The organism is Serratia grimesii, assembly GCF_900186025.1.
Lineage (GTDB): Bacteria > Pseudomonadota > Gammaproteobacteria > Enterobacterales > Enterobacteriaceae > Serratia > Serratia grimesii.
Window position 1 is genome coordinate 3,634,228 of record NZ_LT883155.1, and the last position, 57,157, is coordinate 3,691,384.

At 52.9% G+C, this 57,157-nt stretch carries 52 protein-coding genes and 7 tRNA genes (2 of these 59 running past the window's edge); 26 read left to right on the forward strand and 33 right to left on the reverse strand.

From position 1 onward, the window contains the following. The 9 genes from ccmI to ccmA form a co-directional block, all read right to left on the reverse strand. A protein-coding gene (ccmI, locus tag SGBXF1_RS17095; protein WP_186427244.1) for a c-type cytochrome biogenesis protein CcmI crosses the window boundary here: on the reverse strand, window positions 1-487 show its 5' end (the start). 725 nt of this gene lie to the left of the window's left edge; the window shows 487 of its 1,212 coding nt (coding positions 1-487); its start codon is at window positions 485-487; its stop codon lies off the left edge, out of view. Then, window positions 487-960, reverse strand: coding sequence for a cytochrome c-type biogenesis protein (locus tag SGBXF1_RS17100; protein WP_186427245.1), 474 nt, complete (start codon window positions 958-960; stop codon window positions 487-489). Before SGBXF1_RS17100 ends, ccmI begins: the two co-directional genes overlap by 1 nt. Continuing rightward, a complete protein-coding gene (locus tag SGBXF1_RS17105; RefSeq protein WP_037423648.1) occupies window positions 957-1,508 on the reverse strand; it encodes a DsbE family thiol:disulfide interchange protein in 552 nt (183 codons plus the stop codon). The genes SGBXF1_RS17100 and SGBXF1_RS17105 overlap by 4 nt, the downstream gene beginning before the upstream one ends. Next, window positions 1,505-3,475 (reverse strand): heme lyase CcmF/NrfE family subunit, encoded by a 1,971-nt coding sequence (locus SGBXF1_RS17110; protein WP_061808058.1) that lies wholly within the window; start codon window positions 3,473-3,475, stop codon window positions 1,505-1,507. The genes SGBXF1_RS17105 and SGBXF1_RS17110 overlap by 4 nt, the downstream gene beginning before the upstream one ends. Next, complete coding sequence (gene ccmE / locus SGBXF1_RS17115) at window positions 3,472-3,966, reverse strand: cytochrome c maturation protein CcmE (RefSeq protein ID WP_037423650.1); 495 nt, start codon at window positions 3,964-3,966, stop codon at window positions 3,472-3,474. The genes SGBXF1_RS17110 and ccmE overlap by 4 nt, the downstream gene beginning before the upstream one ends. Further along, the gene (gene ccmD / locus SGBXF1_RS17120) at window positions 3,963-4,199 is read right to left on the reverse strand and encodes a heme exporter protein CcmD (RefSeq protein ID WP_061808059.1); all 237 of its coding nucleotides are present in this window, start codon (window positions 4,197-4,199) and stop codon (window positions 3,963-3,965) included. Before ccmD ends, ccmE begins: the two co-directional genes overlap by 4 nt. After that, window positions 4,196-4,933 (reverse strand): heme ABC transporter permease, encoded by a 738-nt coding sequence (locus tag SGBXF1_RS17125; protein ID WP_037423656.1) that lies wholly within the window; start codon window positions 4,931-4,933, stop codon window positions 4,196-4,198. The genes ccmD and SGBXF1_RS17125 overlap by 4 nt, the downstream gene beginning before the upstream one ends. A 118-nt stretch (window positions 4,934-5,051) precedes the next feature. Beyond that, on the reverse strand, window positions 5,052-5,711 hold the full coding sequence (ccmB, locus tag SGBXF1_RS17130) for a heme exporter protein CcmB (RefSeq protein WP_130381560.1): 660 nt from the start codon (window positions 5,709-5,711) through the stop codon (window positions 5,052-5,054). After that, window positions 5,711-6,343 (reverse strand): cytochrome c biogenesis heme-transporting ATPase CcmA, encoded by a 633-nt coding sequence (gene ccmA, locus SGBXF1_RS17135; protein WP_037423661.1) that lies wholly within the window; start codon window positions 6,341-6,343, stop codon window positions 5,711-5,713. Before ccmA ends, ccmB begins: the two co-directional genes overlap by 1 nt. Window positions 6,344-6,594: 251 nt before the next feature. Here ccmA and SGBXF1_RS17140 point away from each other — a divergent pair, with 251 nt between their 5' ends. From SGBXF1_RS17140 to dsdC, 4 genes are all read left to right on the forward strand, one after another. Continuing rightward, entirely contained in the window at window positions 6,595-7,524 is a 930-nt protein-coding gene (locus tag SGBXF1_RS17140; RefSeq protein WP_186427246.1) for a formate/nitrite transporter family protein, read from the forward strand. Window positions 7,525-7,653: 129 nt separating this feature from the next. Then, a tRNA-Arg gene (locus SGBXF1_RS17145) sits at window positions 7,654-7,728 on the forward strand. Window positions 7,729-7,929: 201 nt separating this feature from the next. Next, window positions 7,930-8,469, forward strand: a complete 540-nt coding sequence (locus SGBXF1_RS17150) for a DUF2058 domain-containing protein (protein WP_037423664.1) — start codon at window positions 7,930-7,932, stop codon at window positions 8,467-8,469. Window positions 8,470-8,722: 253 nt separating this feature from the next. Beyond that, window positions 8,723-9,652 (forward strand): DNA-binding transcriptional regulator DsdC, encoded by a 930-nt coding sequence (dsdC, locus tag SGBXF1_RS17155; protein WP_037423665.1) that lies wholly within the window; start codon window positions 8,723-8,725, stop codon window positions 9,650-9,652. 329 nt (window positions 9,653-9,981) lie between these two features. On the opposite strand, the gene SGBXF1_RS17160 is transcribed toward dsdC, so the two are convergent. Beyond that, on the reverse strand, window positions 9,982-10,905 hold the full coding sequence (locus SGBXF1_RS17160) for a DMT family transporter (RefSeq protein WP_061808063.1): 924 nt from the start codon (window positions 10,903-10,905) through the stop codon (window positions 9,982-9,984). Window positions 10,906-10,996: 91 nt separating this feature from the next. Beyond that, complete coding sequence (locus SGBXF1_RS17165; RefSeq protein ID WP_130381570.1) at window positions 10,997-11,287, reverse strand: hypothetical protein; 291 nt, start codon at window positions 11,285-11,287, stop codon at window positions 10,997-10,999. Window positions 11,288-11,711: 424 nt separating this feature from the next. Here SGBXF1_RS17165 and SGBXF1_RS17170 point away from each other — a divergent pair, with 424 nt between their 5' ends. Next, window positions 11,712-12,863 (forward strand): porin, encoded by a 1,152-nt coding sequence (locus SGBXF1_RS17170; RefSeq protein ID WP_037423673.1) that lies wholly within the window; start codon window positions 11,712-11,714, stop codon window positions 12,861-12,863. Window positions 12,864-12,918: 55 nt separating this feature from the next. Here SGBXF1_RS17170 and mltB read toward each other — a convergent pair whose 3' ends face one another. Further along, window positions 12,919-14,004 carry a lytic murein transglycosylase B gene (mltB, locus tag SGBXF1_RS17175; RefSeq protein ID WP_037423676.1) on the reverse strand — a complete coding sequence of 362 codons (1,086 nt, stop codon included), beginning with the start codon at window positions 14,002-14,004 and terminating at the stop codon, window positions 12,919-12,921. Window positions 14,005-14,342: 338 nt separating this feature from the next. Here mltB and SGBXF1_RS17180 point away from each other — a divergent pair, with 338 nt between their 5' ends. The 3 genes from SGBXF1_RS17180 to ypdK all read left to right on the forward strand — a co-directional run bounded on the left by SGBXF1_RS17180 (window position 14,343) and on the right by ypdK (window position 15,890). After that, window positions 14,343-14,744, forward strand: a complete 402-nt coding sequence (locus SGBXF1_RS17180; RefSeq protein ID WP_420329891.1) for a hypothetical protein — start codon at window positions 14,343-14,345, stop codon at window positions 14,742-14,744. Window positions 14,745-14,815: 71 nt separating this feature from the next. Continuing rightward, complete coding sequence (locus tag SGBXF1_RS17185; protein WP_130381572.1) at window positions 14,816-15,256, forward strand: type II toxin-antitoxin system HicB family antitoxin; 441 nt, start codon at window positions 14,816-14,818, stop codon at window positions 15,254-15,256. Between the two features lie 559 nt (window positions 15,257-15,815). Beyond that, complete coding sequence (gene ypdK, locus SGBXF1_RS17190) at window positions 15,816-15,890, forward strand: membrane protein YpdK (protein WP_104410986.1); 75 nt, start codon at window positions 15,816-15,818, stop codon at window positions 15,888-15,890. A 68-nt stretch (window positions 15,891-15,958) separates the two neighbouring features. Here the strand turns inward: ypdK and SGBXF1_RS17195 are convergent, their stop codons facing one another. The 3 genes from SGBXF1_RS17195 to SGBXF1_RS17205 all read right to left on the reverse strand — a co-directional run bounded on the left by SGBXF1_RS17195 (window position 15,959) and on the right by SGBXF1_RS17205 (window position 18,491). Continuing rightward, window positions 15,959-16,483 carry a cytochrome b gene (locus tag SGBXF1_RS17195; protein WP_037423688.1) on the reverse strand — a complete coding sequence of 175 codons (525 nt, stop codon included), beginning with the start codon at window positions 16,481-16,483 and terminating at the stop codon, window positions 15,959-15,961. A gap of 111 nt (window positions 16,484-16,594) precedes the next feature. After that, entirely contained in the window at window positions 16,595-17,830 is a 1,236-nt protein-coding gene (alaC, locus tag SGBXF1_RS17200; RefSeq protein WP_061808067.1) for an alanine transaminase, read from the reverse strand. 121 nt (window positions 17,831-17,951) lie between these two features. Continuing rightward, window positions 17,952-18,491 (reverse strand): GNAT family N-acetyltransferase, encoded by a 540-nt coding sequence (locus SGBXF1_RS17205; protein WP_037423693.1) that lies wholly within the window; start codon window positions 18,489-18,491, stop codon window positions 17,952-17,954. Window positions 18,492-18,679: 188 nt separating this feature from the next. Between SGBXF1_RS17205 and SGBXF1_RS17210 the strand changes: the two genes are divergently transcribed. From SGBXF1_RS17210 to SGBXF1_RS17220, 3 genes are all read left to right on the forward strand, one after another. Next, window positions 18,680-19,924 carry a DUF1479 domain-containing protein gene (locus SGBXF1_RS17210; protein WP_186427248.1) on the forward strand — a complete coding sequence of 415 codons (1,245 nt, stop codon included), beginning with the start codon at window positions 18,680-18,682 and terminating at the stop codon, window positions 19,922-19,924. Window positions 19,925-20,032: 108 nt separating this feature from the next. Continuing rightward, complete coding sequence (locus SGBXF1_RS17215; RefSeq protein ID WP_037423770.1) at window positions 20,033-21,724, forward strand: sensor histidine kinase; 1,692 nt, start codon at window positions 20,033-20,035, stop codon at window positions 21,722-21,724. Next, a complete protein-coding gene (locus SGBXF1_RS17220; protein ID WP_061808069.1) occupies window positions 21,721-22,455 on the forward strand; it encodes a LytR/AlgR family response regulator transcription factor in 735 nt (244 codons plus the stop codon). The genes SGBXF1_RS17215 and SGBXF1_RS17220 overlap by 4 nt, the downstream gene beginning before the upstream one ends. Before the next feature lie 10 nt (window positions 22,456-22,465). Here the strand turns inward: SGBXF1_RS17220 and SGBXF1_RS17225 are convergent, their stop codons facing one another. Beyond that, on the reverse strand, window positions 22,466-22,798 hold the full coding sequence (locus SGBXF1_RS17225) for a DUF2502 domain-containing protein (RefSeq protein ID WP_061808070.1): 333 nt from the start codon (window positions 22,796-22,798) through the stop codon (window positions 22,466-22,468). A 397-nt stretch (window positions 22,799-23,195) separates the two neighbouring features. Between SGBXF1_RS17225 and SGBXF1_RS17230 the strand changes: the two genes are divergently transcribed. Next, a complete protein-coding gene (locus SGBXF1_RS17230; protein ID WP_186427249.1) occupies window positions 23,196-24,422 on the forward strand; it encodes an L-lactate MFS transporter in 1,227 nt (408 codons plus the stop codon). 64 nt (window positions 24,423-24,486) lie between these two features. Here the strand turns inward: SGBXF1_RS17230 and glk are convergent, their stop codons facing one another. Then, window positions 24,487-25,452 (reverse strand): glucokinase, encoded by a 966-nt coding sequence (gene glk, locus SGBXF1_RS17235; RefSeq protein WP_186428531.1) that lies wholly within the window; start codon window positions 25,450-25,452, stop codon window positions 24,487-24,489. A 340-nt stretch (window positions 25,453-25,792) separates the two neighbouring features. Between glk and SGBXF1_RS17240 the strand changes: the two genes are divergently transcribed. After that, complete coding sequence (locus SGBXF1_RS17240) at window positions 25,793-27,040, forward strand: ion channel protein (RefSeq protein WP_061808074.1); 1,248 nt, start codon at window positions 25,793-25,795, stop codon at window positions 27,038-27,040. On the opposite strand, the gene SGBXF1_RS17245 is transcribed toward SGBXF1_RS17240, so the two are convergent. Together SGBXF1_RS17245 and SGBXF1_RS17250 are read right to left on the reverse strand one after the other, a co-directional pair. After that, entirely contained in the window at window positions 27,037-27,729 is a 693-nt protein-coding gene (locus SGBXF1_RS17245) for an aspartate/glutamate racemase family protein (RefSeq protein ID WP_130381580.1), read from the reverse strand. The two genes, SGBXF1_RS17240 and SGBXF1_RS17245, sit on opposite strands and share 4 nt — an antisense overlap. A gap of 66 nt (window positions 27,730-27,795) precedes the next feature. Next, a complete protein-coding gene (locus SGBXF1_RS17250; protein ID WP_037423717.1) occupies window positions 27,796-28,248 on the reverse strand; it encodes a multidrug/biocide efflux PACE transporter in 453 nt (150 codons plus the stop codon). A gap of 157 nt (window positions 28,249-28,405) precedes the next feature. Between SGBXF1_RS17250 and SGBXF1_RS17255 the strand changes: the two genes are divergently transcribed. Next, window positions 28,406-29,296, forward strand: coding sequence for a LysR family transcriptional regulator (locus SGBXF1_RS17255; protein WP_037423721.1), 891 nt, complete (start codon window positions 28,406-28,408; stop codon window positions 29,294-29,296). Here the strand turns inward: SGBXF1_RS17255 and SGBXF1_RS17260 are convergent. Continuing rightward, entirely contained in the window at window positions 29,272-30,933 is a 1,662-nt protein-coding gene (locus SGBXF1_RS17260) for an alpha-keto acid decarboxylase family protein (RefSeq protein ID WP_186427250.1), read from the reverse strand. The two genes, SGBXF1_RS17255 and SGBXF1_RS17260, sit on opposite strands and share 25 nt — an antisense overlap. Window positions 30,934-31,173: 240 nt before the next feature. Here SGBXF1_RS17260 and mgrA point away from each other — a divergent pair, with 240 nt between their 5' ends. Next, the gene (mgrA, locus tag SGBXF1_RS17265; protein ID WP_186427251.1) at window positions 31,174-32,163 is read left to right on the forward strand and encodes an L-glyceraldehyde 3-phosphate reductase; all 990 of its coding nucleotides are present in this window, start codon (window positions 31,174-31,176) and stop codon (window positions 32,161-32,163) included. 230 nt (window positions 32,164-32,393) lie between these two features. After that, window positions 32,394-32,804, forward strand: a complete 411-nt coding sequence (locus SGBXF1_RS17270; protein ID WP_073963471.1) for a DUF2502 domain-containing protein — start codon at window positions 32,394-32,396, stop codon at window positions 32,802-32,804. A 44-nt stretch (window positions 32,805-32,848) separates the two neighbouring features. On the opposite strand, the gene SGBXF1_RS17275 is transcribed toward SGBXF1_RS17270, so the two are convergent. Continuing rightward, window positions 32,849-34,081 (reverse strand): Nramp family divalent metal transporter, encoded by a 1,233-nt coding sequence (locus SGBXF1_RS17275; RefSeq protein ID WP_186427252.1) that lies wholly within the window; start codon window positions 34,079-34,081, stop codon window positions 32,849-32,851. 378 nt (window positions 34,082-34,459) lie between these two features. Between SGBXF1_RS17275 and SGBXF1_RS17280 the strand changes: the two genes are divergently transcribed. Then, a complete protein-coding gene (locus tag SGBXF1_RS17280; RefSeq protein ID WP_037423734.1) occupies window positions 34,460-35,647 on the forward strand; it encodes a NupC/NupG family nucleoside CNT transporter in 1,188 nt (395 codons plus the stop codon). Window positions 35,648-35,765: 118 nt separating this feature from the next. On the opposite strand, the gene SGBXF1_RS17285 is transcribed toward SGBXF1_RS17280, so the two are convergent. The 4 genes from SGBXF1_RS17285 to gltX form a co-directional block, all read right to left on the reverse strand. After that, window positions 35,766-35,841: transfer RNA gene (locus tag SGBXF1_RS17285), tRNA-Ala, on the reverse strand. Window positions 35,842-35,901: 60 nt separating this feature from the next. Beyond that, window positions 35,902-35,977 (reverse strand) — tRNA-Ala (locus SGBXF1_RS17290). Window positions 35,978-36,146: 169 nt separating this feature from the next. Beyond that, entirely contained in the window at window positions 36,147-36,500 is a 354-nt protein-coding gene (locus SGBXF1_RS17295; protein ID WP_200876000.1) for a GNAT family N-acetyltransferase, read from the reverse strand. Between the two features lie 150 nt (window positions 36,501-36,650). After that, window positions 36,651-38,066, reverse strand: coding sequence for a glutamate--tRNA ligase (gene gltX / locus SGBXF1_RS17300; RefSeq protein WP_061808078.1), 1,416 nt, complete (start codon window positions 38,064-38,066; stop codon window positions 36,651-36,653). Window positions 38,067-38,358: 292 nt separating this feature from the next. Between gltX and SGBXF1_RS17305 the strand changes: the two genes are divergently transcribed. From SGBXF1_RS17305 to SGBXF1_RS17320, 4 genes are all read left to right on the forward strand, one after another. Beyond that, a tRNA-Val gene (locus tag SGBXF1_RS17305) sits at window positions 38,359-38,434 on the forward strand. Window positions 38,435-38,467: 33 nt separating this feature from the next. Then, window positions 38,468-38,543, forward strand: a tRNA-Val gene (locus SGBXF1_RS17310). 39 nt (window positions 38,544-38,582) lie between these two features. Beyond that, window positions 38,583-38,658: transfer RNA gene (locus SGBXF1_RS17315), tRNA-Val, on the forward strand. Between the two features lie 7 nt (window positions 38,659-38,665). Next, window positions 38,666-38,741 (forward strand) — tRNA-Lys (locus tag SGBXF1_RS17320). A gap of 335 nt (window positions 38,742-39,076) precedes the next feature. On the opposite strand, the gene dhbA is transcribed toward SGBXF1_RS17320, so the two are convergent. Genes dhbA through SGBXF1_RS17340 form a run of 4 tightly spaced genes read right to left on the reverse strand, consistent with a single transcriptional unit; the run spans window position 39,077 to window position 43,538 of the window. Continuing rightward, a complete protein-coding gene (dhbA, locus tag SGBXF1_RS17325) occupies window positions 39,077-39,835 on the reverse strand; it encodes a 2,3-dihydro-2,3-dihydroxybenzoate dehydrogenase (RefSeq protein WP_037423741.1) in 759 nt (252 codons plus the stop codon). Next, window positions 39,835-40,689, reverse strand: a complete 855-nt coding sequence (locus SGBXF1_RS17330; RefSeq protein ID WP_037423743.1) for an isochorismatase — start codon at window positions 40,687-40,689, stop codon at window positions 39,835-39,837. The genes dhbA and SGBXF1_RS17330 overlap by 1 nt, the downstream gene beginning before the upstream one ends. A gap of 3 nt (window positions 40,690-40,692) precedes the next feature. Next, window positions 40,693-42,321 (reverse strand): (2,3-dihydroxybenzoyl)adenylate synthase, encoded by a 1,629-nt coding sequence (locus tag SGBXF1_RS17335; protein WP_037423746.1) that lies wholly within the window; start codon window positions 42,319-42,321, stop codon window positions 40,693-40,695. A gap of 8 nt (window positions 42,322-42,329) precedes the next feature. Then, window positions 42,330-43,538 carry an isochorismate synthase gene (locus SGBXF1_RS17340; protein ID WP_037423749.1) on the reverse strand — a complete coding sequence of 403 codons (1,209 nt, stop codon included), beginning with the start codon at window positions 43,536-43,538 and terminating at the stop codon, window positions 42,330-42,332. Between the two features lie 198 nt (window positions 43,539-43,736). Here SGBXF1_RS17340 and fepB point away from each other — a divergent pair, with 198 nt between their 5' ends. Next, window positions 43,737-44,696: a Fe2+-enterobactin ABC transporter substrate-binding protein gene (gene fepB / locus SGBXF1_RS17345; RefSeq protein ID WP_037423753.1), complete on the forward strand. Its 960-nt coding sequence runs from the start codon at window positions 43,737-43,739 to the stop codon at window positions 44,694-44,696. On the opposite strand, the gene entS is transcribed toward fepB, so the two are convergent. Further along, on the reverse strand, window positions 44,683-45,951 hold the full coding sequence (gene entS, locus SGBXF1_RS17350; RefSeq protein WP_186427253.1) for an enterobactin transporter EntS: 1,269 nt from the start codon (window positions 45,949-45,951) through the stop codon (window positions 44,683-44,685). The two genes, fepB and entS, sit on opposite strands and share 14 nt — an antisense overlap. A gap of 134 nt (window positions 45,952-46,085) precedes the next feature. On the opposite strand from entS, the gene fepD reads away from it, so the two are divergent. Genes fepD through SGBXF1_RS17365 form a run of 3 tightly spaced genes read left to right on the forward strand, consistent with a single transcriptional unit; the run spans window position 46,086 to window position 48,984 of the window. Next, entirely contained in the window at window positions 46,086-47,159 is a 1,074-nt protein-coding gene (fepD, locus tag SGBXF1_RS17355; protein ID WP_037423759.1) for a Fe(3+)-siderophore ABC transporter permease, read from the forward strand. Continuing rightward, on the forward strand, window positions 47,159-48,184 hold the full coding sequence (gene fepG, locus SGBXF1_RS17360) for an iron-enterobactin ABC transporter permease (RefSeq protein WP_186427254.1): 1,026 nt from the start codon (window positions 47,159-47,161) through the stop codon (window positions 48,182-48,184). Before fepD ends, fepG begins: the two co-directional genes overlap by 1 nt. Further along, a complete protein-coding gene (locus SGBXF1_RS17365) occupies window positions 48,181-48,984 on the forward strand; it encodes an ATP-binding cassette domain-containing protein (protein WP_037423762.1) in 804 nt (267 codons plus the stop codon). The genes fepG and SGBXF1_RS17365 overlap by 4 nt, the downstream gene beginning before the upstream one ends. A 74-nt stretch (window positions 48,985-49,058) precedes the next feature. Here SGBXF1_RS17365 and SGBXF1_RS17370 read toward each other — a convergent pair whose 3' ends face one another. The 3 genes from SGBXF1_RS17370 to fes are packed head-to-tail and all read right to left on the reverse strand — an operon-like array spanning window position 49,059 to window position 54,587. Then, on the reverse strand, window positions 49,059-53,003 hold the full coding sequence (locus SGBXF1_RS17370) for an enterobactin synthase subunit F (RefSeq protein ID WP_186427255.1): 3,945 nt from the start codon (window positions 53,001-53,003) through the stop codon (window positions 49,059-49,061). A gap of 32 nt (window positions 53,004-53,035) precedes the next feature. Further along, a complete protein-coding gene (locus SGBXF1_RS17375) occupies window positions 53,036-53,242 on the reverse strand; it encodes an MbtH family protein (protein WP_037423971.1) in 207 nt (68 codons plus the stop codon). Continuing rightward, on the reverse strand, window positions 53,217-54,587 hold the full coding sequence (fes, locus tag SGBXF1_RS17380; protein WP_186427256.1) for an enterochelin esterase: 1,371 nt from the start codon (window positions 54,585-54,587) through the stop codon (window positions 53,217-53,219). The genes SGBXF1_RS17375 and fes overlap by 26 nt, the downstream gene beginning before the upstream one ends. A gap of 321 nt (window positions 54,588-54,908) precedes the next feature. Between fes and SGBXF1_RS17385 the strand changes: the two genes are divergently transcribed. Beyond that, window positions 54,909-57,157: the 5' portion of a TonB-dependent siderophore receptor gene (locus SGBXF1_RS17385; RefSeq protein WP_130381601.1), read on the forward strand. The gene runs 31 nt beyond the window's last position; the window shows 2,249 of its 2,280 coding nt (coding positions 1-2,249); its start codon is at window positions 54,909-54,911; its stop codon lies beyond the right edge, outside the window.

The window sequence follows — 57,157 nt, forward strand, 5'->3', positions numbered from 1 at the left end:
TGCGATCGTCCTGCTGCAGCGCAGTACGTAACCCCAAACCAAGACGGGCTATCTCTTCCATGCTCAGCGGTTGGGCACGTTCATTGGCAACGCGCGCGCGCAGTTCCGGCATTTGGGCTTCCACCTGCTGCCAATCAAGCACCTGAGCCAACCCACCGGTTTTCAGATAAAAACCCAGGGTGACTACGATCAACAGTGCAACGCCAGGCACCAAAGCCCATCTGTTGATCGGCTTGGCCTGCGCTTCTTGCTGACCAGGGATGTCATTCAACAGGTTTTGCTGCAGTTCCTTCACCAACTCCGGACGCTCAGCAACCACGCCCTGCTCTTCGTCCTGTTCAAGCTCGTGCAGGCGATCCTGGTAAAACGCCTTATTCAACGCATCCCGACTCGCGGCCGTGCTTTTGCCGCTGTGGCGCATCGCCGGCACCACCAGCAACGCCGCAGCGCCCACCAGCAACACAATAATAATCAGCCAAAAAGCCATTAGGGTTTCTTCCTGTCAGTCTCTTTCAGCAGCGCCGCCAGACGCTGTTGCTCCTGCTCGGAGAATTCATCGTTCGCATTAGTGGTGCTGGCACGGCGATGGCGAGTGCGCAGTATCACTACCGCTCCGCCGATCAGCACAAACAGCAACGGACCAACCCACAAGATCAACGTTGCCGGGGTCACAGGGGGCTCATAGGTAACAAAATTACCATAGCGCGCGACCATGTAATCGATGATCTGCTGCTTGCTCTGACCCTGCATCATCAATTCGTACACTTTGGTACGCATGTCCGCCGCGATGATGGCGTTAGAATCAGCAATGCTGTTGTTCTGGCATTTCGGGCAGCGCAGCTGCTCGGTCAGTTCACGGTATTGCTGTTCCTGTTCCACCGATTTGAACTGGTAGGTATCGATAGCTGCTGCTGCGCTCCAACTCAGCAATGCGGCAAATATCAAGACAATCAGCTTCATGCTTCACCTCCGTACTTTTTGTACAGTGGTAACACTTCCTGCTGCCACACGCGTTCGTTCATATCCCCAGCGTGGCGATAGCGAATAATGCCTTGTCCGTCGATCAGGAAGGTTTCCGGTGCGCCATACACGCCCAAATCCAGCCCCAGCATGCCATCGCCGTCATACAGGCTAAGTGCATAAGGATTGCCCAGCGAGTTCAGCCAGGTCACCGCTTTGCTGCGATCGTCTTTATAGTTCAACCCTACTACGCGGATACCGCGCGCGGCCAACGTATTGAGGTATTGATGCTCTGCGCGGCAGGTTGGGCACCAGGTGGCCCAGACGTTCAACAGCATAGGTTTGCCATTGCGCAGCACCGCCTGATCGTAAGTCTTGCCGGGCTGATCGAGGGACTCCAGTTTGAAGGCCGGCACCGGTTTGCCAATCAACGCCGATTCCAGCATCGTCGGGTCTTCACCACCGGCGTTACGCGTCAATTGCACCATAAATGCCGCCACCAGCAACAGAAACAGGATTAACGGGATAAACAGCAGTTTACGGTTCATGCCTGCTCCTCCAGTTTGCCTTCACGCTTGAGTTTTTTGCTCATCCGATAGCGCGGGTCGAGAATACACAGGATGCCGCCAATCGCCATAAATACCCCGCCGAACCAGATCCAGCGTACGAAGGGTTTATAATACAACCGCACGGCCCAAGAACCGTCGTCCAGCTCTTCGCCCAGAGCCGCATACAGGTCACGGCTGAAGCCGCCGTCGATAGCCGCTTCGGTCATCATGCTGCGCGCCACGCTGTAGAAGCGTTTTTCCGCGTGCAACGTCGCTTCGGGCTTGCCGTTGCGCGTGACATCAATGATGCCGACACCGCCAGTGTAGTTTGGCCCACGGATATCGTGTACATCTCGGAACACAAAGTGATAGTTATGGATATCCACGCTGTCACCGGCCTTCATGCGGACGTCGCGTTCCACACTGTAGTTCTGGCTAAAGGCAATGCCGATCACCGTCACCGCGACACCCAGATGGCCTAGCACCATGCCCCAGTGACTGCGGGAAAGATGGCTCAGGCCGCGCCAGAAACCGTGACGATGCGTCGCACGTTCGTGCAACTCCATCAGCGTCAGGATAATCACCCACACAGCCATGATCAGCCCTACTACCGTCATCCCGGCGACGCTGTCTTGCAGCAGCCACGGCAACAGTATCGACAGCACCAGCGTAATCACCAGCGCCACGCTCAGGCGGCGCCACAGCTTGGTCGGCTCATCACGGCGCCAGCGCACCAGAGGGCCAATACCCATCAACAGCGCCATCGGCGCCATCAGCCAGGTGAACATGGTATTAAAGAACGGTTCGCCAATAGAAATACTGCCCAGGCCAAGCTGTTTATGCACTAGCGGCAACAGCGTACCCAGCAGCACCACCAGCATGGCGGCGATCAACAACACATTGTTGCCCAACAGGAAAGTTTCACGCGAGAAGGTTTCATGCTGCACCCTGCTGCGCACCTGGCCGCCCTTGACCGCGTAGAGCAGCAAAGAGCCACCGATCACGATCACCAGATAGGCGAGGATAAACATGCCGCGCGCCGGATCGGACGCAAAGGAATGCACAGATACCAACACACCGGAGCGCACCAGGAAGGTGCCTAACAAGCACAAAGAGAAAGCGGTAATAGCCAGTAATACTGTCCAGGCCTTGAAGGTGCCGCGTTTTTCAGTCACCGCAAGTGAGTGCATTAACGCCGTACCGGCCAGCCACGGCATAAATGAAGCGTTCTCGACCGGATCCCAGAACCACCAACCGCCCCAACCCAGTTCGTAATAAGCCCAGGCAGAACCCAGCACGATGCCCATAGTAAGGAACACCCACGCCGCAGTGGTCCAGGGACGTGACCAGCGTGCCCACGCGGTATCGAGCCGACCGGCCATCAGTGAGGCGATGGCAAACGCGAAAGCCACCGAGAAACCGACATACCCCATGTACAACAACGGCGGATGGAAAATCAGGCCGATATCCTGCAGCAGAGGGTTGAGGTCACTGCCGTCGATCGGGAAGTTAGGTAATGTGCGGGTGAACGGGTTAGAAGTCATGATAATGAACAGCAGGAAACCTGCGGTAATCATGCCCATTACCGACAGCACACGCGCCACGGCATCTTGCGGCATCGCACGGCTGCACAACGCCACCGCCAGTGACCAACAGCTGAGCAGCAACACCCACAGCAGCAGTGACCCTTCATGGGCACCCCAGGTAGCGGCGATGCGGTAATACACTGGCAGTTGCGTGTTGGAGTTGGCGGCCACATAGGCCACGGTAAAATCATTGACGACAAAAGCATGCACCAGACAGATAAAGGCCAGTGCAATGGCGGCAAACATGCCGTAGGTCAACGGACGTGCGACCGCCATCATGCGACGATCCTGACGCGCAGCGCCCCACTGTGGGTAAATACTCAGCAGCAGTGAGATCGCCAACGCTAAGCACAGCAGAAAACTTCCCGCTTCTGGCATCATGATTTAGCGCCCTCATTCTGCGGAGCCGCATAGGTCGACGCCGGTCCCTTATGGTTTTCTTTCATTGCGTCAGCCACTTCCGGCGGTGTGTATTTTTCATCGTGTTTCGCCAGCACTTCACGCGCATTGACCACGTTGCCCTCACCCAGCACGCCTTGTGCTACCACACCCTGCCCTTCACGGAACAGATCCGGCAGAATGCCGGTGTAGGTAACATCGATCGCGCCACGTGCATCATAGACTTTGAAGCTGACCTGCAACGTTTTCTGATCGCGTTTCACCGACCCTGGCATCACCATGCCACCGATACGCAGGCGTTGCCCCACTTCCGGTTTTTCATGGTTTTCGCCCTTGCCCAGCAGAATTTCACTCGGGGTATAAAACAGATCGATGTTGGAACGCAGCGCATACAGCATCAGGGTTGCAGTAAGCGCGACGCCGATAAGCACTACAATCGCCAGATACAGGCGACTTTTACGACGTGGATTCACAATGATTTCTCCCGCGAGTTAGCGGATTTTTGTTTCGACTGCTGCGACTGACGAATCCGTCGTTCGCGCGCCTGACGACGGCCGATCTCACTCAGTAATTGCCGGCGCTGCCAGAAAGTATGGACGACCAAGCCCAACAACGAGAGCAGCGTGATAGACACCGCCAGCCAGACGTAGAAAGCATACCCACCCATAGCGAAAAACGCCTGCCAGCTAGTAAATGCGGCATTCATGATTGGCGCTCCTTATTGACCAGCCCGGCAACCCACGGACGCTGACGTTCCTGAGACAGGATCAGATTACGCAAACGCATCAACGTGAGGGTGATAAAGAAAAGCAGATAACCGAGGATTGCCCAACGCAGCGGGGTACGCATACTTGGCGCTATGCTCTGTTGCATATTGGTGGAACCTTGGTGCAGCGTATTCCACCATTCGACTGAGAAATGAATAATTGGGATGTTCACCACCCCCACCAGCACCAAAATACCCGCGGCGCGGCCCGCCAGACGCCGGTCTTCGAAGGCGTTGTACAGCGCAATAATGCCGATATAAAGGAACAGCAGTACCAATTCAGACGTCAGTCGCGCGTCCCATACCCACCAGGTGCCCCACATCGGCTTACCCCAAGCGGAGCCGGTGACCAGGGCAATAAAGGTAAATACCGCGCCGACGGGTGCCATCGCAGCGACAACGGTATCAGACATTTTCATCTGCCACACCAGGCCGATAAAGGCGGCAACCGCCATCGAACCGTAGATCCCCATCGACCACATGGCGGCCGGCACATGGATATACATGATGCGGAAGCTATCACCCTGCTGATAGTCTTTGGGGGCGAAACCAAATCCCCATACCCAACCCAGCAGCAAACAGGCTGCACCGGCCAGCCCCAGCCAGGGGATAAAACGTCCACAGACATGATACAGCCGTTCAGGCTGGGCGAATTGATGTAACCATTTCCACATTGTCGTCATTGCTCACGGTAAATTTATACGGTGGCCGCCCCGTTTACCGAGGCGACGAAAATTACTTGTGCGGTGGAACACGCTCTTTGTGGCGTTAACCCGCAATTCAATACGTTACCTAGTGCACGCTCACTCGCAGCGCTGCTGCGGTAGCAAAGGGTGCCAGCGTGATACTCCCCGCCAACATCGCACCCAGAATCGCCAGGTAACCGTCTATCGGCATGCCCATAGAGGCGGCGTCGATGGCAGCAGTGGAAAATATCAGTACCGGTATATACAGTGGCAATACCAGCAGACTCAGCAGCACGCCGCCTTTGCGTAACCCGACGGTCAACGCCACACCGATAGAACCAATCAAGCTTAGCGTCGGCGTCCCCAGCAACAGCGTCAACGCGACGGCCTGCCAGGTATTCATATCCAACGACAGCAACAATGCCACCAACGGCGACAGGATTAATAAGGGTAAGCCTGTTACTACCCAGTGAGCACACACTTTGCCTAGCACCGTCATTGGGAGTGGTGTCGGCAACAGCAGTAGTTGCTCTAACGAGCCATCAAGAAAGTCATCGCGGAACAAACGCTCCAGCGACAACAACGCCGCCAGCAGTGCAGCGACCCAAATTATCCCCGGCGAAATACGCGCCAGCAACTGTGGTTCCGGTCCAATTCCTAGCGGAAACAGCGTGATAACAATCAGGAAAAACCACAGAGGATTTACGATTTCCGACCCTTTGCGAAAGGCAATCTTCAGCTCACGGCGCAATATAGTCAAAAACATCAAAAATTCTCCACGCGGTTTTCCGTCAGGCTGATTTTCCCTACAGCCTGTGTCGCGCCAGCCAAATCCTGATGCGTGGTCAACAATACCATGCCGCCCTGCCGTGTATGTTGCTCAAAAAGGCTAATCAATTCAGCCACGCCTTGCTTATCGATTGCCGTTAGCGGTTCATCCAGGATCCAAAGTGGGCTGTCGCTGAGCCACAGACGTGCCAATGCAACCCGGCGCTGCTGCCCAGCGGAAAGCTGCGCCACCGGTAAATCTTCATAACCCACCAACCCCACCTGCTCCAACGCCTGCCAAATCGCCTGACGATCAGGAGCCATGCGCACTGCCTGATAAAACTGCAGGTTCTCAAAAGGGGTCAACATGGTTTTAATTCCCGGCTGATGGCCGAGAAACAGTAAATCCTGATGGTAGCGGTCGCGATGGCGTAACGTATTTTGTCCGTGCCAGCAAACGTCCCCGCTATCTGGCCGTGCCAAACCAGCCAAAATGCGTAACAGGCTAGTCTTGCCCGCACCGTTAGGCCCTTCAACCTGAATAATCTCGCCCGGCTTTACCGTAAAGCTTAACGCGCTAAACAGGGTGCGTTCATCACGGACGCAACTCAGATTTTTAGCTTCCAGCATCGGGAGAACTCATATTTTTCTTTGGGATAGCGATCATAGCATAAGCCATCTGCGGCACGTACCCCGCCACAGGCCGCTCAGCTACTCCAATAGGGGTAATATTGCGTACCAGATCAAGAATGCGTAGAAAAAACCGACGGCGTTAAACTCTTGTTACTTTTTTCTGCAATTTGCAGCATGGCTTTCCCAGCAGCGCTGGGCCAACTACGCTTAATCCGTGGCCTTGGCAGCATCAATGGAGAGAGCAAATAATGAACGATCAACACCCTCACCCACAGGTAGATACGGATAATGACGTGCAAGTCGAAAGCAAGGAGCATGAACAGGGCAAGAGTGAAATCGAGATAAAGGAAGAAAATTTACCCTCACGCGCAGCAGCAGTGCATGAGCAGATCCGTATGGAAGGTGAGAAAGAGCTGGAACGCGACTGGTTGGCGCTGCTGTGGTCAGCAGTAGCAGCCGGGCTGTCGATGGGAGCCTCGCTGATGGCGAAAGGCATTTTTCACGCCCGCTTGCCGGACGACCCTAGCCGCTTCTTTATTGAGAATATTGGTTACACCTTTGGCTTTATCATCGTGATTATGGCACGCCAGCAGCTGTTTACCGAAAATACCGTCACCGCCGTGCTGCCGATCATGCATAAGCCTACACCGAGAAATTTCGTCATCCTGTTTCGCCTGTGGGGTGTAGTGCTGCTTGGTAACCTGATTGGCACCGGGCTGGCGTCGCTGGCATTTATCCATATGCCGATTTTTGATGAAAACACCCGCAACGCCTTCGTTAGCCTTTCGAAAGAGGTGATGCAAAATTCACCGTCAGAAATGTTTGCCAACGGTATTTTGGCTGGCTGGATCATCGCTACCATGGTGTGGATGTTTCCTTCTGCTGGCGCAGCCAAGATTTGGGTGATCGTACTAATGACCTATCTGGTGGCGATTTGCGATCTCACCCATATCGTGGTCGGATCGGTAGAGATCCTTTATCTGGTGTTTACCGGCATGATCCCTTGGCAAGATTTTATCTACCCATTTGCCATTCCGACGCTGGCCGGCAACATTATCGGCGGCACCTTTATCTTTGCGTTAATCAGCCATGCGCAGATCCGCAACGATATGAGTGACAAAAACAAGGCGGAGCGTCTAAAGGCAGAAAAACAAACGGCCAAGGCAAGAAAACCGTGATCGCGATCAGCGCGACAGGCAAAATTCAGCGCATATTGGCGATGGAATGAGCAAACGCACCGCTAAGCGCTTATTCTGCGGGTAAAAAAAGGTATACTGCCCCGGCAGCTTTGGTTGCCGGTCCGCAGCGTCCCCGTAGTTAAACGGATATAACAAGCCCCTCCTAAGGGCTAGTTACTGGTTCGATTCCAGTCGGGGACACCATAAGCCAATATACTCACCGCTATCAAAACCCGATAAACTCAGTACCCCACAAGACGTTAAACCACTTTCATCGCCCAAATATTCCCTCACGGGATATCTAATATTATCAGTAGGATGTGAGTCAAGATCCCATAGTCTGGCACATCTCTGAATATTAAAGGTATAATCCCACACACGATTTAATCGATTTTAGAAACGAAAATGACAAAACTAACATTACAAGAGCAGATGCTTAAAGCTGGATTAGTCAGCAGTAAGAAACTAGAGAAAGTGCAAAGAACGGCTAAGAAATCACGCGTCCAGGCTCGTGAGGCGAGAGAAGCCGTAGAATTAAACAAAAAGACGCAAATCGAGCGTGATAAGCAGCTGAGTGACCAACAAAAGCAAGCAGCCTTATCTAAAGAATATAAAGCGCAGATAAAACAACTCATTGAAATGAACAGGATCGTCATCTCAAAGGGTGACATTAGCTATAATTTCACAGATAATAATTTAATTAAAAATATCTCTGTGGATAAAGCTACTCAGACTCAGTTAATAAGTGGTCGCCTCGCTATTGCTCGCCTGATTACTGATAATAACAGTGAGGGTGAATATGCGATTATACCTGCGATCGTGGCCAATAAAATTGCACAACGGGATGCGAGTTACATAGTATTAAGTGCTGAACTCAGTCAGGAAGCTAAAGACGAAGAAGATCCTTATGCCGACTTTGTTGTCCCTGATGATTTGATGTGGTAAACCGGATCCTACGGGCAACGGACTGTAACCCTTGCCCTTATCTCAATTCTTTCCGCACAGTCAAAAACGAATACAGAAGAACACGTTATAACAGTATTAATGCCTCGTTGTAATTTACCGCGTGATTAAACCCATTATCAACAAACAGCTTACTCCCCCACACTTCAGCAACTTCCAAAAACATGTTAAATCATATTTTAGTTCCATTCATTAAAATGCTACCATTGTTAAATCACGCGAATGGAGTAATAGCATGTTCCCCAACAAAAAGTATTCACAAAGAGCAAGCCCGCTAACTAGCTATCAATTTTCTCGCTTGCATACTTTTGAATGTGTCGCCCGTCATTTATCCTTTTCATTGGCGGCAGAAGAACTGTCAATTACTCCCAGCGCGGTAAGCCATAGAATTAACTTGTTAGAAAAAGAATTGGGGTTTCTTTTATTTCAACGTTTCCATCGCAGAATTACACTGACGCCTGATGGCGAACGTATGCAATGGTCGTTAAGTCACTCCTTTGATGCCCTGACCCAAGAAATTCTTGATATTAAAAACCGTGAATTGACGGGCACCTTGACCATTTATTCACACCCCTCGATTGTACAATGCTTGCTGATACCCAGAATCAGCGATTTTACTGCTCAGTATCCCACCATTCATTTAAACATTCTCACGGGCCAGGAAAATATCAACCTGGCCAATCGGGGCGTCGATTTAGCACTGTATTTCGGTCGTCTGCCGTCGGGCAAGCAACTGGACGAAGCCTTTATGCAAGAGAGCATGGTCCCAATCTGCACTGCGCAATACGCCCAAAAGCATAATCTCTACAACGCTCCTGAAAACCTGGCACATTGCACTCTACTGCACGATCGCTACAACTCAGGTGAAGACGAATGGCTAACCTGGTCAGAACATTTTAATTTAGGGTTGGATACCGACAGCAAAAGCATGGAGTTCGATCGCTCAGATCTGGCTGTGCTGGCGGCAACACAGCATCTTGGCGTTGCGATGGGCCGACTTAATTTGGTACAAGACTGGATTAAAAGCGGTGAGCTGATTATTCCGTTTACCAATATGACTCTACCTTGCGAACACTGTTATTTTATTTCAACCACAACCGAACGCCAGTGGCCGAAGATCATTGCTTTCAAACAGTGGATGATGAAGATAGCACCTCTGGCCTAATGGCCAGAGGCATTAGCAGGTTTCTATTACCATTTTTTTGGAATATAAGAAAAATCCAGTGCACAGCTGTACAAACGTCCGGCCTTAGAATAATAAATATGCTTGCGGTTGTTATCCCATGCCACAGAGTCATTATTAGTAAACTTCATTATTTCCACCGGCTTCTGATTAGATAAACGTCTTCGCCGAATGTTTTCCATCACAAAAAAATCGCCGTTATCACTTAATGTTATTAAAGGATAACCCCAGGCGTACTTGGATATTTGCACCGTGATAGTGAATTGGCTTTCGCAGATTATTTGGTAGCTGTGTATATCAACATCCATAATTTATATTTTTGGTGCAATCCTTCTGTCAAGATAAAACAAGTAAGAGCAACTTACGACAATAAGACCTAAAACGATCAGTACAGAGCCCAGCACAAATTCAATCTGTAACGGTTCCCCTAAGATCACCACCCCGGCTAAAATGCCAAAAATGGGTGTCATAAAGGTCAGAATCCCCAGCGAGGATGCCTGATAAACGCGCAGTAAAGAAAACCAGATCAAATAGCTGATAAAAGAGACAACAATCGTTTGGAATAACAGGCTGATCCAGGCCACATGGCTCAGATTAAAATGCACGCTCTCCGCCGTCATCGCCAACAGAGATAATAGAATGCAGGCCCCTGTGAGTTGGAACAGCAGCGTTTGTTTTGACGAGCAATTTGCCAGACTCGTGGTCCGGATGACTATTGTCGATCCCCCCCAAGCCAGCCCGGCCAACAAACCATATATATCCCCACGCAGCTGACTTTCTGCGCCGGTACTCCCGTCGATACCTGTGATAGCAAGTACGACACCGCCAAAGGCGATGGCGATACCTGCCCACTGTATGATCGATAAACGTTCATGCCTGATAAAAAAATGCAGGCCCATAGCGGAGAATAAAGGTGCGGTGTACAAAAAGACCGCCATGTGTGACGCGCTGGTATAACGTAAGCCTTCAGAGACAAAAAAGAACTCCAACGCAAACAGCAACCCAATGCACAGACCAGCTAACAACGTGGAACGGTCACGGACAAATTTTTCACCTCTGTAACGCGTCAAGAGATAGACCGCTAAAGCGGCGATGCCTGACCTGATAGCGATTTGCAACACGGAAGATATGTCGGGCTCTGCCGCTTTGATCGCCACCTGCTGCAAACCCCATACAGCGCATATCATCATCATGGCGGCGGCAGCTCTGCCGTCTATGTTGTTTCTGGAACTCATCATCCCCCCTGCTAACCACGTATCTCAGAATACAACCTGCCCTCACCACGAATAAAAATGGCGATATATATGCCTGATAAAAACCTAAGATTTATTCTTTATAGACCACTATTTCTTGGTACATTTTAATCACCTCACTGTCACTATCTACGTCACCGGTGTATTCAGTCTGCTGTGCCACATGAATAACCTTCCAGCCACGTTTCGCCAAACCAGGAATAGTCACTTGACCGATTTCACGGCAAGTAAAAATCGTATCATCACTCAATCTCAACTCACCAATGCTTGCATAATCATATGCTTGCGAATGACAAACATGTGACTCTGCCGCCATCAGTGGTAATGAAAAAAAACCTAAAAACAATGTGAGATAAAATTTCATAGCGACCTCAAAATCCCTTATTAACTCAGTAAACCTTGTAAAACTTTCCGAAAAATAAAAACGAAAAATATACGCATTAAAATATCTCTGGCCACAATTAAATTACACGGCATATGGCATTCACTGACAAGTGAAAAATATAATGCTTTGTGTTAGCTGAATTCATCCGAGTGCTGTCACCACCTGTCAGTCAATGCGTTGATGCCCCCCTAACGTCAGTTTCTCGTGCTCCCCTCCTGCGAGTGGTTAAAAACAAATCAAATAATTAGCAAGAAAAGTAACTTTTTGTGATCAAGATCGTGTTAAATATGCGCCCGCTTTTACAAAACCAAGAAAAGCGATGAAAACGCTCAGGAAATTTCCTGAGCAAATCACTGATGCACGAAGGTTCAGTGAGAGTGGCAAGCATACACAGGGATATAAAATGACATACAAATTGCGCGCATTAACTCAGGCAGTTGCTCTGGGGCTGGTCGTTGGCAGTGCTTCTTTTGCTGCCCAGGCTGAAATTACTCTGCTGAAGCAGGATCCTCAGGCTGGCGATCCGCTGAGCCGTCTTAACTTTACGGTCGGCGGCAGTATCCGTCCGCAGTTCAACAATATGACTGGCGACAGCGATAAAGGCTCTTACAAGCGTAACGGTTTCGACGGAGGCACCCGTTTCCGCTTTGCCGCTGATTATTACCTGTTCGACGATATTAGCTGGATCAGCTACTACGAACTGGGTGTGAACATTCCTGCGCTCTTCAACTGGGATAATCACTATGCCGATGGTGCTAACAACACCAGTCGCCGCATGTTGTACACCGGTCTGAAAAGTAAAACCTGGGGGCAATTGACCTTTGGTCAGCAAAACAGTGTGTACTATGACGTGGTCGGCGCCAAAACCGATATTTGGGATTACGACATGTTGGCCCAAGCACCGGGGAACGGCATCAACGGCGATTACGACGGCTCTTATCGTTCACGTAAGATGCTGAAATACAAAAACACCTTCGGTGACGCAGACGTTTACGCTTCCTATCTATTCAGCGACAACGAATATCTGCCGGGCAACGGTCTGCGCTACAAGCGCGAGGGTGGCGGTTCACTGGGTGTGGATTACCACCTGACGCCGGATCTGACCTGGGGCACCGCGTGGAACTATACCCGCGCGGAGATGCGTGACCCATCCACCAACACCACAAAAGATTACGATCAGAACATCCTGGGTACGGCGCTGAGCTGGAAACCAGATAACTGGACACTGACCTTCGGTGGCGGTTGGTACAACAACTTCCTGACCAATAAAAAAGCCAATGTTAACGACTACTTCGCCGGTGACGCCTGGGGTATTGAGTATCTGGCCGGTTACACCGTACCTGTAGGACAATATGCGGTGAAATCCGTGATGCCATACTTTATGGGTGACCGCCTACAGTACGTGAGCGGCCGTGATTATCAGCGTATTGATAACGGCTTGGGCGTTACCGTGCAGTTTGATTATGGTTTCCGCGTCGATGTGGAACACGTGCTGACGTCAAGCACCGATAATCTCGGTGATATGACCCTGGTACGTCTGCGTTACGATTTCTAATCACTACCGACGTAAAAAAGGCCGCTTCAGCGGCCTTTTTTATCGATGCATAATATTAAAATCCGCCGCGCGCCGAACGGCCCACGGCCTCTCCCAACTGCCACACTGCCATCGCATAGTGCGTGCTGTGGTTATAGCGGGTGATCGTGTAGAAGTTAGGTAAACCGTACCAATATTGATAGCCGGTACCAATATCCAGACGCAGCAGGCTGGCCTCTTGGTTATCACCCAGTGAGCCCTGTGGACTCAGGCCTGCCGCAGCCAGGCTAGCAACGGAATAACGCGTTTTAAACCCATTTTCCAACCCTGGAGCCTGACCGTTAGCCTGTACCGCAACAGGTTCACCCTTAGTCCAGCCGTGTGCTTTAAAGTAGTTAGCAACACTGCCGATAGCATCCACCGGATCCCACAAGTTAATGTGACCGTCACCGTTGAAATCTACAGCGTAACTTTTAAATGAGGACGGCATAAACTGACCGTAACCCATAGCGCCAGCAAATGAACCGCGCAGTTCCAGCGGGTCATCCCCTTCAGTACGTGACATCAGCAGGAAAGTTTCCAGCTCGCCAGCAAAATAGTCGGCGCGGCGCGGATAGTCGAACGCGAGGGTAGACAATGCATCGATAATGCGGGTTTTACCCATTACGCGGCCCCAACGGGTTTCAACGCCGATAATGCCGACAATGATTTCCGGCGGCACGCCGTAGACCTGGTAAGCACGCTGTAGCGCATCCTGATACTGATTCCAGAACTGCACGCCATTTTGCACGTTATCCGGCGTAATAAATTTATTGCGATAGCGCAACCAGGAACCGTTCGGTCCTGAAGGTGCTTGTGTGGATGGCGTTGGCGCCTGGCGATCCATCAAGCGCAGTACAGAGTCTAACCGCCTGGCCTGGGCCAGCACGTCATGCAACTGCTGACGATCGAAACCGTGTTCCTGCACCATTTTATCGATAAAACGGGCGGTGTTCGGGTTGTTGGCAAAATCGCCCCCCAACGGCTGACCTGAATGTGCTGGTGTCAGCAGAAAACCGCCTTTCACGGTGTTGTCCTGCGGCGTGGCTGAGGTCGGCTTCGGCCCGCTGCTACAGGCAGTGAGTAAGGTAAGCAGAGGGAGAAGAACAACTAAATGACGCATCGGATATCCATATAAGCCAGGCCAGTGATAAGTGGTGATTATGTTAATCCATTGTCTGATGCGAACAAACTGGATTATGTCACTCATCACAAGGCAGCGCGCCAAAATAGCCAAAAACGTGACGATAAGCACAGAAACAAAGAATTAGTTAGGGTAAGCAACTATCCCGTAAAAACCTAAACCCTGATTCAATGAGAACAGTTATCATATTGACACACCGCTGAACACCACTACACTGCCCCTCCTTTTGGTTACAACCCTGTCAGCGATGACGGAAACAACGGAATGTTATTTTGGACTCTCTCGGACAGATCGCTAAAAATGTCTTTAAGCGCCGCATGACACGTAAGGAGTATGTTTTCTCCGTCATTGTGTTCGCCGCGGGTCTGGCACTGTTGTCATACCTGTCACCTTATCTCGATCAAAACCTGTTTCGCACCTATGCAAACGGTGATATCGGCGAGTTTTTTGCGGTATTTGTCTACCTGCTGTGCATTATGCTGTGGTCACTGTGCTGGATCGGTTTAACCTTTTGGCTGGTAGCCCGCACTGCATTTCGCCTTAATGACATCGGTACACCTGGCTGGCCTCTGGCGCTAGTCCTGTATCTGCTCAGCATCGTGAATAATTATTACCCCGGCCCGGTGACACGCTGGCTAATCGTTATTAGCCTGATTGGGATATTATGTGCGCTATTACTGCCCTCGGGATTACGCACGCGTAAGCCAATGAGGGTCTAACCATCGCCACTGGCTATCTGCAAGCCAAGCAGTCACAATGCCGCATCACTCCGCGCCAAACAGGAAATACCATGTCTTGCCACTACCCCGCCCATTACACCTTTGATAACGATAGCGATGCCTGGCAGATCCACTTTCGTGATTTTCCTGAACAACAGGCCGCCTGCTATAAGCGTGAAGATATAGAGCTTGAAGCCCAGGAAAGCCTGTTGATTGCCATCAAGCTGGAAATGGAAGAAGGCCGACCGGTACCTTCGCCTTCTCGCGCCTTACCGGAAGAATTAGCTATCCACGTACCCGTGCTGGTCAAACTCAAACTCGAGCTGCATAACATCATGTTGACCAACAGCACCTCTAAAGCGTCCCTGGCACGTAAACTCGGGTTTAACGCTGGGCAAATGGATCGCCTGCTGGACGTCGCCTACGCCTCAAAGGTGGAAGCACTGGAGCAAGCCCTTTACCTGTTAGGCTATGAAGTACAAACCTCGGTAGCAGAGATTCGCCAACAATAAGATAAATATTTTTTTCAGGGGCTAAATATTCTTCATTTTTCGCCGATGTGTTCATTACCGAACCATCAAGAGCAAAAGTGAAGGCTAAAAATGGAGTGGAGTCGCCGTAATATTTGGACCGTTATTCTGCTGTCGTGCCTTGTCTTCTGGGTCATCTTGTTGACGGGCGCAAACGCCGTCGCCTGATCCCTTTTCATAACATCACAGCAAGTACAAATATAAAGCCCGTATCAACGGGCTATTCCCTTCTTTTACCTGATAAAAATGGTAAATAAAAATCGTTTAAAAACAGTAACCACTGGTTAATAAACGGCCAAAAAATGTGATCAAAAACACAGTATTGTAATCAGGCTCATATTGGGAGTACATTAGCCCCGATCCTGTCGTGGTTCATGTTTTACCTCACGGACTTTGAAACACGACAACCGGATAATCTGTGGTTAAGGACGTTGTTCTTCATGTTGAAGGATCCGCCTAATCACCACAAACTATCCACAAAATACTCAGCACAACAATCGGGATCATTGGCTTGCGAGGGACTCCAAAAGGGAGTTGTTCAGTGAAATATTTTGTTATGGGCGTTTCATTCATGTTGGTTACATGGATTGGCACCTTTATGCTGATGGTTGCATAAACCAAGGCATGTCCAGGAACATAGATAAAGGGGCGCATAAGCGCCCCTTTGTTGTTTCTATACTTCTGCTATTTTCCCGGCATCATGCGGCGTAGAGTGTCATCCTTACGCAGATAATGGTGGTATAGCGCTGCCAACGTATGCGCGCCAATAATAAAATAGCCGGTATTGGCGAGCGTTTCGTGCGTGCTTTTAATAACATTACGCAGTATCGGATTCGGTGTAACGAATTGCGGAACTTGCCAACCCAACAACACCCACTCTTTCCCTCCATAAGCCAGCGTCAGAACACCAAGCACCGGTAAGGTCAGGAACAACACATAAAGCAGGACATGGAAAATTTTTGCGCTCCATTCCTGCCACTCCTCAAGTGGTGGCGTGGTTGGCGGTGTGGCATAACGCCGCCGCAGCCCAAGCCGGATGAACATCAGCAAGAAGACCATCAAACCAAAGTTAAAATGCAGATTTTTTACCAGTGGCGCCATATCATCCGGTACCGAATCCTTCAGCAGCATTGCTGAGTAAGTCAGGATCACCATCAGTAACGTCAGCCAGTGCAAAACGATCTGTGATTTCGCGTAACGATTACCCATACACTCTTCCTGATAAATAAAGAAAATCTTATTAGAGGATAGTGGGTAAATGATGAAGAAAACCTTAGCAGAAAGAAAAAAGGCCGGAGCGAATGCGCCGGCCCAAAAGGATTATTTGGTCACCGTAGGACTGCTTTTGCTTGGCTTGATCAGCCCGTCAGCCCGGAACATGGCTTTGATACCGCGCACCGCCTGACGAATGCGGTCCTGGTTTTCGATCAACGCGAAACGCACGTGGGTATCGCCGTAGTCACCAAAGCCGATACCTGGCGAGACGCAAACTTTGGCTTCCGCCAGCAGGCGTTTGGCAAACTCCAATGAGCCAAGGTGCGCATAAGGCTCTGGAATTTTTGCCCAAACGTACATAGAGGCTTTCGGGTTTTCCACCATCCAGCCTGCTTCATGCAGCCCTTTTACCAGCACATTACGGCGTTGACGATATTGCTCTGCAATATCCAATACGCATTGCTGATCGCCTTCCAGTGCAGCGATAGCCGCGACTTGCAGAGGGGTGAAGGTGCCATAGTCGTGGTAGCTTTTGATGCGCGCCAGCGCGTTGACCAGCTCGGGATTGCCGACCATGAAACCAATTCGCCAGCCCGCCATATTGTAGCTTTTCGACAGCGTGAAAAACTCCACCGCAATGTCCTTGGCGCCAGGCACCTGCATGATCGAGGGTGCTTTCCATCCGTCATAGACGATGTCGGCATAGGCCAGATCGTGGATCACCAACACATCATATTGTTTAGCCAGTGCGACTACGCGCTCAAAGAAGTCCAGCTCAACACACTGGGCCGTCGGATTCGACGGGAAGCCGAGGATCATCATTTTCGGGCGCGGTATGGTTTCACGTATGGCGCGCTCCAGCTCACCAAAGAAATCCACACCGTCCACCAGTGGCACCGAACGCACCTGAGCACCAGCAATCACCGCACCGTAAATGTGGATAGGGTAGCTCGGATTCGGCACCAGCACGGTGTCACCGTGATCGAGCGTCGCTAACATCAGGTGTGCCAGCCCTTCTTTTGACCCTATGGTGACAATGGCTTCGCTTTCGGGATCGATCTCCACCTGGTAGCGATCAGCGTACCAGCGTGAAATAGCACGGCGTAAACGCGGGATACCGCGCGAGGTGGAATAACCGTGGGTATCGTCACGTTGTGCAACGGTACAGAGTTTTTCCACAATGTGCGGCGGTGTTGGCCCGTCGGGGTTACCCATGCTGAAATCGATAATATCCTCGCCGCGACGGCGTGCAGCCATCTTCAGTTCGGCGGTGATGTTAAATACATAAGGGGGAAGACGTTCAATACGCGTAAAACGGCGTTGCGGACTATTATCAGCCATAGATACCTCGAAGAGACGTTAGCGCCCGGACCATCCGAGCGACGCTGGCCAACCTAAAGATTGACCGGATATTGAACATATCTCAGCCTTGGCAGGCTTGTCGATACCCGGCACAATATTTTTATTTAGCGCCCCTGAATTCCTGCTCCAACAGCCCGAACTGCCAGTCATCGCGCCATTGACCTGCCAACTGGTAGTTATCACGCAACGTGCCTTCCAACAGAAAACCACAGGATTCCAGCAGTCGACGCGAAGCGATATTGCCTGCGGTCACAGTGGCCGTCACCTTGTGGTAACCGCAGGCGTTAAAACCAAAATCCAGCACTGCCGGCAACCATTCTTTGCCATACCCTTTGCCCTGTGCCTCAGGCAAACAGCCAAAACCGACTTCGGCCTGTTGATAGGGTAACCATTGTGAACGAAAGCCCGTCATACCCAGCGCCTGCCCGCTTGCCTTATCGCGGATCACCAAACACAACCATTGATCCAGGTGCTTATCCCAGGTCGGTAAACGGGCCTCGAAACGACTGCGGATATCCTCTTCACTGCATGGATCGGCGATGTAGTGGATCACCAGCGGATCCTGATACAGACGTAAAAATAGCGGCCAGTCGTCGGCAGTCAGCGACTGCAGGGTCAAGCGCTCAGTGACCAACTTCATTGCTTTTGCCTCCTAAAAACATAAATCTCCGAAAAACGAAAATGAGGAAGTTACGAATGAAAGATATCCCTTTATTTTCCTCTATTAAATTCAGATAATAATTAACGTTAAAACAACAAAACCATAACGCCTTACCCGGTCCCCTACAACCGTTCGTCGTTGCCCACCCGCAGCACGAGGAGAACACCATGGCTTCTTTACACATTGACGATATTCCAAGCGCGATTAAAAGCGTCAAACAGCAATTGCGACAAGCATTACCGAATTACCGTGAAACCTTTTTGGCGCTGGAGGACAATATCCGCCAGCAGGTCGAACAAATCCGCCAGGAATTGGCTGCCGGTCAGAACCCGGTTCCGCAAATCGATGCCGAAGATATCCTGCAACAACGCGTCAGCGAGCAGCAAAAAACGCTGATCAAACAGCGCGGCGCTTGTGCCATCCGTGGTGTATTTCCCCGCGAGAAAGCCACTGAGTGGAACCGAGAAATCGGCAATTACCTCGACCGCAACAACTTCGTCGAGCGCTTAAAAGGCGCGGCAGAAGACAACTATTTCGGCAAACTGGCTGCCAGCAAGCCACAAATTTACGGTATTTACTGGTCGAAACCGCAGGTAGAAGCACGTCAAGACGCCCGCATGCACGCGGTACAGGTATTCCTCAACAGCCTGTGGGAAACCGAAAGTAACGGTAAACAACATTTTGACCCAACGCGTGTCACGACCTATGCCGATCGCACTCGCCGCCGCCCACCGAACTCTTCATCGCTGGGCCTGTCACCGCACGTAGACAGCGGCACCATTGAGCGTTGGCTGGATGAAAACTTCCGCTATGTCTATCGTCATGTGTTCTCCGGCAACTGGCAGGATTATGACCCGTTCGCCGCCGATGGCCGTACTGAAGTGCGTGAGATAGCTTCACCGGCAGTGTGTTCGATGTTCCGTACCTTTCAGGGCTGGACGGCACTGACGCCACAGCGAACCCATGCAGGCACACTGAACCTGGTCCCTGTCGCCAACGCCATGGCCTATGTGCTGCTGCGTGCACTACAAGATGACGTTGCCGATGACGATCTGTGCGATGCAGCTCCCGGTCGTGCACTCTCGATATCAGAGAAATGGCATCCCCTTTTAATCAGTGGGATTTCCCCTATTCCTGATTTAGAGCCCGGTGACACTGTTTTCTGGCATTGCGACGTCATTCATGCCGTAGAAAACGAACATCACGGTGAATTCGACAGCAACGTGATGTACATCGCTGCCGCGCCGGGTTGCGAGAAAAACGATGCTTACCTGCAACGCCAACTGCCCAGCTTTATTTCTGGCAAAACACCACCGGATTTCGCCCCGGATGATTTCGAAGTTGATTTCATTGGTCGTGCCACAATCGACTTACTGACACCGCTCGGCAAAGAACAGTTAGGCATTAAATAACGTCATCCCCCGTGGTGCGCCGTCCGGCCGCCACGGGTCCCTACGCTGTGATATACTTCTCCCCTATTTCCACCGCAACGAGAGCTTGTCGTGCACCCTTTTTTTGAAATGCTGCTAGCGGTGTTTGACCGCGCCGCGTTGATGCTAATTTGCCTGTTCTTCCTCACCCGTACCCGGTTGTTCCGCCAATTGCTGCAGAAAGAGGACCATACGCCGCTTGAACTGGGTATGGTCACCGCTATTTTCTCGCTGTTTGCGCTGTTCAGTACTTACTCCGGTGTCAATGTTGAAGGCTCGCTGGTCAACGTAAGGGTGATCGCCATCATGGCTGGCGGCATTTTGTTCGGCCCCTGGGTGGGGATCGTTACCGGCATCATCGCCGGGGTGCACCGCTACCTGATCGATATCGACGGCATTACCTCCATCCCTTGCCTGATTACCAGCATCATTGCCGGTATCAGCGCCGGGTATATCAATCTGAAGGTAAAAAAAGAGCAGCGTTGGCGGGCCGGGATCCTCGGCGGTATGTTGTGCGAATGCTTAACCATGTTGTTGATTGTGTTGTGGGCTAAGCCGACCGAGCTGGGGCTGGATATTGTTTCCCAGATTGCGCTACCGATGATCCTTGGTACGGTGTGTATCGGCCTTATCGTGCTGCTGGTGCAGAGCGTTGAAGACGAAAAAGAAGTGATCGCCGCCCGTCAGGCCAAGCTGGCACTGGACATCGCCCGCAAAACGCTGCCCTATTTCCGCAATATTAACAGCGAATCACTGGCTACTATCTGCGACATCATTCGCCATGATATTCAGGCCGACGCCGTAGCAATCACCGATACTCACCAGGTTTTGGCTTATGTCGGTGTGGGCGAAGAAGCTTATCCGATGGGCCGTGAAGGGTTGAGTCGGGTGACTCGGGAAAGCATCCGGCACGGTAAGATCATCATCAAAAACAACCTGGAAAATCCGGCCACGCCGCAGATCCACTCGCAATTGGTGATCCCGCTGTGGGAGAAAGGCGAAGTGACCGGCGCGCTGAAAATTTACTACTGCCATGCACACCAAATCACCAATACGCTGAAAGTGATGGCTGTCGGCCTGTCGCAAATTATCTCGACCCAGATGGAGGTGTCACGCATTGAGCATCTACGCCAGATGGCGGATAAAGCGGAAATGCGCGCCTTGCAAAGCAAGATTAACCCGCACTTTCTGTTTAATGCGTTGAACGCGATTTCCTCTTCGATCCGCATCAATCCGGACACCGCACGGCAGCTGATTATCAATCTGTCACGCTACTTGCGTTATAACCTGGAACTGAACGACGAACTGATCGATATCCGTAAGGAACTGCATCAGATCCAGGACTATATCGCGATCGAACAAGCACGCTTTGGCGCCAAGCTGACGGTGATTTATGACATCGATGACGACATTTCGGTGCGTATCCCCAGCCTGCTGATCCAGCCATTAGTGGAGAATGCCATTGTACATGGCATCCAACCTTGTAAAGGCAAGGGCGTGGTGGTGATTGCAGTGAAAGACCAGGGTGACAGGGTTAAAATTTCGGTCAAAGACACAGGGCACGGTATCGATCAGAGCGTCATCGAACGCGTCGCCCGCAACGAAATGCCAGGGCACAATATAGGTCTGCTGAACGTGCATCACCGGGTATCCTTACTGTACGGTGAAGGTCTGCGTATTCGCCGTCTCGAACCCGGTACCGAAATTGCCTTTTACATCAGCAAAAATGGCGGCAAACTACAGGTGGAAAATAGCGCACTGCCCGCCGGGGAGCCATCATGAAAGCCATCATTGTTGAAGACGAGTTCCTCGCCCAGGAAGAACTCAGCTACCTGATCAAAAAACACAGCAATATCGTCATCGAAGCCACCTTCGAGGATGGATTGGACGTGTTGAAGTACCTGCAAAACCATCAGGTCGATGCCATTTTCCTCGACATCAACATCCCATCGCTGGATGGGGTTCTGTTGGCGCAAAATATCAGTAAATTTGCCCACCGCCCTTCGATTGTATTTATCACCGCCTACAAAGAGCATGCGGTAGAAGCCTTCGAAATCGAGGCGTTTGACTACATCCTCAAGCCCTATCACGAAGCGCGAATCGTCACCATGTTGCAAAAGCTGGAGGCACTGCATAACCGTCCCGCAAGTCTACCGGAACAAACCAGTGCACCAAGCCGCAACAGTAACAGCATTAATTTGATCAAAGACGAACGGATTATCGTTACCGACATTAACGACATCTACTATGCCGCTGCCGATGAAAAAGTGACGCGGGTCTACACCCGGCGCGAAGAATTTGTGATGCCGATGAACCTCACCGAGTTTTACAGCCGCCTGCCTGAAGAGCATTTCTTCCGCTGTCACCGCTCTTACTGTGTCAATCTGTCGAAAATTCGCGAAATTGTGCCTTGGTTCAACAATACCTATATTCTGCGGCTGAGTGACCTGGATTTCGAAGTGCCAGTCAGCCGCAGTAAAGTCAAAGAGTTTCGCAAACTCATGCGGTTATGATCGCCAGAGATTACCAGCGCGGTCCAGGACCATAGTAATAGCCCGGAGGGGGTGGCGGTGGCATGCGGTAATGCGGGCGATCATGCCATTCACGCCGTGGCGGGCCGTAATAAATCACCCGTGGTGGCGGACCATAATAATAACCGCGCGGGCGTTCATAAACCCGATGCTCAGACCACCAGCGAGGGTCGCGCCAGCGGTAACCGTCCCAATAATGACCACGGTTATCACGATCGCCAATGTGCAATGACAGACCTGGCACATTCACGCCGATAGATACGTCCGCATGACTCACCAACGGCAGTGACAGCAACGCGGCCAATAACAACACTGTTTTCTTCATTTCAACGACTCCTACAGAGCGGAACCCGTCCGTTCGCAGATAACATAGATCTGCGCCACCCGCCGCTCTATAGGAACAATGCCCATTTACGCCTTTCACACACATCCTTCACAATTCAAACACAATCGTGACGAGGAGATTAGCGATAAATCGCTAACATTCTTGATATAGATCACGTGTCATCAGGTGCATTTCATCCCCTTTTACCCCCTAAAACGGCAACTCATGCACCACCAGATGCATTTCATTCCTTCCTTCGTGCAACTCATTCCCGATCCGCCGCCGGCTGGTACTACCAGCCATATAATATGCCCATACCGCGGGGTTCACGACATCGCCCGCAAATTTCAGCCAACGGCTAACGCCCGGCAATGCACACACAGGAAGGAGCCCGGCCATGAACACCAAACCGGCAAATCGCAGCTTAATCGTTCTGGGTACCATCATCTGTCAGATGGGCCTCGGTACTATCTATACCTGGAGCCTGTTCAACCAGCCGTTGGTCGACAAGTTTCACTGGGGCCTCGGCGACGTCGCGACCACTTTCTCCATCACCAGCTTCTTCCTGGCTTTCGCCACGCTGTTTGCCGGTAAACTGCAAGAGCGTTTCGGTATCCGCAACCTGACACTGTGCTCAGGCATCCTGGTTGGCCTGGGTCTGATTGCCAGCGCCTACGTCAGCTCACTGGATATGATTTATCTGCTGGCCGGCGTGGTGGTCGGTTTTGCGGTCGGTATTGCTTACATCTCTACCCTGTCTAACCTGATCAAATGGTTCCCGGCCAACAAGGGACTGATCTCCGGCATCTCGGTGGGTGCTTTCGGTAGCGGTAGCCTGTTGTTCAAATACGTTAACGCCGCACTGATTGCCGACGTTGGTGTCTCGTCCGCCTTCTTCTACTGGGGTGCCATTGTGATGGCGCTGATTGTACTGGGTTCCCTGCTGCTGAAAGAGCCGGTCCTGGTAAGCCAGTCTGCACAGCAAAGCGCAGGTGGCTTGGGCAATGACTTCAGCGTACGTCAGATGTTGGCGACCAAAGAAGCCTACCTGCTGTTCATCATCTTCTTCGCTGCCTGCATGAGCGGTCTGTACCTGATTGGTATCGTGAAAGACATGGGCGTTCAACTCGCGGGGATGGATTTAGCGACTGCCGCCAATACCGTATCTGCTGTTGCTATCTTCAACACCGCGGGACGTATCATTCTGGGTACGCTGTCAGATAAAGTGGGCCGTATGCGCGTCATCAGCTTCACCATGCTGGTTACCGTGCTGGCGATTGTGGCGCTGAGCTTCCTCACCCTGAACCACACGCTGTTCTTCATCTGCGTCGGCGCCGTCGCCTTCTGCTTTGGTGGCAACATCACCGTATTCCCAGCGATTGTCGGTGACTTCTTCGGCCTGAAAAATCACAGCAAAAACTACGGCATCATCTATCAGGGCTTCGGTCTGGGCGCACTGGCCGGATCGTTTGTCGCTAAATACTTCGGCGGCTTCCACGCGACCTTTATGGTGATTGGTGTACTGTCCGTTGCTTCACTGGCTATCACCCTGTTCATCAAGGCACCGAAAGCCGTTGCGCAGGAAGAAGAACACTTCTCGCAGGTGGAGCTGGCCAAAGCCTAATCCCTTGAACTATAAAAGGGGCGCAACTTAACGGTTGCGCCCCTTTTTTTATCACTGTTTTCGCTTACAAATGCATACCCAGCGTCTGGCGCAAGTGAGCGCCAGCCCCCAGTAAACCGGGTTGTACATGGGTGATCATAAATACGGGGATATCGTGCACGTAATCCTTGAAACGCCCTTTATCCTCGAACGCCGCACGGAAGCCAGAGGCTTTGAAGAACTCCATAAAGCGCGGCACGATGCCACCAGCAATGTAAACGCCGCCAAAAGTGCCGAGGTTCAGCGCCAGGTTGCCGCCAAAACGCCCCAAAATGACGCAGAACAGCGACAGGGCACGGCGACAGTCGATGCAGCTATCGGCCAGTGCGCGCTCGGTAATGTCCTTCGGCTCCAGCTTTTCTGGCAGGCGGTTATCTGACTTGACGATAGCGCGGTAGAGATTGACCAATCCCGGCCCGGATAGCACGCGTTCGGCAGATACATGCCCAACTTCAGCACGTAACACTTCCAGAATGATATCTTCCTCTTCGCTGTTCGGTGCGAAATCGACGTGACCGCCCTCACCAGGCAGGCTGACCCAGCGACGATTAACGTGTACCAGATGTGCCACCCCCAAACCGGTGCCGGCACCATACACCGCAATCGGCTTGTCTTTCTGCGCACTGCCACCACCGAACTGCAATACGTCATCTTGCGACAGCATCGGGATCGCCATCGATACGGCAGTAAAGTCATTGATCACTTCCAGATGACTCAGTCCCAGATTGGCCTTCATCTCTTTGATTGAGAATGCCCAGGTATGGTTGGTCATCGCCACCCAGTCTTCGGTGACCGGGCAGGCAATCGCGATACAGGCGTCCTGTACCTGGATATTCTGCTCTTTTAAATATTGGCAAATCACGGCCTCCAGGCTGTCGAACTCCAGACCGGAATAGGTTTTCGCCTGGGTAATTTCACCCGTCGCCACAGTGCACAACGCAAGGCGGGCATTCGTGCCGCCTACATCACCTACGAGGGCATAAGTCATCAGTATCTTCTCCGCAAAATGAATAATAGAAAGCTGCCCACACTGTAAAATCCCGCTGCAAAAACAACAATCACCATCCTCTGCGCGGCCACCCATTAGCGATCTTGATCACAAAAAACGTTTCAGCCCCCCCTTCCCTGACCCATTTGAAACAAATTGCGGCAAAAAACGCGCTGCGATCACTGTTAACCGACATGACAGAAAGGCACTATTAAACGGCTGTGCCCTTCACGCCCGGCCAGAAATATCTTTGCGTGCCAGCGAGCCGATTGTCTGGCACGCTGTGGCCATAACCATCACCCGTTCGGCCTGCCATCCAGGGCCATTGATAAGGGATCCCTGCATGCTGCACCCGCGCGCCAATGCCATGTTGGCTTTCGCTCTGCCCGCTCTTGTTATCGGTTCGGCCTCAAGCCTGGTTCTTATTCTGGTGATGAAATTCGCCGATGCGCTGCAGCGGCTGCTGTGGGTGAATATTCCTGCGGCTATGAATATCGATACTCATTCGCCCTGGTGGCTGATCGGTATTCTGACGCTGACCGGTGTCGCCGTTGGGCTGATAATCCGTTATATGCCTGGCCATGCGGGACCGGATCCGGCCACTGAATCGCTGATCGGCATGCCATTACCGCTTTCGGCACTGCCCGGTCTTACGCTGGCATTGATCGTTGGCCTGGTGGGTGGTGTCAGTCTGGGGCCGGAAAACCCGATCACCGCCATCAATATTGCGCTGGTGGTGGCAATCGGTTCGCGCCTGCTACCGAAAGTCCCACGCATGGACTGGATTATTCTGGCCGCGGCCGGCACCATCGGCGCACTGTTCGGTACCCCGGTTGCCGCTGCGCTGATCTTTTCACAAACGCTGGCAGGCAATAATGACGTGCCGCTGTGGGATCGGCTATTTGCCCCGTTAATGGCGGCGGCGGCCGGTGCGGTCACGACTCAACTGTTTTTCACGCCAAACTTTGCCCTGCAGCTTGATCCGTACACCATCACCCGGCTGACGGATATTTTCAGTGGTTCCATCGTCGCCCTGATCGCCATCGCGCTGGGCATGGTGGCGCTATGGAGCTTTCCGCACGCCCACCGTCTGTTCCACTCGATAAAAAATCCGGTGCTGATGCTGGGGTTAGGCGGTTTTGTGCTCGGGCTGCTGGCGTTAATCGGCGGCGACATAACCCTGTTTAAAGGGCTTGATGAAATGAAGCAGTTGGCGATGGGTGAGAATTTCTCGGTCACGGAGCTGCTGCTGATTACACTGGCCAAGCTGGCAGCTTTAGTGATTGCTGCCGCCAGCGGCTTTCGTGGTGGGCGTATTTTCCCGGCGGTGTTTGTCGGGGTGGCGCTGGGCCTGATGCTGCATCAGCATGTTCCGGCGGTACCAGCGGCGATTACCGTTTCCTGCGCCATTATGGGGTTGGTATTGGTGGTCACGCGTGACGGCTGGCTCAGCCTGTTTATGGCCGTTGCCGTTGTACCGGAGCTGCACCTGCTGCCCATACTCTGTGTGGTGATGTTGCCCGCCTGGCTGGTGCTGGCGGGCAAACCACTGATGCTTGTTGGCAGACGCCAAACGCCACACGACGATTAGGCAAGCGCGTATTCCGCAGCAGCGCGCGCATGGATTGCGGTGGTGTCGAATACCGGCACTGACGCATCCTGCGCGCCAACCAATAAGCCAATCTCAGTACAACCGAAAATAATGCCTTGTGCGCCCTGCTGTTCCAAGCTGCCGATAATACGGCGATACTCGGAACGCGAGCTCTCGCGAATTTTCCCCAGGCATAATTCTTCATAAATAATGCGATGTACGATGTCACGATCCGCCGCGACTGGGGTTACCACCTCAATACCGTATTTTTCCTGCAAGCGTCCACGGTAAAACTCTTGCTCCATGGTGAAACGCGTGCCGAGTAGCCCAACGCGGCGAATGTCCTGTTGGCGCACCTGCAATGCCGTGGCGTCGGCGATATGAATCAACGGCAAATCGCTGGCCTGCTCAACCGCATCCGCCACCTTGTGCATGGTATTGGTACAAATGACGATGGCCTGCGCACCGGCGGCACGCAGCGAGGCTGCCGCCGCAGCCAACAAACGCCCCGCTCCATCCCAATCGCCCTGATGCTGCAGGCGTTCAACCTCGTGAAAGTCAACGCTGTAGAGCACGATTTTGGCCGAATGCAGACCCCCAAGGCGTTCTTTCACCTGTTCATTGATCATGCGGTAATAAGGTATGGTTGATTCCCAACTCATGCCGCCCAGCAGGCCCAATATTTTCATCGCTTGCTCCTCCGTCATTGCTGCAATTATTCAACATTACCTGAGAGTCGCAGTGATGACGACGTCTTATTTGGCCGAGGAATTGACCGGCTGACGCGCGTCGAACCAGCGCTGACGCAGGGTATCGTACGCCCAGTTATAGAACATGGTGTACGGCAAAAAGAACAGGAAGAAACCAAGTTCCAGCATAAACGCCTGCACAAAAGAAATGCTCAGCATCCAGGCAGCAATCGGCACGCCGATCAACACAAACCCGGCCTCAAAGCCCAGGGCATGAAACACCCGCACCTTAAGATTACGCACCACGCGGCCCACTGGCCACAGGCGGTCAAAAACAGTGTTATAAACCATGTTCCATACCATGGCGACGGTGGACAACATCACCGCCAACGCACCGACCTGTACCATCGAACGGTTTAGCAACCACGCGCCCAATGGAGCACAGATCATCACTGCGATGGCTTCAAAACCGACGGCGTGGACGATACGTTCAATGAAAGACTTGTTTTGCAGTTGCATACATCACCTGTTTTTTACCTTATGAATTTGTAGGGGCGCTGCAAGCTGCGCCCGTATTAATAGAAGCGAATTTATTCGCCCCCTACGAAAACCAGGTGATTATTATCGACTTTTTGATTAGATTAAAGATAGGTTCCATCGATAAAGTAGATACATCATGCGCTATTCCCCTGAAGCCTTGCTGGCATTTGTCGAGGCCGCCGCCCTTGGCTCATTCTCTGCCGCCGCACGCAAGCTACGCAAAAGCCAGTCCACCATCAGTACTGCTATTGCCAATCTGGAAGCCGATCTTGGGCTGATCCTGTTTGATCGCCAGGCGCGCCAACCGGTATTGACCGCGGCCGGTCATAAAGTGTTGAGCCATGTGCAGGAAATCCTCGCCGCCAGCGAGCGGTTGGACGCACTGAGTATTCGGTTGGCGGGCAATATCGAGCCACGTCTCAGCCTGGTGTTCTCAGATACCTATCAGCCGAAGCATCATGACCGACTTATGCAACGTTTCGAACAGCGCTATCAAGATATCGAACTGGAGTGGATGATCGCCGAAGACGGCGACGTGCTAGATCTGTTACAAAGTGGTCGCGCGCATATTGGCATGGTTGAAGTGCAGGCCAGTTATCCGCCGGATATCGGTTTTGCACGGCTGCCGGAACAGACAGAAATGGGATTGTTCATCGCACATACGCACCCATTGGCACAGACTGTCACACCAACACCTGAACAACTCTCCAGTACGCGTCAACTTATCTTGAACACCTATACCGGCGCTGAAACCGCCCGCTCCGGCGGTCTAGTATGGTCCGCGCCCAGCTATCTGCTGTTGTTGGAAATGGCAGAGCAAGGGTTCGGTTGGGCGGTACTGCCGCACTGGCTGGTTCAGCAATATGGTCACAACAAACTTACCGAGCTACGTCCGCGCGGCTGGCCCAAGCTGATATCGGTGGATGCGGTTTGGTCAAAACTGACCCCGCCAGGACCAGCGGGGTATTGGATGTTGGAACGGCTACTGGAAAGCGATCAAGATCAAGCCGCCGCATTACGCGACTGAATCGCGCGCGAGATGGTATCCAGCAATTCGGGAATATCCATCTTCGGCAGCACCACTTCCACAAAAGCCAGTTGCTGATTGTTCGCTAACTCTTTTAAAGCCTGGCGTAACTGTTCCGGTTCGGTGACCCGTAACGTTTTCACCGGATGTTCACCCGCCAATGCCTGCGCCAGCTGCGTCCAGTTCCACTGAGCGATATCGTTATAACGCTGCTGTGGGCCATGGATTGCCCGTTCAATGGTATACCCGTCATTATTCAGCAGGAAGATCACCGGTTTTAGCCCATCGCGCAGCATCGATCCCAGTTCTTGCGCCGTGAGCTGTGCCGAACCGTCGCCGATCAACAACACCACTCGCCGATCCGGCTCCGCTGTTTGTGCACCGAACGCTGCTGGCAGGGTATAACCGATAGATCCCCACAGTGACTGGACAATAAACCTGCACCCGTGAGGCAAGTTAAGCGCCGCCGCGCCAAAACACGCGGTGCCCTGTTCGGCGATCAGGATATCGTCTGGTCGTAAAAAATGCTGAATCTGCTGCCAAAAACCGTGTTGTTCCAACCCCGTACCGTTAGGTTCCGGCAAGGTTGGGCGCCGGATAGTCGGTAATTGCCATTGTTTTACCAGCGACAACGTTAACTGGTGTAGTGCTATAACCGCATCATGCATCGGGATCTGGCTGAATACCTGATGCCCTACTCGTGCTTCAAATGGCTGAATATCAATACATTTCTCCGCAGGCAAATGATGAGTGAAACCAGCAGTAATGGTATCTGTGAAACGCACGCCGACGGTAATGACAACGTCCGCATTCTCAATCAGTTGTTTCACCTGTGGATCGCTGGCCGCACCAGCATAGGTGCCGGTAAAGCAGGCATGCGTTTCATCCAACACACTTTTTCCCAATAGCATCGTCGAATGCGGCATGTCGACCTCCGCCATCCATTGTTCCAACACCCTTTCAGCACCAAAACGTTCCGCCAAAAAATCTGCTAACAGCGAAACCCGGCGGGCAGGAAGCAATATTTCACGTGCGGCCGCGATAAATGCCTGTAGTGATGCCTGTGAAAGATTAGCCTGCCTCAACATGAGCGGCGTTGGTCGGGACGCCAACGGCGCTTCTGCCACCTCACTCGGCAGAAGCAAGTAGACCGGACGACGCTCAAACAACGCGGTGGTCAACAGGCGATCGATCTCCGACTCTGCGTTGTCGGCGGTGAGACTAGCTTGCGCGACAGTCACCTCTTTCGCCATCCGAGCAAAATGACCAAAATCCCCGTCACCCAGCGAATGGTGCAGTAAATCCCCAGCCCGCTGCGCACGTAACGCCGGCGCACCAACAACATGGATCACCGGCAGATATTCCGCATAGCTGCCCGCTATGCCGTTGACCGCACTGAGTTCACCGACACCAAAAGTAGTCAGCAAAGCCGCCGCCGGTTTACAACGCGCATAACCATCTGCGGCATAAGCAGCATTGAGTTCATTAGCGCATCCCACCCAGGTGATCTGCGGGTGAGCGATTACGTGATCGAGAAACTGCAGATTGTAGTCGCCAGGCACGCCAAAGAAATGCCGGATGCCGATCTGAGCCAAACGATCGAGTAGGTAATCAGCCACCGTATAGTTTTTATTCATGATCATCACCTGCCAATGGTTGTGATTGTTATTATTAAGTATCGAAGATGTTGCACGAATTTCGAGCTTTACGCTTAAAAGGCAATTGGCAACCCTGCGTTACATCCCATCCCTGACACTCATAATAAGTCCCCATCAACTGTGTTAGTCGTAGCCAGCCAAGCGTGATCAAGAGCTCTGACAAAAACAGTGAAAGCGCATACACTAAAATTCATTTCATCACTGCTGAAAAGGGTTCATATGCTCTACCAGGCTGATTCTTCACGGTATCAAAGTATGGAATACCGCCGCTGCGGACGCAGCGGTCTAAAACTCCCGGCAATCTCACTGGGCCTATGGCACAACTTTGGTGACACGACGCTGTACGACAATGCGCGTAAACTGATCCACTGCGCGTTCGACCACGGCATCACACATTTTGATTTGGCCAACAATTATGGCCCGCCCCCCGGCTCTGCCGAGGAGAATTTCGGTCGTATTCTTAACGCAGACTTGAAGCCCTGGCGTGATGAACTGGTTATCTCCTCAAAGGCCGGTTACACCATGTGGCCCGGTCCTTATGGCGACTGGGGCTCGAAAAAGCACCTGGTTGCCAGTCTGGATCAAAGCCTACGGCGCATGGGGCTGGAGTACGTCGACATCTTCTACCACCATCGCCCAGACCCGGATACGCCACTGGAAGAAACCATGGCCGCACTGGATCTGCTGGTACGTCAGGGCAAGGCGCTCTACATAGGGTTATCGAATTACCCCGCCGACCGTGCGCGCCAGGCGTTCAGTATTCTGCAAAGGCTAGGCACACCCTGTGTCATCCACCAGCCCAAATACTCGCTATTCGAGCGTTGGGTTGAACCCGAATTATTGGATACGTTGGAAGAGCACGGTGTGGGTTCCATTGCCTTTTCACCGCTGGCCGGTGGCCTGCTAACCGATCGCTACCTGCATGGCATCCCACAAGACTCACGCGCCGCCAGCAGCAGCCAGTTTCTTCAACCTGGACAACTCACGGAAGAAAAACTGGAGAAAGTTCGCCAGCTCAATGCGCTGGCGCAGCAGCGTGGGCAGAAGTTGTCGCAGATGGCATTGGCCTGGGTATTGCGTGGCGATCGTGTCACTTCCGTGCTGATTGGTGCCAGTAAAACCAGCCAGATTGAAGACGCCGTTGGCATGCTAAACAACCGCACCTTCAACGAAGGTGAAATCGCTCAAATTGAACAGATATTAATGTAATCGCTTACAGTTATCGCCGGAATAGACACCGGCGATAACCCCACGACGACAGACAAATCTTAAATCACTCCTCCCGCCCCGCTTTTCAGAATCCCTCTAAGATTCAACCCTATCCGCAACGGGTAATATGGCAATATTGCAGGTAAAACTATAAGGCTGTTTTATAAACTGATGAACGCGCTTCATTATCGATAAAACCGGCCAAACCGCTGCGGCGGAAAGGAGTATTCATGTTTAAACCTCTGTTATTGGCCGCCCTCTTGGTGGTATCAACTGTACCCGCCATGCAGCAGGCAAAGGCTGAGGGTATCAGTATCGATTTGATGCCAGGCGTTTCATTACGCATAGGCGAACAAGACAACCGCGGCCGTTATTGGGACGGTTACGACTGGCGCGACCGCGACTGGTGGCAAGGCCACCAAGGCCGATATCTGGGCGACCGTAGCCGCCGAGGGTATTACTGGGACGGTTACCGCTGGCGTGACAACGATTACTGGCGAAAGAATTATTACTATCATGAAGGGCGCTACCGTAAATACGATAAGCACTACTATAAGCATCATGATAAGCACGATTGGAAGGATCGACGTCACGATGATCGTGATCATCGCCACCATGATCATGGCGACCATGATGACTGACAGTAAAAGGCCGGCATTGCGCCGGCCTTTCATTTAATCGGTGCTCACAGCAGGCTAGTGATCAGCAGATAACCGTTCAGCCCCACCACTACCACCACGATCAACTTACCCACAGTCTGTATGGCGCGACTGTTCACCATCTCGCCCATCAACTCACGATTACCGGTGAACGACAGCAACGGCACCAACGCCAGTGCAATACCGAAACTCAGCAGCACCTGGCTCAACACCAGAATACGCGTTGCATCCATCCCCAACATAATCACAATAAACGACGGCAACATGGTGACGACACGGCGCACCCACAGCGGGATGTAAAAGCGAACAAAGCCTTGCATCACCACCTGCCCCGCCAATGTCCCCACCACAGTGGAAGACAGCCCGGCAGCCACCAGGCTCAGCCCAAAGATGGTCGCCGCCGCCTGGCCCAGCAACGGTTGTAGCGTCACGTAGGCCTGATCGAGATCGGTAATCCCGCTGTGACCATTAAAGTGGAAAGCTGCGGCGGCTGTTGCCATCATTGCCAGATTAACAAAACCTGCAATAGTCATGGCAATAGCAACGTCAACCTTGGTTGCAGCGTAACGATCGGCCTTTGAGTTTCCCCCTGCGGTTTGAGTTAACGATGAATGCAAATAAATGACATGCGGCATGATGGTCGCACCCAGCACACCAGCAGCCAGAAATACCGCATCGCCATTCGGCAAGTCCGGTATCGCCATGCCTTTTAATAGCGGCCCTAACTGCGGCTGGGAAAACACCAGTTCCACCATATAAGCCAAAGCGACAAACAACAGCAGGCTGCCGATCACCCATTCCAAAGGTTTCTCGCCGCGTTTTTGTAACATCAGGATCAGAAAGGTGGCAATACCTGTCAGGATCGCCCCCTCCAATAGGGTAACGCCCAACAACAGTTTGAAACCGATTGCCGCACCGATAAACTCGGCCAGATCGGTTGCCATCGCAATGATTTCCGCCTGTACCCAATAGGCCCAGACAGCCGGACGAGGAAAACGGTCGCGAATATGCTCCGCGAGGTTTTTACCCGTGGCAATACCCAGTTTGGCAGACAACAGCTGGATCAGCATCGCCATGACATTGGCCCACACCACCACCCAGAGCAAGGTATACCCAAAAGAGGCACCGGACTGGATATTGGTGGCGAAGTTGCCAGGATCGATATAGCCGATAGCCGCTATAAATGCGGGCCCCATCAGAGAAAGTTTGATCTTTCTGGATGAGCCTTGAGGACTCTCAGCCACACGACTGTTCAGCATACTCTGAACCCTTACTTCTAATAAGCCTGTGGTTATCTTATGTAAATGATAATAATTATCAAGTGCATTTGGAGCGGTAATACTTATCTCTGTAATAGAGGAAAACTACGGGTTTAACGAAAGGTTTCGGTTAGAGATGAACATTTTCCGCACTCTGCCGAGCCGAATTCAGAGCACAAAAGGGCTTATAATCGAATTTATGCATGAATAGGAATTTCATATGCATTCATTAACCTATTGATTTTTTATGCTTTACCGTACTATTTTAAGACGTTTCCCACTATGATTTTCCATATTTGCAATAGAGCTCTCGTTTTTAAACGTGGCGTTACATAAAATGACATCCGAAATTCAGCCTGCCTCAAGTTTGGAGCAAACATGTCCCATATTGCGCACTTTGCGTTAGCGTTAGTGGTGGTCGCGATCCTGGCACTCTTGGTGTGTCGCGATCGTAAAAGCATCCGCATTCGCTACGTTATTCAACTGTTGGTTATTGAAGTACTGCTGGCCTATTTTTTCCTGCATTCGGAAGCGGGTTTAGGCTTTGTAAAAGGATTCGCAGCGCTGTTTGACAAGCTGCTCGGGTTTGCTGGGCAAGGGACTGAGTTTGTATTCGGCGGCATGGGTGATAAAGGTCTGGCCTTCTTCTTCCTGAAGGTACTGTGCCCAATCGTCTTCATCTCCGCGCTGATCGGTATTCTGCAATACATTAAAGTACTGCCGTTTATCATCCGGATTATTGGTACCGTACTGTCAAAAGTAAACGGTATGGGCAAGCTGGAATCGTTCAACGCCGTGAGCTCACTGATCCTGGGCCAATCTGAGAACTTCATTGCCTATAAAGATATTCTGGGCAAGATGTCAGAAAAGCGTATGTACACCATGGCGGCAACCGCGATGTCTACGGTTTCCATGTCCATCGTTGGTGCTTACATGACGATGCTGGATGCCAAGTTTGTGGTCGCGGCACTGGTTCTGAACATGTTCAGCACCTTTATTGTGCTGTCATTGGTCAACCCGTACGACACCAGTAAAGAAGAAGAACTGCATCTGGGCAATCTGCACGAAGGCCAGAGCTTCTTCGAAATGCTGGGTGAATACATCCTGGCTGGTTTCAAGGTAGCTATTATCGTTGCAGCGATGTTGATCGGCTTTATCGCCCTGATCGCCGCGCTCAACGGCCTGTTCAGTGCCATTTTTGGCCTTAGCTTCCAGGAAATCCTGGGCTACTTCTTCTATCCATTCGCTTGGATTATGGGTATTCCTAAGCACGAAGCGTTGCAGGTTGGCAGCATCATGGCGACCAAGCTGGTTTCCAACGAATTCGTAGCGATGATGGAACTGCAGAAAGTCTCTGCTGAACTCTCTCCTCGCAGCATGGGGATTCTGTCAGTGTTCCTGGTTTCCTTCGCCAACTTCTCTTCCATCGGTATCGTTGCCGGTGCGATTAAAGGGCTGAATGAGCATCAGGGCAACGTGGTGTCTCGCTTCGGTCTGAAGCTGGTTTATGGTTCTACGCTGGTCAGCATCCTGTCTGCATCCATCGCAGGCCTGGTTCTGGGCTAATCCAAACCCCCTATGACACAAAGGTCGCTTCGGCGGCCTTTTTTATTGTCTGGAATTCAACATAAGGCAGGAAGGACAGAAAGCAAAAAGCCGACCCTAAGGTCGGCTTTTCAAATGGTGGTGGAGCTAGACGGGATCGAACCGTCGACCTCTTGCATGCCATGCAAGCGCTCTCCCAGCTGAGCTATAGCCCCACAAAAGTGGTACGCTTTAACCGGCGTTACGGTATACCCCAACCTTTCTGAGATAAAGGTTGGTGGAGCTAGACGGGATCGAACCGTCGACCTCTTGCATGCCATGCAAGCGCTCTCCCAGCTGAGCTATAGCCCCAATCCACAATCACAAAATCCTGTGAACGGGGCGCATAATATGAAACCCACTCTAAGCTGTCAACGGCTAAATTGTATTCCTGCTTCAAGCGCTGAAAAAGCCGCCAAATCAGCGCGTTTGCTGCTGAAAATTGAGCGCTACGACCAAATTTCCGCTAACGTGCTCGTCTTTATTTGATCAGGTACATACCTTCACTTTCCGGTCGGCTGAGCTTAAAGCCAAACTTTTCATATAATGGCGGTACATCAGCCATTAGGGTTATGTAGGCCCCCGCCGGCGCAACGCGCTCAAGGTAAGCCATGATGTGAATCATTATCTGGAGGCCCAGTCCTTTCCCTTGGTGCCCTGGATCCACAGCCACATCGACGATCTCGAAGTTCAGCCCGCCATCCCCTACCACGCGCCCCATACCCACTGTGTGGTTCTCCACAACGATTTGCACACCATACAGGCTGTTGGGCAATGCTCTTTCGGCCCCTTCTCGTGGACGCAGCGAAAGGCCAGAGATCTGTCGCAGCCGCATGAAATCATCCACCGATACCACACTCTGTTTTACACTATACAAAACATTTCCTTATCACGAGACGGTTGTACTTTACCGTTGAGTGTAGGCGAAAAAAAAAGCCCCGGGATAGCTCCACGGGGCTTTTTTGATTTACAGGCTCAGAAACTATCAGGCCTGAGCTTCACGTCCGGCAATGTAAGCCAGCGCCAGGTCAATACGCTGCAGAGAACGTGTCTGACCAATTGCATGTACGGTAACATCCATGCCCGGCGACTGGCCTGCACCTGTGACAGCTACGCGCAGCGGCATGCCGACCTTGCCCATACCAACACCCAGTTCATCAGCCGTGCCCTGGATAGCATCGTGCACGTTCTCTGGCGTCCAGGCAGTGATAGCAGCCAATTTGGCACGTACAGCTTCCAGCGGCTGACGTGCAACCGGGCGCAGGTGTTTTTTGGCCGCGTCAGCATCAAACTCGCTGAAGTCTTCGTAGAAGTAACGGCAAGACTCAGCCATTTCCTTCAGAGTCTTACAACGCTCGCCCAACAGCTTAACAATATCTTTCAGCTCAGGACCATTACGGGTTTCGATACCCTGTTGTTCAATGTGCCACGCCAGATACACTGCAACTTCTTCAGCAGGCATATGGTTAATGTAATGGTGGTTCAGCCACTGCAGCTTTTCTGTATTGAAAGCGCTGGCAGATTTGTTGATAGCTTCCAGAGTGAAATACTCTTTCATCTCATCAATAGAGAAGATTTCCTGGTCGCCATGGGACCAACCCAAACGCACCAGGTAGTTCAGTAACGCCTGCGGCAGATAGCCGTCGTCGCGATACTGCATCACACCTACTGCGCCATGACGTTTAGACAGTTTTTTGCCGTCGTCACCCAGGATCATCGAAACGTGCGCGTATTCCGGTACCGGTGCGCCCAGTGCCTTCAGAATGTTAATCTGGCGCGGGGTGTTGTTGATGTGGTCTTCGCCGCGGATCACGTGGCTGATTTCCATATCCCAGTCGTCTACCACGACGCAGAAGTTATAAGTCGGTGAACCGTCGGTACGACGAATGATCAGGTCATCGAGTTCTTGGTTGCTGAATTCGATCGGGCCACGGATCTTGTCATCGAAGATAACTGAACCTTCCTGCGGGTTACGGAAACGTACCACGTGTGGCTCATCATCAGTATGGCTGCACTGGCTGTCGCGGCAATGACCGTCGTAACGCGGTTTTTCGCCGTTTTCCATTTGCTTTTCACGCAGCGCTTCCAGACGTTCCTTCGAGCAATAGCATTTATAGGCGGTACCCTGCACCAGCATGTCGTCAATTACCGCGTTATAGCGGTCAAAACGCTTGGTCTGGAAGTACGGACCTTCGTTCCAATCCAGGTTTAACCAGTTCATGCCATCCATAATTGCGTCGATAGCATCCTGAGTGGAACGTTCCAGATCGGTATCTTCGATACGCAGAACGAACTCACCGCCTGCATGGCGAGTGAATAACCAGGAGTAAAGCGCAGTACGGGCGCCACCGACGTGAAGATAGCCGGTTGGGCTCGGTGCAAAACGGGTTTTGATTTTCATTGGGTTCACTGCCTTATTACGCAACGCGTGTCAGCGGTTGCCGACGATTGCTCGGAATTTAAAAAAGTGGGCAACATTGTATCACCACGCGCTAATTCCTCAACGCCGACACGATATTGCTGCGCCTGATTTCGTTCTCTCTGAAACGCTTTTCTCATAACAATGTGCAAAGAATCAGCATTGGAGGTTATAAATATCGCATCCTGTTTAAATTTGCGGCGAACGATTGAAATCATTTTAAAAACCGTTGACTCACTTTCAACTATCCCTATAATGCGACTCCAACAAGACGGGGCGATTAGCTCAGTTGGTAGAGCATCTCCTTTACACGGAGGGGGTCGGCGGTTCGAGCCCGTCATCGCCCACCATCTTGTTGAAGCAGTAAGAAATGAGAAGAATGAGGGTGATTAGCTCAGTTGGTAGAGCATCTCCTTTACACGGAGGGGGTCGGCGGTTCGAGCCCGTCATCACCCACCACTCATTCTCTTGTTTAGCAGTACCCGGAAGTCCTGAAGTGGGTGATTAGCTCAGTTGGTAGAGCATCTCCTTTACACGGAGGGGGTCGGCGGTTCGAGCCCGTCATCACCCACCACTTCTGCGGGTCGTTAGCTCAGTTGGTAGAGCAGTTGACTTTTAATCAATTGGTCGCAGGTTCGAATCCCGCACGACCCACCAATACAGAAAAAAGCGCCTTTTGGCGCTTTTTTCGCATCTGTCGTTCAGAACCCCTCAAAACCTTTACCACCCTCACAGTATCTTCATACAACTAACCATGCTCGTTATTAGGGAGAGCGTGCCGAAGGGGTCGTAGCGGCTTGCCCGCCGACCAATTTGCCGGGAGCAAATTGGAACGACTTCCAGTCGGCCCGTAGGGTGGGACACATGGACGTGTCCCATAATGGCCCCTCGGTGCGCTAGGCCGGGTATCTCGGGATTAAAGACAACTATTTCACAAAATAAAGGCGCTGCAAGCAGCGCCTATAGGCTATAGCGAAGGTAAAACCTGATAATCAGGCCGCCAGCGTCGCCCCGCCATCAATCACAATATCCTGCATGGTGATATGGCTGGCGCGATCAGAAGCCAGGAACAAAATGGCATCGGCGATTTCCTGCGGCTGAGCAATTTTCCCCAACGGAATACCCAGTTTGAATTGCTCCGGGAAACCATTGATGGTGTTCTGCTCACCCGTTTCGTCCTGCCACATACCACGCTGCATTGGCGTATTGGTTGAACCTGGAGATACCAGGTTGCTACGGACGCCATAAGGGGCCATTTCCAACCCTACGGTTTGACACAGGCTACGCAATGCCGCCTTGGAGGCACAATAGGCCGCCATACCGACACGCGGTACATGGGCTGCATTAGACGCTACACTGACGATAGCACCACGCCGTTGGCGGCGGAAAACGGGCAAAGCATGGCGGAACATATTGAATGCGCCACCCGCATTGACGGCCAGACAGGCCAGCCAATCTGCAGTGCTGGTTTCATCCGTCAGCCCCATACGCAGAATACCCGCCCCATTCACCAGGACGTCCAATTCACCTTGCTCAGCCAGCAAACGTCCACACACAAGGTCTACTGCGTCAGGGTCGGCGATATCCAGTACTTCAGTACGGAAGGCATATTCCGCCTCGCCAAAGTGCTTATCGAATCCAATCACCTCGGCACCGGCCCGCATAAAAGCTAATGCCGTTTCTAACCCAATCCCGGCTCCCGCGCCAGTAACCCAGACACGCTTACCCGCGAAATCGCCCTGTTGCCCCATCAGGCTTTCCCCTCTGACAACAGAGCCCACCAACCATCAATGCTCGGGTTCTTGGCCAAGGCGATAAAATCAATATCACCACGGATTTTACGCCAGCGCGCTGCCAGCTCCATGATGCGCACCGAATCCAAACCGTAGTCGATCAGGTTTTCATCGTCACCCATATCTTCACTGTCTTCGTCGAGGAAAGGCATGATTTGCTGACGCAGTGCTGCCTTACTGGCGATGCCTGGCAGCAGTTCCGCGGTCGTTACCACACGACCACAACGACCTGCGGTATAACGCAGGGCCATCAGGTGCTCTTCACGGGAGAAGTCGGCCAGGCCGTCAGCCACCATAAACGGCTGAATATTACGCATGAAGGCATCAATCGCTGTGGTCATGCAGCCGATATGCGCGTACACGCCGCAGATAATCAATTGATCGCGTCCTGACTCCTGCAGAATTTCCTGCAAGGGGGAGCGGTGGAAAGCACTGTAGCGCCACTTCACCAACACGGTATCGTCGTCTTCCGGAGCCAAAGCAGCAACTACGGCTTGCTGTTCCGGATGTTTATTCAAACCCGGCCCCCACATGTCATTTAGCAAGGCGCGATCTTCATCGCTCTGCTGGTTCGGCTGCGCGGTGTAAAACACCGGGATACCCTGTGACTTGCAGTAACGGCGCAGGTTGGCAATGTTCTCCACCACCTGTTTGATCAACGGGCTGTCTTCACCCCAGAAATTCAGAAAATACTGCTGCATGTCGTGGATCAGCAGTGCAGCGCGCTGCGGTTCTACCGTCCAGGTCACTTTGTTGGTTGGCAGCTCAGCCTGAGTCGGCAACGCGTAATCATTAAGTTTTGGAATGGCCATGACTTATTCTCCCTGGACCAGAGTCAGTTGTTGCGCCTCTAGGCGTTGGCGCAACAGTTTTTTATCCACTTTGCCAACCGGGGTGAGCGGCAGCGTATCAACCTGTATAAAGCGGTCGGGTAACTTGAAATCGGCCACACCCTCGGCGCGTAAATGGCGACGCAGCACGACCGGTTTCAGTGCAGTGGTGGCGATAATATAGGCGCAGCTTTTTTCGCCCATCAGCTCATCCGGCATCGACACCAGCGCCGCATTGATCACTTCCGGATGACGTAACAGCAGATTTTCGATCTCCTCGGCGGCGATCTTTTCCCCACCGCGGTTGATCTGATCTTTCTGTCGCCCCTCAACCTTCACATAGCCGTCTTCGGTCAGGCTGATCAGATCGCCAGAACAGTAGAAACCGTCGTTATCAAAAGCCGCCGCGTTATGTTCCGGGCTTTGGTAATAACCGCGGAAGGTATAAGGCCCACGGGTCATGAGACGCCCGGTTTCCCCTACCGGCAGTGGGTTGCCATCATCATCAGCCACCCACAACTCGTCATCTGGAGACATTGGGCAGCCTTGGGTCGTCAAAATATGCTGATCGTCATCATCCAACCGGGTGTAGTTCACCAAGCCTTCCGCCATACCGAACACCTGCTGTAACTGGCAGCCGATTTCCGCGGGAATGCGTGCCGCCAGCGTTTCACCCAACTTGGCGCCGCCCACCTGTAGCAGCTTAAGGCTGGCCAGTTGTTGGCAACCGCCCCACTCTTCAATAGCCTGCAGCCACAGCGTCACCGCCGGTGGTACGAGCGCAGTCACATTAATCTGATGCTGATCGATCAGTCGGAAGCACTGCCCGGCATCGGGATCGCTGGCGAACACGACCAATCCGGCACCATAGAAAACACCCAGGACACCCGGGGAGCTCATCGGGTAGTTATGCGCAACCGGTAACGCGCACAAATAGCGGGTATCAACGTCGAAATGACAGATCTCCACACTGCGGCGAATGCTGTAGTAGTAATCATTGTGGGTGCGAGGGATAAGCTTTGGCGTACCGGTGCTGCCACCAGACAACTGGAAAAATGCCACCTGGTCTGCCGGAGTTGGTGCAACAACAAAATCTGCGCTGTCCTCTGCCAACCAAGCCGACAGTGACTGTTCACCGTCATCCTGGCTACGTAACCCCACCACACGCAATGAAGGATGCTCGGCACGGAACGCCGTCAGGAATTCGTCGTTACCAAACAGACCATGTTGACGGTCGGCAATCAGTAATGCCGGTTTGATTTGTGTGGCATAAGCGTTCAGCTCATTGCGTTGATGACTGAAGAGTGCGTTCACTGGCACAACACCCATTTTCAGCAACGCAAAGAACGTTACATAGAACTCGACCACGTTACCCAGTTGCACCAACGCAGTATCACCGCTTTGCATACCCCGACGTTGAAGGGCTGCAGCCAACCGGTCGGAAAGCTGGTTAAGCTGACGATAGCTCAGGCTACGTTGTGGGTCGATCAACGCGATGGCGTCATTTTTAGCCTGACGAGTGATGATGTCGGTCAATGGCCGATCAGTCCAATATCCGCGTTCACGATAACGACGGGCTAAATCATCAGGCCAGGGGGTAAAAGCAATACTCATGGGAATGTCTATCCTTGGTTCAGGCCAAACGCCCGCGAAATGGTACTGAGTTTGGTGCCGGTTTCATGCCACTCAGATTCCGGCGAAGAGTCCTGCACTATGCCGGCACCGGCAAACAGCCGCACCTGATTGCCTTGCACCGTGCCACAACGAATCGTCACCACCCACTCACCGTTACCTTCGGCATCACACCAGCCGACAATCCCGCCAAACAGGCCGCGGTCAAAGGGCTCCAGTTGCTTAATCACCTGGTGTGCCAATGCCGTCGGCGTACCGCACAGCGCGGGCGTTGGGTGCAGCAGGCAGGCCAGCGAGAGCGCATTTTCAGCACGGCTGGCAGCCTCACCGTCAATCGGTGTCGACAAGTGCCACAGCGTGGTGGTGCTCAATAACTCAGGTGTGGTTGGGATATTCAGATAGCTGCAACGTTCGGTCAGCACCTGCCGCATCCCTTCGGTGACAAACTGGTGCTCATAGCGATCTTTTTCTGATACCAACAGCTGCTGACTGATCTCGCGATCTCGCTGTGGATCGGCATTGCGTCGAGCGGAACCGGCCAACGGGTTAGAGAAAAATTGAGCGCCGGACTTACGTAACAGCAGTTCTGGGCTAGCACCCAGCAATGCCCCCTGTTCCAGCGGTACATGGAAGTGGAAACCATGTGGGTTCTGGGCGATGATACGCGCCATCAACGCCTGACGGTCCACCGGCTCGCGTGTTTCAATCTCCAGCAAACGCGACAGGACCACTTTATCCAACTGGTCGCCTTTGGTCGCTTCTACCGCATCCGCCACCATTTGCATGAAGGGTTGTTGAGCAGGTACCTCTCTTTGACGGGTAATTTCCGGCAAAGCGTCCTGTGGAGATTTCACGCTGGCCAAAAAGGCATCGCGTTCAAACCATTGAGTGTGCTGAGGAATAAACAGCGCAGAGGGTTGATGAGTGTCAAACGGGATCGCACCGCACAAAACCGGGTTCTTAACTCCTGCCAGTTTGGCCTCGGCAAAAGCATGCTGCACCGCCTGCTGGAATTCGCCATTCAATTGGTCGCCATCCAGGGCCGGCAGCGTGATTTTGGCGAAGCAGCCTTGCGTGCTCAGGCTACGGAAAGGAGAGGTAAAGAAAAAGCCGGAAGTCGGCGACACACCTGCGACAGGCTGTTCGCTATCCTTGCTTTGTGGCTTCTTATGCCCGGTACCCTTTACTGTAACACTCATCGGTTCTCCCTTTCGTATCATTAACAATAACCCGTATAATAATGATTATCATTTGTATTGAATCGCGTTAAATTACCCTCGTGAATATGCTATGTCAATAAATGTAAACAGTTCTTCCAATCATAATCATGATATAAAACCAGCAGCTTTAATTATATAAATGATAAGTATTACTATTTAACTTCTAAGGAATTCTTTATGAAGAAGAACCTGCTCATCAGCCTGGCGCTATTTGGCATGATGGCTATCGGTGTAACCCATGCCGCAGACGCTGGCTGGCCACGCAAAATTGAAACATCACACGGCGTGGTAACACTCACATCCCCTCCAGCCCGTATCGTTTCCACCAGCGTTACCGTCACCGGTACCCTGCTGGCGATCGACGCACCGGTAGTCGCCAGTGGTGCCACAACGCCAGGCAGCCGTCTGGCGGACTCACAAGGGTTCTTCCATCAGTGGAGCGCTATCGCGGCGCAACGCGGCGTTAAACGCCTGTACATCGGTGAACCCAATGCAGAAGCCATCGCCGGTGAAGCCCCCGATCTGATTATCATTTCGGCAACCGGGGCCGATTCCGCTCTGCGTTTGTACGATCAACTCTCCGCCATTGCCCCGGTGTTGGTCGTCAATTACGACGACAAAAGCTGGCAAGCGTTGGCGACTCAATTGGGCCAGGCCACTGGACATGAAGCCCAGGCACAAAAAATCGTCAGTGATTTCGATGCCCGTGAGAAATCGTTGAAACAGCGCATGAAGCTACCGGAACAGCCCGTCTCCGCATTGGTATTCAGCGCCGATGGCAAGGCTGCCAATCTATGGACGGCTGAATCTTCCCAAGGCCAAATGCTCAAGCAGCTTGGTTTTACGCTAGCCATCCCGCCAGCCAAGCTGAACAACAGCCGCAGCATGGGGATGCGCAAGGACATTATTCAACTGAGCGGTGAGAACCTGGCGGAAGGTCTGAACGGCCAGACGCTGATGTTATTTGCCAACAACGACAGTGATGCACAACGGCTGATGGCTAATCCTTTCCTGGCTCATCTGCCGTCAGTACAACACAAGCGGGTTTACGCACTGGGGAATGATACTTTCCGACTGGATTATTACAGCGCCAGCAACCTACTGACGCTGTTGGAAAAACAGTTTATTTCTCAGTAGATTCTGCGGCGGGCTGGAGATCGTTTTCTTGCCCGCCACTGCCCACCTGACGCAAACCGCGCATCGCAAACGCCAGCACTACGCCCAGTACCGCAACACCAAAACCAAAGCTGGTTGATGTCATCGCCGGCAGCATAAACGCCCCCATCGCCCCCAACAGCAACGCACCAAGTGCGTCACCCACCACGTTCTGCGCCGTCCACAGGCCATTAATGCGCCCGAGGAACGCATCAGGCGTCAGGTTCTGGATCAACCCATACTGCAACAATGAGTTCAGCGCGCTCAGGTAACCAAAAACCACCAGGAAAAACAGCGCCAGACCATACCATGGCATGAGACCAAACAGACCAATGGCAACGAAGGCGCCAATCGCCGTCATCAGCATCATCCAACCCGGACGCGCAACGTGGGCAACCCGGCCACTGGTGAAGGCGCCAATCGCCGCCCCCAATGGCACAGCAGAGTACATAAAGCCCAACTGCGCCGCGCTGACATGCCACATACCGGACATGGCCGGATACAATACTCGCACCGCACTGGCCATGGTCAGCAGTGCACCGATCAGCGCCACCATACCAATCACCCGATTGCGGAACAGAAAGCCAAAACCGCCGGCGAGCGCACGCAGCGGATGCTCACGCGGCTGTGGTGGTGGCAACAGCCGTGGAAGACGCAGTAAAGGGATCAGCGTCAGTAAGGTACCAAATGCCGCCAAAGCGTAGTTCCACGTCACACCGGCGTTAGCGATCACCAAGCCACCGATCGCTGGGGAGAGGATCGAACCAAAACGCACGGTCAGCATGCTGATAGCCCCGGCCTGTACGATATTTTCACGCCCTACCAGCGCCGGTGTTGCCGCCAACAGTGCCGTGACGCCGACCGCGCCAAAGAAACCGTCCCAGACCGCCAGCAGATAAATCAGTGTTAATGAAGGTGCGGGCAACGCAGCATTCATACACAGGCCGATAAAACCTATGCCGCAGGTAGAACGCGCAAACAAAATCAGACGGCGACGTTCGTAGCGATCGGCCAGTACACCGCCCATCAGTAATCCGGCAAACATGCCGCTGCCTGCTAGCGTTACGGACAAACCGACCAACAGCGTCGATCCGGTCAAGGCTTGAATCTGAACCGGGATCGCAATGGCCATCAACCCCAACGCGAGAATAGAAATAAAACGCGCGCAGAATACGGCACGAAAGGCGCCATTGGTCTTAAGCAGGCCAAAATCAAGCAAAATAGAGGGCTTACTCATTAGCTTTCTCACCACAACTAAAGAAAAGGGGCAGCGTCTGTGCTGCAATAGCGAAGGGACTCATGGTACCATAGATGAAAACAATCAATAATGATAATAAATATCATTTATATTCAATTAAATAATGGATTGTTATGTTACGGATTTCACGCCATTGCACACAGCCTGTTCCCACCCCACGCGGGCGTCATCTTGGGAGCACTCCCCGTTCATTTCGTCGCAGGCTGTTTGGCCTGCTGATTGCCCTTTTCGCACTGCTGGTTATCATGCTGCTCAGCCTGTCGCTTGGCGCTAAATCTATCCCTTTTGACACAGTTATCCAGGCGCTTAACGGACAATGCAGCGGCGCGGACTGCACCATCATTACCAACGCCCGGCTGCCACGCACGCTGGTTGGCGTGTTGGCCGGCATCGCGCTGGGTCTGTCTGGAGTACTGATGCAAACCCTCACCCGTAATCCGCTGGCCGATCCCGGTATTCTTGGGGTTAACGCCGGTGCGGGTTTTGCCGTAGTGCTGGGTATCACCTTCTTTGGCGCCGCTAACATCAGTCAATATCTGTGGTTCGCCTTTGCTGGCGCAATGTTTGCCGCGCTGCTGGTCGCACTTATCGGTGCTCTGGGTGGCAGCAGCCTGAACCCGGTACGCCTGACGCTAGCCGGGGTCGCCATGGCGGCGGTGCTAGAGGGCCTGACCTCCGGGATTTCCCTGTTAAACCCGCTGGTGTTCGATCAGTTGCGTTTTTGGCAGGCCGGTTCGCTGGATATTCAAAATATGCAGGTAGTGCGCACCGTCGCCCTGCCGATCCTCCTGGGCACGCTGATTACGCTATGGATGAGTAAGTCGCTGAATAGCCTGAGCATGGGTAATGAATTAGCCACTGCGCTGGGGACCGGCATTGTTCGTACCCAGTTGTTGGGCCTGCTGGCCATTACCTTACTGTGCGGCGGTGCCACTGCCGCCGTCGGCCCGATTGCCTTTGTTGGCCTGATGATGCCACATATTGCTCGTCGGCTGGCCGGTTCAGAACTGCACTGGATGCTGCCGTGGACACTGGTGTTGACCCCTATCCTGCTGTTGAGTGCCGACCTCATCGGCCGCTTCCTGGTTGCCGGTGAATTACGTGTCTCCATCGTCACCGCCCTGATTGGTGCACCGCTGCTGATCATTCTGGTGCGTCAACGCCATATGTTCAGGAGGCAGCGCTAATGTCGATGTCTGCAGCCCGTCAAATGGCGAACCACAAAATTCGAGCCTTGTCGCGTCCGACACTGACCGCGCTGTTGCTAATGCTGGCCGCTCTGGCGCTCGCCATTTACGCCTTGGGTTCTGGCACACTGTCGCTAAGTGCTTCGCAGGTGATCGATGCCTTGCGTGGTGAAGGCCCGGCAAATCTGGCGGTGATCGTCACCCAGTGGCGCTTGCCACGCGTGACGATGGCACTGTTGCTGGGGGCCGCACTGGGCCTCAGCGGTGCCATTTTCCAGTCAATATTGCGCAACCCGCTCGGCAGCCCTGACGTAATTGGCTTTAACACCGGCGCCTACAGCGGTGTATTGGTGGCAATTGTGGTGTTTAATGGTGGTGTCATCGGCATCACTACTGGGGCGTTGGCCGGTGGTTTACTCACCGCCGCGTTGATTTATTTGCTGGCATGGCGCAATGGTGTCGAATCATTCCGTTTAATTATCGTCGGCATCGCGGTGCGCGCCCTGCTAGTTGCCGGTAATACCTGGCTCCTTATCAGTGCATCGTTGGAATCAGCGATGTCTGCCGGACTGTGGAATGCCGGTTCACTTAACGGTGTGAGCTGGGCGAAAAGCCTGCCCGTAATAGTCGTGATTGTACTGTGCTGCCTGCTGCTCTTGACTCTGGCTCGCCGCATGCGGCTGCTGGAAATGGGGGATGACGCCGCCTGTGCGCTCGGCGTGTCAGTGGAACGTTCGCGTGTATTGCTACTACTGATCGGGGTTATCCTGACAGCCGCCGCAACCGCTGTGGCTGGACCAATCTCCTTTATCGCATTGGTGGCACCGCAGATTGCCCGACGCCTGTGCGCTAACCGTAGCGTACTGCTGCTGACGGCTCTGACTGGCGCACTGCTGCTGCTGTTCGCCGATGTCGCCGCACAACGCCTGTTTATGCCTTATCAGTTGCCGGTCGGTGTACTCACCGTCAGCCTGGGTGGCATTTACCTGATTTGGCTATTAATCCGTGAGTCACGAAAAAAATGAATGCTGACCCCTTACAGACCGCGCCATTGCGCGCTGAACATCTGACACTCGGCTATGACAAAAAAATCGTCGCAAGCGACCTTTCCGTCTCAATACCGCACGGTGAACTGACGGTAATTATCGGGCCAAATGCCTGTGGCAAATCTACCTTGTTACGTACCCTCAGCCGTCTGATCCAACCCCAGGCAGGTGCAGTATGGCTAAACGGCAAACACATCAGCGAATATGCAACCAAAGAGGTGGCACGCCAGCTTGGGCTGCTGCCACAAAGCTCGACCGCGCCAGGCGACATTACCGTGTTTGATTTGGTGGCCCGTGGCCGCTATCCGCATCAGCGTCTGTTCAGTCGCTGGCGTGAGGAAGATCAACAGGCAGTAGAACAGGCAATGCGTTCTACCGGCGTTTTTGAGCTGTCCGAACAGCCGGTCGATACGCTCTCTGGCGGGCAACGCCAACGCGTGTGGATTGCGATGGTATTAGCACAGCAGACACCACTGCTGCTGCTGGATGAACCGACCACCTGGCTGGACATTACCCATCAGATAGACCTGCTGGAGCTAATGCGTCAACTAAACCGTGAAAACGGCCATACATTGGTGGTGGTGCTGCACGATCTCAACCATGCGTGTCGTTATGCCACACATCTGATCGCCATGCGCGACGGCAAGGTTGTTGCCGAAGGTGCACCTAAGGATATTGTGACGCCAGAACTGATCGAAGCAGTGTATGGTCTGCGCTGCATGATCATTGACGATCCGGTTTCACACACACCGTTGGTGGTACCGCTGGGTAAGCAATAGATAGTGTAAGGGCCCAGTAGCTGGACCCTTGTTAATCGGGGCGAATGTATTTGCCCCCTCCCCGTCACTGGGTATTACAAAGCGCGTAGTATACGGTTCAGCAACGGCCCCAGTACTTTGAACGACGCCGGTGAAACGATATCTACGTGCGCGCAATCCAGTTCATGCACCTGCAAGGCATCCACGTATTGCGACCAGGTCTGCTGCACATCCATCCCTTCCTGTAAGGTCTGACGCGCAACAAACAACGTCGCCTGCCCTTTGAAGTTCGCCGTATTGGTCGCTGAAAGCAAGCGGACTGAATCGGCATAGTTGGCTTCGATATTATCAAACATCGCCACACGGGTTTCGCCCAATTCAGGATCCAACGCATCCTCAGACACTGCCAGGAACTCCTGACGTTCGCGCTGAACTTCTTTTAGCACGTTGTCATCGAGCATCACATCCCAGTTCTGGGTTTCCGGCGGGTAAGTATCCAGCAACCCAAGGAAGGCCACTTCCTCACCCCGTGCCTGCAATCTGGCAGCGATACCCTGCGCCAAAGTGCCACCCAGTGAATAACCGATAAAGTGATAGGGACCCTTCGGCTGCACCTGCAATACCTTCTCCAGATGCGCGTCGCAGACCTGATCCATATGCTCACTGAGCGCCAGCGGGCCATCAGGACGTGGCGATTGGATCCCCACCAACGACCAATGCTGATCGATATAGCGCGGCAATACACTGAACTGCCAGGAGAATCCAGAAGCAGGATGCAGACAGAACAACGTCGGACCGTCGGTGGTACGCAGTGGCAATATGCTGTCAAAACCCGTCTGGTCCGCTTCTTCCTGCGTGCGCTCTTGCGCCAACAGTTGCGCCAATTGTTCTACACGGGAAGCAACCATCACCTGCCCGACAGACACCACCTTGCCCAGATCACGACGCAGTTCCGCCGCCAGACGCATCGCCAACAACGAGTGCCCGCCAAGCGCAAAGAAATCATCGTCGGCAAATACAGTTTCACGCTGTAGCAAACGGGCGAACACGGCGGCGATTGCCGTTTCCAGCCCCGCTTCAGGTTCACGCCCTGCGGCTCTGACACCGCTTTGCGGTTGCGGTAATGCTTTACGATCCAGCTTGCCATTGGCGCTCAGCGGTAGAGACTCCATCTCAACTAACGCTACTGGCACCATATGTGGCGGCAGACGATCGGCCAGCGCAGCACGCAACGCGTCCAGATCAAGACGCACGCCAGGCTGCGCCACCAGATACCCCACCAGTTGGCGGGCATCTCCACCGCCAGGATCTGTTGGCGTATTATTCAGTACCAGCGCATGCGTAACCGCCTGCTTGATACCCGGTAACGACAGCAGCGCATGATCGATTTCACTCAATTCGATGCGTTGACCACGAATTTTTAGCTGATCGTCACTACGGCCAAGGTATTCCACCTCGCCTCCTGGCAGCCAACGAGCAACGTCACCCGTGCGGTACATGCGACCACCGTCGCCGTCAGGATCTGCCACAAAGCGGCTGGCCGTCAGTTCCGGCCGCCCCAAATAACCCTGCGCCAGCTGTACGCCCGTAAGATACAAATCGCCAGCAACACCGGGCGGCACCGGACGCAGACGTGCGTCGAGGATGCGCAACCCGGTATTCCACACTGGCAAACCGATCGGCACGTTAGCCCCCGTGACAGCGGCCAAGGCCTTGCCCCAGGCAGGATGCCAACTGACATCAACAGCGGCTTCGGTCGGACCATACAGATTGTGCAACGGCACACCTGTGCGACTTTGCCACAAGCGACACAGCTCGGCAGGCAGTGCTTCACCACTACAGAATACCTGTCGTAATGGTGCGCAGCAGGCCACTGCTTGTCGGCTGTCCAACGCCCCCACAAAGGCCGCCAGCATCGAAGGCACAAAGTGCATGGTGGTAACTCTGTACCGGTCAATCAATTGCAGCAGTTGTTCCGGATCACGATGCGCTTCCGGCGGCGCCATAACCAATTGCGCCCCCACCATCAGCGGCCAGAAAAACTCCCACACCGAGACATCAAAGCTGCAAGGGGTTTTCTGCAACACCACATCGCCTGCCGCCATCGGATACTGGTGCTGCATCCACAGCAAGCGGTTGACGATCGCCTGGTGGCCAACCAGCACACCTTTGGGTCGCCCAGTCGAACCAGAGGTAAAAATAATGTAGGCCGGATGATGCGGCGTTGGCCCGTGGAGCACAACGTCTGCCGCACTGCCTGCCGTCAGCGGTGCGTCATACAGGAAAATATCGCCCTTTCCGGCAAAGCGTGCTTGCTGACCAGGCTCGGTGATAATCAGGCGAGGTGCCGCGTCCTCCAGCATCATGCTGAGGCGTTCGTCAGGGTAACCGGTGTCCAGCGGTAAATAAGCCGCTCCGGCCTCAACAATGGCCATTAATGCCAACGACAGGAAAACTGAACGCGGCAACGCGACGGCGACGATATCACCAGGCTGTACGCCCTGCGCTGTCAATTGGCGCGCCAACGCCATCACCTGCTCACGTGTCTCCCGGTAGCTGAATTGATATTGCGCATCAGCCAGTGCCGGGGCATCCGGGGTTTTCTGCGCTTGTTCTGCTAGTAGGCCCGTCAGCGTTTGCGGTGCCACCGGATGCGCAGTGTCGTTAACTCTGGTCAGCAGTTTATGATCTTGCTCGGTAAGCAAATCAGCTTCGCTGATCGGCATCTGCGGCTGAGCGGCAAACTGACGCAACAATAGCGGCAAACGCTGTAAATGTGCAGCCAACTCATCACGCTGATAGCGCTCAGCATTGGCCAGCAGATCAACCTTCAGCGTACCGGATTCATCCAGGTACAGTGCGATTTCCAGATCCCGGACCGGCCCTGAAGCCAATTCATGGGTAATACCTTCAATACCGCCGAAGTCCAACTGGAAGTCGAACATTTTAAAGTTGAACACCGTGCCATACAGCGGCTGAGCATCGCCAATCCGCCCTAGATCACGTTGTACCTGTTCCGCTTCATAGCGCTGATGGCGACGGACGATTTTCAGCTCACGACCAATATTGCCGGCAACGTCGCTCAAGGTCGCCTGCGGATCGAGGTGCATTTCGATCGGCAAAACGTTAATCACCGGCCCATTAGCACACAACGCGGCCGAACCGGTACGGCGCATAAAGATAAAACCTGCGCTGAAACTGGCGTGACCACTCAAGCGGGACACCCATAATGCCACCAGTGCCAACGCCATATCTGCCACGCTGAATTGCTGCTGACCGGCATTGACCAGTTGGTTAAAATCCTGCTGGTCACACAGTTGCGATAACCGATGGATACGGGTGGTCGGCGTCTGCCCAGCCAATGGCTGAGGGCAAAGGGTAGCCGGTGTCGGCAACTGTTGGGCCTTATTCAGCCAAAACGCGGCGTCGCGTTGGCACGTGGACGACTGTGCATAACGCTGATACTCCTCGACCACCTCACTGAATGCGGTGAACGGCGTCGGATCCGGCCGTTCATTACGTAATATTCGGGTGTAAATATGAGCAATTCTGCGGGCAATAGCTGTGAAACTGAAGCCATCAACCAGAATATGGTGATAACGCTGATACCAGAACCAGCGTCGCTCCGACAGGCGGATCAAGATATGCCGATACAGCGCATTGCCGCTGCCGATACGCAAATCGCCGGACATATCCAATTGCATGACAGCACGTGCCGCCGCAGCAGCATCGGGGGAGTCACGCAAATCAATCATCTCAACCGGCAGGATCGCGAGTTGCGGGTCATGCCACTGCACCGGTACCCCATCACGCTCTTCAAAGCGGAACTGCAAGGTATCCACTTCGGATAGGCCCTGCGCAATCGCCTGCATCAAACGATCCTGATCCAACGCGCCATTCAGTTCAATGTAGTGGGAGACCGCATAAGCATTCGCGTGCGGTGAAATTTGATCGGCAACCCAAATTCCGGGTTGCGCAGCGACCAACGGCAGCTCAGTGGCAAGTTGCTGTTCGGCCGATAATAAAGTGCTGTCTGACAAGGTACTGACTCCTGTTTTCGGTATTGGCGCCATCACGCCTTACGCAGTGATGCGGGCCGCATATCCTGCCAATGCTTTTCCAGCCAGTTCACACACTGTGATCGTGCTGCCGGGCCGAATACCGGCGTCCACCCCGCCGGTACTGCGCTAAAATCCGGCCACAGGCTGTATTGTTGTTCGTCATTCTGCACAATCAGGCAGATTTGTTGCTCGTCATCGAACGGGTTCAGAGTTTCCATCGCGGACTCCTTGGACAGAAAAGGTTAGCTTGGCCGAAGACGCAGGATACTGATCTGCCCACAATGCCTGTAGGCCATCGATCAAACCGCCACGCCAACAGAGATAGTCATGCCCGCCGGCAACCGTTCGGTATTGCACCCGGTGACCGGCATCGCGCAACAAATCCGCCATTCGATCATTCACACGATGTGCTACTTTTTCGTGCACCCCGGCTTCCATAAATACTTTCAATGAGCCCTTGCCAACGCCCTGCTCGACTTGACGCAGTAGCCAACCCGCATCGGCCGGTATCTCTTCGCGCTGGTACATGTCACGTCGCGGCCACCAGAAGGAGCCTGACTGACTGATCACTCCACCGAAGCACTGTGGCCAATGCAACCCGGCATACAGTGAAGACAAACCACCAAAACTTTGACCGCACACCAGGGTGCGAGCAGGATCACGGCTGTGCGGCGCCCATTCGGCAACCTGCGGCAGCAATTCTTCTTGCACCGCTAGCCAGAAATCTTCATTACAGGCTAATTCCTGCGTACGGTGTTTGAGGTCGATGATGTCGATCAGCAAATAAACCGCTTCCGGCAGTTTGCCCTCACGGGTTAACTGCATCAGCGGATCCCAGACGGGCATGTTGTTCGACCAGAACTGGCCATCCAGTAACACCGCCAATGGACGCTGCCCCGGGTTACTTTCACCCGTGGTATACACCCACACATTACGGGTATTCCCCAACCGTTCACTGTGCCAACTGTGGCGCTGTAATCTCGCCGGAGGGGCTGGCGTGCAACGTCCGCTGGCGACCGCGTAGCGATCAAAATCCTGCCAGGCGGGTTGCGCCGGCGCTTCCGGCATATGCAAACCTGACAGCACATTGCCACTGACACCTGCCCAAGAACGGTGAGGATTAAGCAGGTCTTGAGTGGCGCCGGCAAACACCTGGTGCCACCAGTGACGAATCGAGTGCATATTCGCATGCGCATCGTCATCACTCTGTTCCAGAGGACGGTCATCCATGCAGGGGATAAAACAGTAACTGCCACGCCAGTCGGCGCTGAGTTCAGTTTGCCAGTACCAAACGTCGGTTCCTTCCAATCGTTGCAAGCTCTGTGGCGGCGATGATTGATGGTGGTCGGTCAGGCAATTGATGTGGATCCAGACGCGTTGATAGGCTGAAGTGAGCTCACATCCCTGAGGATCACGCCATAAAAATGTGACCTTCCCTCGCCCATTCCCTTGCAGCTCCACCAGCGGCGTGCCGCGTTTGGCAATATTCAGCCACCATCCATGGCGCCCGGCGTGCTTGCTCGATAATAATCTGCTGCTTTCTGACTCGGATTTTGTTTTCAAAACGCCTATTCACTATTTAGCTGGCAGCTTCAGGAAAGCCGGTAAATTCGCGGCGCGAGGCGCTGCCCAAGAAAACGGTAAACCGAATACTATTGATAATTATTTGCGTTTGCAATAGTGTGTGTAGGCTCGTAAACAGGGCAGGTATTCTTCAACAGGGATGGATACCGGATTTTAGCGCTAAATCCGATGCTGTTGCCGTTGCGTCTCGGCCAGTTGGATTTTTATTTTCGAAAACACAAAAACTACAACCGCCCTTCTCTCAGCCGGTGGCCTACTGCGTCGGTGCCCCGGGAAAGGCAGCAAGGTAGGAACACTCACATGAACCGCAAATTATCTCGTTACTCCTTAGCCACACTCATCGGGTTAGGGTTAGGCGCGTCCGCCTTTGCGCACGCCGCACAGCAAACTGATACCACCGCAGAAACAGACACTGTCGCCAAAAATAAAAAAGAAGCCGCCGAAGACACCATTGTTGTCACCGCCGCCAAGCAGAATCTGCAGGCTCCGGGGGTTTCCACTATCACTGCCGAGGAAATCAAAAAGCGCCCACCCGCACGCGATATCAGTGAACTGATTCGTACCATGCCTGGCGTTAACCTAACCGGTAACTCTACCAGCGGTCAGCGTGGCAACAACCGTCAGTTAGATATTCGCGGCATGGGCCCGGAAAACACCCTGATCCTGATCGACGGCAAACCGGCTACCAGCCGTAATTCGGTACGTCAAGGCTGGCGTGGTGAACGTGATACCCGCGGCGATACCGGCTGGGTACCACCAGAGATGATTGAACGCATTGAAGTGTTGCGCGGCCCAGCTGCGGCACGCTACGGCAACGGTGCCGCCGGCGGCGTGGTCAACATCATCACCAAGAAAAACACCAAAGAGCTGCACGGCTCTCTGAATGCGTTTTTCAACGTACCGCAGCATAAGCAAGAAGGTTCTACCAAGCGCACCGACTTTAGCCTGTCTGGTCCGTTGACCGACGAACTCAGCTTCCGTTTGTTCGGTGGTTACAGCAAAACTCAGGCCGATGCGTGGGATATTAACGAATCACATAAATCTTACCGTGCAGGTGCCTATGCCAACAGCGTGCCAGCCGGACGCGAGGGCGTAGAAGACAAAAATATCGATGCCATGTTGCATTGGGATTTTGCACATTTGCAGTCACTTGAGTTTGAGTATGCCTACGGTCGCCAGGGCAACCTGTATGCCGGTGATACTCAAAACACCAACTCCAATGCGCTGGTACAGAGCAACTACGGCAAAGAGACTAACCGCATTTACCGCGAAACCTTCGGCCTCAACCATCGTGGAGCCTGGGATAACGGTGTCAGCACCAACAACTATATTCAGTTCGAACGCACACGTAATACCCGTTTGAATGAAGGTCTGGCCGGCGGTACTGAAGGCATCTTCGATACTAAAAATAACGGCTTCGGCACCACCAAACTGGACGATTTCCTGGCTCACAGCGAAGTCAGCGTACCGTTTGAACTGGGCGTGACGCAAACTGCGACTGTGGGAACCGAGTGGAACCAACAGAAAATGAAGGATGGTTCTTCCACCAGCCAAACGCTGATGGGCGGCACCATTCCTGGCCAAGAAACCGGTACACGTAGCCCTTATGCATCTGCGCATATCTTCTCGCTGTTTGCCGAAGACAACATGGAGCTGACTGATACCACCATGCTGACGCCAGGTCTGCGTTACGATCTGCACTCTGAGTCAGGCAACAACTGGAGTCCGTCGCTGAATCTGTCACAGGAACTGGGCGATTTCTTCACCCTGAAGATGGGTATCGCCCGCGCCTATAAAGCGCCAAACCTGTACCAGACCAACCAAAACTATTTGCTCTATAGCAAAGGCCAAGGTTGTGCAGCCGGCGATGTCAAAAATGGCTGTTACCTGCTCGGTAACGACGATCTGAAGGCGGAAACCAGCGTCAACAAAGAAGTTGGCCTAGAGTTCCATAACGACGGCTGGTTGGCTGGTGTGACTTACTTCCGTAACGATTACCACAACAAAATTGAAGCAGGTAATAGTCGCATCGGTACCAGCAGCACCGGTACAGCTATTTACCAATGGGAAAACGTACCTAAAGCGGTAGTGCAGGGCTTAGAAGGCACGTTGAACGTACCGGTCAGCGAGAGCGTGTCCTGGACCAACAACGCCACCTACATGATTGAAAACAAGAATAAGAGCACCGGTGATTACCTGTCGATTATTCCTGAATTCACCATCAACTCAACCCTGAGCTGGCAAGCAACCCAAGAGCTGTCGATGCAATCGACCCTGACTTGGTACGGCCGCCAGAAACCGAAGAAGTACAACTATCAGGGCAAACCGGTTAGCGGTACCGAAACCAAGGAAGTCAGCCCGTACGCTGTGGTTGGTGCCAGCGCAACCTATGATGTGACCAAGAACGTCAGCGTAACTGCCGGTATCGACAACCTGTTCGATAAACGCCAATTCCGTGAAGGTAACTCGCAGAACGTCGGCGACCCAATAACCGGTACCATTAACATTGCCGGTGCAGGGGCTGCTACCTACAACGAGCCAGGCCGGAC

Bases quoted from the DNA above. Each gene is read 5' to 3' on its own strand.
- SGBXF1_RS17295 (WP_200876000.1), bottom strand. From the start codon at position 36,500: ATGCGGCTGCGACAGATCTCTGGCCTTTCGCTGCGTCCACGAGAAGGG.
- SGBXF1_RS17365 (WP_037423762.1), top strand. From the start codon at position 48,181: ATGAATGCTGACCCCTTACAGACCGCGCCATTGCGCGCTGAACATCTG.
- SGBXF1_RS17195 (WP_037423688.1), bottom strand. From the start codon at position 16,483: ATGGGTAATCGTTACGCGAAATCACAGATCGTTTTGCACTGGCTGACG.
- dsdC (WP_037423665.1), top strand. From the start codon at position 8,723: ATGTTCCCCAACAAAAAGTATTCACAAAGAGCAAGCCCGCTAACTAGC.
- SGBXF1_RS17250 (WP_037423717.1), bottom strand. From the start codon at position 28,248: ATGCAACTGCAAAACAAGTCTTTCATTGAACGTATCGTCCACGCCGTC.
- SGBXF1_RS17160 (WP_061808063.1), bottom strand. From the start codon at position 10,905: ATGAGTTCCAGAAACAACATAGACGGCAGAGCTGCCGCCGCCATGATG.
- ccmB (WP_130381560.1), bottom strand. From the start codon at position 5,711: ATGTTTTTGACTATATTGCGCCGTGAGCTGAAGATTGCCTTTCGCAAA.
- SGBXF1_RS17150 (WP_037423664.1), top strand. From the start codon at position 7,930: ATGACAAAACTAACATTACAAGAGCAGATGCTTAAAGCTGGATTAGTC.
- SGBXF1_RS17180 (WP_420329891.1), top strand. From the start codon at position 14,343: ATGACACGTAAGGAGTATGTTTTCTCCGTCATTGTGTTCGCCGCGGGT.
- SGBXF1_RS17125 (WP_037423656.1), bottom strand. From the start codon at position 4,933: ATGTGGAAATGGTTACATCAATTCGCCCAGCCTGAACGGCTGTATCAT.
- fepD (WP_037423759.1), top strand. From the start codon at position 46,086: ATGTTACGGATTTCACGCCATTGCACACAGCCTGTTCCCACCCCACGC.
- fepG (WP_186427254.1), top strand. From the start codon at position 47,159: ATGTCGATGTCTGCAGCCCGTCAAATGGCGAACCACAAAATTCGAGCC.
- SGBXF1_RS17240 (WP_061808074.1), top strand. From the start codon at position 25,793: ATGCTGCACCCGCGCGCCAATGCCATGTTGGCTTTCGCTCTGCCCGCT.
- ccmA (WP_037423661.1), bottom strand. From the start codon at position 6,343: ATGCTGGAAGCTAAAAATCTGAGTTGCGTCCGTGATGAACGCACCCTG.
- SGBXF1_RS17330 (WP_037423743.1), bottom strand. From the start codon at position 40,689: ATGGCCATTCCAAAACTTAATGATTACGCGTTGCCGACTCAGGCTGAG.
- SGBXF1_RS17245 (WP_130381580.1), bottom strand. From the start codon at position 27,729: ATGAAAATATTGGGCCTGCTGGGCGGCATGAGTTGGGAATCAACCATA.
- SGBXF1_RS17230 (WP_186427249.1), top strand. From the start codon at position 23,196: ATGAACACCAAACCGGCAAATCGCAGCTTAATCGTTCTGGGTACCATC.
- SGBXF1_RS17215 (WP_037423770.1), top strand. From the start codon at position 20,033: ATGCTGCTAGCGGTGTTTGACCGCGCCGCGTTGATGCTAATTTGCCTG.
- SGBXF1_RS17210 (WP_186427248.1), top strand. From the start codon at position 18,680: ATGGCTTCTTTACACATTGACGATATTCCAAGCGCGATTAAAAGCGTC.
- SGBXF1_RS17170 (WP_037423673.1), top strand. From the start codon at position 11,712: ATGACATACAAATTGCGCGCATTAACTCAGGCAGTTGCTCTGGGGCTG.
- mltB (WP_037423676.1), bottom strand. From the start codon at position 14,004: ATGCGTCATTTAGTTGTTCTTCTCCCTCTGCTTACCTTACTCACTGCC.
- SGBXF1_RS17100 (WP_186427245.1), bottom strand. From the start codon at position 960: ATGAAGCTGATTGTCTTGATATTTGCCGCATTGCTGAGTTGGAGCGCA.
- SGBXF1_RS17335 (WP_037423746.1), bottom strand. From the start codon at position 42,321: ATGAGTATTGCTTTTACCCCCTGGCCTGATGATTTAGCCCGTCGTTAT.
- gltX (WP_061808078.1), bottom strand. From the start codon at position 38,066: ATGAAAATCAAAACCCGTTTTGCACCGAGCCCAACCGGCTATCTTCAC.
- SGBXF1_RS17260 (WP_186427250.1), bottom strand. From the start codon at position 30,933: ATGAATAAAAACTATACGGTGGCTGATTACCTACTCGATCGTTTGGCT.
- SGBXF1_RS17340 (WP_037423749.1), bottom strand. From the start codon at position 43,538: ATGAGTGTTACAGTAAAGGGTACCGGGCATAAGAAGCCACAAAGCAAG.
- SGBXF1_RS17255 (WP_037423721.1), top strand. From the start codon at position 28,406: ATGCGCTATTCCCCTGAAGCCTTGCTGGCATTTGTCGAGGCCGCCGCC.
- SGBXF1_RS17280 (WP_037423734.1), top strand. From the start codon at position 34,460: ATGTCCCATATTGCGCACTTTGCGTTAGCGTTAGTGGTGGTCGCGATC.
- SGBXF1_RS17140 (WP_186427246.1), top strand. From the start codon at position 6,595: ATGAACGATCAACACCCTCACCCACAGGTAGATACGGATAATGACGTG.
- entS (WP_186427253.1), bottom strand. From the start codon at position 45,951: ATGAGTAAGCCCTCTATTTTGCTTGATTTTGGCCTGCTTAAGACCAAT.
- SGBXF1_RS17220 (WP_061808069.1), top strand. From the start codon at position 21,721: ATGAAAGCCATCATTGTTGAAGACGAGTTCCTCGCCCAGGAAGAACTC.
- SGBXF1_RS17270 (WP_073963471.1), top strand. From the start codon at position 32,394: ATGTTTAAACCTCTGTTATTGGCCGCCCTCTTGGTGGTATCAACTGTA.
- SGBXF1_RS17110 (WP_061808058.1), bottom strand. From the start codon at position 3,475: ATGATGCCAGAAGCGGGAAGTTTTCTGCTGTGCTTAGCGTTGGCGATC.
- SGBXF1_RS17185 (WP_130381572.1), top strand. From the start codon at position 14,816: ATGTCTTGCCACTACCCCGCCCATTACACCTTTGATAACGATAGCGAT.
- SGBXF1_RS17275 (WP_186427252.1), bottom strand. From the start codon at position 34,081: ATGCTGAACAGTCGTGTGGCTGAGAGTCCTCAAGGCTCATCCAGAAAG.
- ccmD (WP_061808059.1), bottom strand. From the start codon at position 4,199: ATGAATGCCGCATTTACTAGCTGGCAGGCGTTTTTCGCTATGGGTGGG.
- SGBXF1_RS17205 (WP_037423693.1), bottom strand. From the start codon at position 18,491: ATGAAGTTGGTCACTGAGCGCTTGACCCTGCAGTCGCTGACTGCCGAC.
- dhbA (WP_037423741.1), bottom strand. From the start codon at position 39,835: ATGGGGCAACAGGGCGATTTCGCGGGTAAGCGTGTCTGGGTTACTGGC.
- SGBXF1_RS17165 (WP_130381570.1), bottom strand. From the start codon at position 11,287: ATGAAATTTTATCTCACATTGTTTTTAGGTTTTTTTTCATTACCACTG.
- SGBXF1_RS17375 (WP_037423971.1), bottom strand. From the start codon at position 53,242: ATGGAAACTCTGAACCCGTTCGATGACGAGCAACAAATCTGCCTGATT.
- mgrA (WP_186427251.1), top strand. From the start codon at position 31,174: ATGCTCTACCAGGCTGATTCTTCACGGTATCAAAGTATGGAATACCGC.
- SGBXF1_RS17225 (WP_061808070.1), bottom strand. From the start codon at position 22,798: ATGAAGAAAACAGTGTTGTTATTGGCCGCGTTGCTGTCACTGCCGTTG.
- SGBXF1_RS17105 (WP_037423648.1), bottom strand. From the start codon at position 1,508: ATGAACCGTAAACTGCTGTTTATCCCGTTAATCCTGTTTCTGTTGCTG.
- fepB (WP_037423753.1), top strand. From the start codon at position 43,737: ATGAAGAAGAACCTGCTCATCAGCCTGGCGCTATTTGGCATGATGGCT.
- alaC (WP_061808067.1), bottom strand. From the start codon at position 17,830: ATGGCTGATAATAGTCCGCAACGCCGTTTTACGCGTATTGAACGTCTT.